This window comes from Neobacillus citreus, assembly GCF_018343545.2.
Taxonomy (GTDB): Bacteria; Bacillota; Bacilli; order Bacillales; family Cytobacillaceae; genus Neobacillus; species Neobacillus citreus.
The window spans coordinates 1-57,671 of the sequence record NZ_JAGYPE020000016.1; the positions used below are offsets into that span (position 1 = coordinate 1).

Below are 57,671 nucleotides of genomic sequence, written 5' to 3' on the forward strand. Positions count from 1 at the left end.
CCTATTGATTTACCTTAATCCAATTAAAATGTTTGTAGGTATATTTTTTTTCACTATCTAACAAAAAAGTGTGTACTTGTTAAAACTCATTATTTACCTAATAATAACAATAACGCCATTTCATAGAAGTAATATACCTAAATTGAATTTTGGAAAAAAAGGAGGAGAGACTATGAAACTAAGAGTTTCAGCGGTACAGTATCATCTTCATACAATAAGTTCATTTGAACAGTTTTCCAACCAAGTAGAACATTATATTAAAACTGCTGCAGAATTTGAATCAAACTTTATTATATTCCCGGAATTTTTCACCACGCAGCTACTGTCTATTAGTAATAACCAAGAAGAGCCCTTGACCATTCAAGATCTTCCTAATTTCACTGAACAATACCTAAGCTTATTTAAAAATTTGGCTACGCAAACAAAGATGCACATTATTGGAGGAACCCACATTCTCCGAAAGGGTGGACAATTATATAACGTTGCACACCTATTTTATCCTGATGGAAGAGTTGCTGAACAATCAAAACTTCATCTTACTCCAACTGAAATTAAAGAGTGGAAAATAACACCTGGCGAAAAACTGGAAGTGTTTGAAACTGATAAAGGCAAAATTGCCATGTTAACTTGCTATGATATTGAATTCCCAGAAATAGTTCGGATAGCAAAGGCAAAAGGCGCAGACATCATTTTCAGTCCATCTTGTACTGATGATCGGCACGGATTCCACCGTGTTCGATACACTAGCCATGCCAGGGCTATAGAAAATCAAATCTATGTTGTGACCACCGGAACTGTTGGTTCCCTTCCAACAATTGATTTTATGCGGGCGAACTTTGGCCAAGCTGCAGTAATTACACCTAACGATATCCCCTTCCCTCCTCGTGGTATTCAAGCAGAGGGTGAAATGAATCAAGATATGATCATAACAGCCGACTTAGATTTGAACCTTCTTTATCAAGTTCGTGAAAGTGGTTCCGTCACCACTTGGCGTGATCGCCGTATAGATTTATATCCAGATTGGCTGCCCGAAAAAACTCACTCGACATAATTAGGGGGTAAAGAAGCGGTGTATTTTAAAAAATTTTTTGTCTTCAATCAAGATCGTGCCGTCCCAGCTGTAATCCGAAATTATACAGAAAAAGATTTTTCAGATTTAATCCGTGTTCAACAGGAAAGTTTTCCTCCTCCATTTCCTCCTGAATTATGGTGGAATAGAGAACAATTGAATAATCATATTACTTTATTCCCCGAGGGCGCCCTATGCATTGAGGTTGATGGGAAAATTGCAGGTTCTATGACTGGTCTGTTGGTTGATTTTGATTCTAGACATCCAGAACATACATGGGAGGAAATCACAGATAACGGTTATATCCGTAATCATAATCCCCACGGTAATACTCTTTATGTTGTTGATATAAGCGTGAGTCCCTCCTATCGAACTCTCGGATTAGGTAAATGGTTAATGATGTCAATGTATGATGTAGTTGTTTTTAAAGGTTTAGAACGATTGCTTGGAGGAGGAAGGATGCCAGGCTATCATAAAAAAGCAAGTGAACTGACCCCTGAACAATACTTGGATGCTGTTGTAAAAGGGGAATTAAAAGACCCTGTTATCACGTTTTTGCTTCGTTGTGGTCGTACCCCAGTTCAAATTGTAGCAAACTATTTGGAAGATGAAGAGTCGTGCAATTTTGGAACATTGATGGAGTGGAAAAATCCCTTTATCTGTTGAAAAAATAATCCCCATCTCTAATTCAGGATGGGGATTTGGTTATTATTTAAATAACTTGTTAAACATTATACGTCTTGACTCAATATGAAACTATTTCTTCTGCATTCCTAATTTCTCTAATTGCCTTACCCCGATCAGATTGATTGTATATCGCTGATCCAGCAACAAGGACATTCGCTCCTGCCTCAATGCAGAGTTTGGCTGTTTCCGCGTTTACTCCGCCATCTACTTCAATTTCAACATCCAAATTTTTCTCTCCTACCATTCTTGCAACCTGTCTAATTTTTGGCAGAACAGAATGTATGAAAGATTGCCCGCCAAAGCCTGGATTTACTGTCATCAGCAATACAAGGTCGATATCTTCTAGAATATGTTGGATTAAAGAGACTGGGGTGTGGGGATTTAATACTACTCCCGCCTTTATGCCTGCTGATTTAATTTGGTGAATGACACTATGCAAATGTGTGCATGCTTCAACATGAACTGTTATAATATCGGCACCTGCTTTTACAAACGCTCCAATGTATCTTTCGGGATTTTCTATCATTAAATGAACATCTAATGGTAATTTTGTGACTGGCCGGATTGCCTCTACAATTAGTGGGCCAATTGTTATATTTGGGACAAAATGACCATCCATAACATCAACATGAATATAATCGGCTCCGCCCTTTTCAACATCTTTTATTTCATCTCCAAGCCTTGCAAAGTTGGCTGAAAGAATGGAAGGTGCAATTTTGATCATCTAAAAATACCTCTACTTTCTATTAAATTTTTATTTTATTCGTATCTACAATACTCTTCTCACCATATTCTTTTTGCCAATCTTCAATAAATACTTTAACATTTGCTTCCGTTGCACGATGTGAAAAACATAATCTTAGAATATCTGGAGGGATCGTAACACCGTGAGCCCCAACTAGACAAACATCATGCACTTGTTGAACATTGTTAAAGCTTGCAGCAAGTACTTTACTGTTAAAGTGATGTTTTTCTATTATTTGTACGATCTCCTTAACCACATTCACAGCATTTCCTTCAAGCTTTTCGATACGATTAACATATGGTGTAATATACGCAGCACCTGCTTTTGCCGCTATATATCCTTGTAATGGCGTATATATGGTTGTAGCCATTGTTCTTACACCAGCTTCGCTTAATGCTTTAATGGCCTTGATTCCTTCTTTCGTTACAGGAACTTTAATCACTAATTTATCGAGTATATTCTCACGGATATATTTTGCTTCTTTCACTATTTCTTCTGCATGATCAGCTAGTGTTTGAACAAATAACTCTCTTTTACATCCGATTACTTCTCTGATTTCCTCAAGTAATTGCAAGAAATTCTTTTTTTCTTTTACAATAATGCTGGGGTTTGTTGTAACCCCATCAATTGGATAATAGTCAACAAGTTCCCTAATTTCATCTAGATTGGCTGAATCAATGATTAATTGCATATTGACAACCCCTTCCTTTGTAGCATTCAATATTTTCTACCTGAACTTCAAATTGAGTTGGTTGACACCGCCAGATCGGCTGGATAAACAAGTCCAATTTGTTTCCGTGCCTCGTCCATAACTTCTAGTGTCATTAGCGAATTTTTAAAAGAATTGATAGAAGACTCTAACTGGTTACGATTAATTAAATCAATAAATTCTTTAACTTCATAATACATTGGAAGATCTTCTTGAGATTGAGTAATATCTTCAAAACTTCCATCCTGGTATCGAATTTGCACATTTGTCGGGGTTTCAAGTTGATCGATTATGATGCTTCCTAGTTCTCCCTGAATTTCTGATGGGATATAGGAAGTGGTTATTTTGGAGTGTACGACAATGGCTTCACTTTCTTTATATTTACATAGGATACTTCCTTCACCATCTACTCCAGACTCAAGCAATAAACCATTGGCTTTGATTTGTAAGGGTTTTCCGAATAAAGCAACCATTGGATATATACAATAAACACCAATATCCATTAGAGAGCCATTGGAGAAAATAGGATTAAATGCATTTAAAATGGTTCCTTCCTTATAAGCATCATAACGGGAGGAGTATTTACAAAAGCTTGCAATATACCGACGAACTTTTCCAATTTTATGTAAGTTATTCTGAATACTTTTAAAATTGGGGAGACATGTTGTTTTTAAAGCTTCCATTAACAATACTTTATTTTTTTTTGCTGCGGTAATCATATTTTGTAATTCTGATATATTCGATGCAATCGGTTTTTCACAAAGAACATGTTTACCATTGTTCATACATATAATGGCCTGTTCTGAATGAAAAGAATTAGGGCTAGCAATATAGACCGCGTCAATTTCCTTACTTTTTGCCATCTCTTCAACATTCGTAAAGATTGTCGTAACTCCATACTTTTCGGCAAACTTTATAGCAGTTTCCTCAGTTCGAGAATACACAGCGGTTAAGGAAAAATCCTCTACCAAACTAGCTGCTTTAATAAATTTCTCGGTAATCTGATTTGTTCCAATAATTCCAAAACGTATCATAGATTGCCTCCTTGTAATTTGCATTTAATATACAAGTCACCGTTACCTAGTATACTTATTATAAATTGGATAATATCACGATGTAAGTACGCACTTTAATATCAAATAGTGTTTAAGGATATACTATGGGGGTTGGTTCTCATGCACCAAATTTGTGTCTAAAAAAAATAGTGCCTGCCACGGCCCGAATCATGTCAAAGAAATAGACAAAACGCGGGAGGTGACAGGCACTTATTCTATATGTGAATTACTTTTTAACCAGTTCCAAAAACGAACAAATCGTCAAAATGCCTTTATCAAAGTTCTCCAGGTTAAAATGCTCATTTGGAGCATGAAGATTTTCATCCGGCAGTCCGAAGCCCATTAAGACAACAGGAACATTTAGGGCTTGGTTGAAATCCGATACAATTGGAATCGAGCCGCCTTCTCTTTTGTAAACAGGCGCCTTTCCATACACATTTTCATACGCTTCAGCCGCTTTTTGAATCATCGGGCTGTCGATTGGCGTTAAGAATGGATTACCTGTATCCTGTAGAGTCACTTTTAATGTGCAGCCTTTTGGTGCGTGCTCTTCCAAATGATTTTTAATTAAGCCCTGGATCTTTTCAGGGTTTTGATTGTGGACAAGACGGCAGGTGATTTTGGCATGTGCCTCGTTCGGGATGACCGTTTTTGTCCCTTCCCCCTGGAATCCGCCCCATAAGCCGTTTATTTCCAAGGTTGGCCGGGAACTGATTTTCTCAGGGTATGGGTAATTGTTTTCCCCGCCCGTTAACTCCGTTAACCCTAACGATTTTTTCAACTTTTCTTGATCAAAGCCCAACGCTTTAATTTGTTCCTTTTCAAATTCTGTCAGTTCCTGGACGTCATCATAAAAATGGTCCACATTCACCTTACCATTTGCATCGTGAAGCGTAGAAAGCAGCTGCACCAATAAATGATTGGCGTTCTGAACGCCCCCGCCGAACATGCCCGAATGCAAATCGGAATTTGCTGTTTTCAGGGTAAATTCAAGTGCACATAAACCTCTTAAAGAATAGGTGATTGCAGGAACTCCTCTGTCCCACATATCAGAATCGGAAATCACGACTACATCACAAGCTAGTTTTTCTTTATTTTCGGATAGATACTGTGGAAGATGAGGACTTCCGATTTCCTCTTCTCCTTCGATACAGAATTTTACGTTCACCGGCAATTTTTCATTTAACGCTAGCAGGGTTTCGACTGCTTTGATATGTAAGAACGTCTGCCCTTTGTCGTCTGTTGCCCCTCTGGCATAAATCTTTTCATCGCGGATCGTTGGTTCAAACGGAGGGGTTTCCCATAAATGAACTGGGTCAACAGGCTGTACGTCATAATGCCCGTATACTAACACAGTCGGAGCATTTTCCTGGTGAAGCCAGTCGGCATAAATGATCGGATGCCCTTTTGTCTGGACGATTTGCACATGTTCCATGCCAATGCCTTCTAATTTATGGGCAATCCATGTAGCTGCTTTTTGAATGTCCTCTTTATGCTCAGATAAGGAACTAATGCTGGGAATCCGGAGCAATTCTTTTAATTCCTCGACATTTTGATTATGCTGGCTGGATAAAAACTCGGATAATTGACTCATGTTCTCACCTTTTCTAAATTATTTTCTCTTCTTATTTTATCTAAAACTAGAGAAAACAAGCAAATTGAGGCATGAGAACCGTCCCCATGCCTCAACCTATGCCTTACAGTCTGACTTCTGCAAGGGTTTCTTTTCTTTTTCCGTGCATGATGTAGTAGAGTGCCGTGCAGGCTAGGGCGACGATGGCCATGATGAGATATAGGTTACGGTAGCCGGTTAACGGGATGATGAAGCCAATCACGTATGGACCGAATCCTAGGCCTGCATCCAGTGCGATAAAGTACGTAGATGTAGCCAATCCCATCCGCTCAAGCGGTGTTACTTTCACGGCAATGGCCTGTGAACAAGATTGGATATTGCCGAATCCGAATCCAATCAGGACAGCAGCAAGTAAGAAGATAATACCGCTCCCGGCTGAACTTAATAAGAATAATCCTGCTGCAAAGAGAATAAAAGTAGGATACATTACATAGTTGGCGCCTTTCACATCCATTAATCGTCCCGTGATTGGGCGGGATACCAGGATAGCTACAGCATAGACGATAAAGAAGAAGCTTGCCACACTTACTAAATTAATTTCAATGGCATAAAAATTAATAAAAGATAGAACGCTTGCGTAACAAATGCCGGCAATCAGTGTGACCAAGGCAATTGGCAGCGCTTTTGGCTCAATATAGTTAGAAAGCTTGAATCCTCCATTAACCGCCGCTTTTTTGGCAGATGCTTTGACTTCCGGTACTTTCATAAACAAGGCAATGATGAAGCTGATAAGGCCTAAAGCCAAACAGAAACTAAAAATGGCTGAATAGCTGGTATGCTGACTCATGTATAACCCTATGAATGGGCCGATGGCAGTGGCCATGGTAGTACTCATACTGTAATAGCCAATCCCTTCGCCTTTGCGTGCGTTCGGGATAATCTGGGCAACAATCGTTCCTGTTGCGGTACTGGCTACCCCTAAAGCTAAACCATGTACAAAGCGGGTAAATAGTAAAAAGGTTACTCCTGAGTCGATGTAATATAATAAGGATGTCAAAATAAAAAAGATCAGACCCAAAAGCATCGTTTTCCTATTTCCAACGGATTCGATGATGCGCCCGATCACGAGTCGGCCAATCAAGGTTCCGATAATGAAAATCCCCGTCACTAGTCCAGCTTGGCTTTCACTGGCATGATAATGATTAACGGCGTAAACCGCGATGGTCACCAATAATAAATAAAAGATTAAGTATAAGAAAAAGTTTGCAGCCGAAATAATGATAAAGTCCTTCGTCCACAATTTAGGTCTCGCTTGTTCCAACTTCTCCATCTCCCGATTGAGTTATATTTTTTCGAATATCATCCATTACACGGATGGCCGTTTTCAGATCCTCTTCTGAGATCCCCCTTAAAATTTCTTCTTCATAGGCATCAACGGTCTCGCGGACCTCTTGGTATAACTGTTTGCCAGCCTCCGTTAATTGCATCCGCTTTTCGCGCTTATCCTTTCCACGAACCTGCACGACGTAGCCCAATTCTTCTAATTGGCCGACTGTTCTGGTAATCGTCGGTTTCTCGACGCCCTGATAATTGGAAAGTTCAACAAGGGTGGCAGGATTGAAGTTTTCCAAATAATAAATGATTGTCCATTGCGCCCTGTGCAGTTCATGCTTCCCGAGCTCAGAATTGAGCCTTTTTTCAAAAGGACGATACAGCATTAATAGTTTATGGAAAAATTTCCGTGAATAATTAATGTAAATCACCGCCTAAAAATAGTTACTCATGGTAACTGTTATCAAAGGTAACTATATTACCTTAGCAGGATTTAATAATACTGTCAATATTGTGAACACAAAAAGTGCCTGTCATGCACTCCATATAATGTCGAAGAAATCGACAAAAAGGTATCGTTGATTAAGCACATAATCCCTATAATGGTGGTCATTTACAAACACCCCTTTATCTTCTTGAAGATTACGAAATAAGCATACATGTTGAAACACATTTCATATCAAAAAGAATTTTTAAGGGGAAACACAAGGAAAAAAGGTGGAATTTTCAATAAGAAAATGGAAGAACAATATGATATAATCAGCAACAGGTAAGATACATCAAGTGAGTGAAGGAGTTCATATGGTAATGCAGGTGCTTCAAAAAACACAAACGATAGTTCGCTATCAGAAACCTAACGGTAAAGCTTCTTATGGAATTGTTGAAGATAATGAGATATTACAATTGTCCAGTGATTTTGCTGAAATTGTAAATAATGATTTGAAATTTGACGGTGTAAGGGTTAAATATAGCGATGTGAAGATTTTGGAGCCAGTTATCCCCTCTAAAGTCGTTAATTTTGGCTGGACATATGCTGGACACGCAAAAGAGACTGGAGGAACGGCCAATCTTAAAGAGCCGTTTTTGTTTTTAAAACCGACCTCTTCCTTGATCCCAGACCAGGGCGAAATCATCCTTCCATCACCTGACTTAACGCAACAGGTAGAATTGGAGGGAGAAGTGGCAATCGTTATTGGGAAGCGGGCCAAAAATGTAAAAGAAGAAGAGGCTATGGATTACGTGTTTGGCTATACTTTATTTAATGATGTAACGGCAAGGGACCTGACAAAAACCGATCCCCAATTCACAAGAGGCAAAGGTTTTGATACATTCGGTCCGTTGGGTCCGTGTATTGTGACTGGTTTAGATCCCACTAATTTACGAATCGTAACAAAATTAAATGGAACAGTGGTACAAGATGGCAATACGAATCAGATGTCCCTTTCCATCCCTTTCCTTATCAGCTGGATTTCACAGGTTATGACACTGGAGCCAGGTGATGTTTTAGCTACTGGCTCACCTTCAGGAAGCTGTCCAATGAAGTCCGGAGATGTTGTAGTTGTTGAAGTAGAGCAGATTGGTAAGCTATGTAACTTTGTGAAATAGATAATATTATTTCACAAACTAATGTCCTTTCACATTCTTGAAAACTATAAGGCATATCTAAATAAGGTGTTAAATGCAAGTATTCATCTACTACTTGCATTTAACACCTTTACTTTTAAACAATTCTTATAGAACTTATAGAAAGTTCAGCTTATAGACCTTTTTGGGTCTTCCTCTCAGTTTTTCTTGCTTTTTATGTGAGATTTTGGCTATTCCCTTTTCCTCAAGTTTATTTAAGATTCGGTTGGCCTGACGTAATGTAATCTTTAAATGAAATGCCAATTCATCCGCGGTTAGTTCATCGGTCATATTTTTTGAAATGACCGCCATAATTTTTTTGATTTGCAAGGTCGATATTTCTAATTTTTCGCTAAGCTGCTCTAACTGCGGTTCAACCGTATTGGTAATTTGTATGCAATGTTCTTCGCCAAGCGGCCCAACGATTTCCTCATTGTCAGTAATCACGAAAGTACAAGAAATTCCATGTAATTGTGCTTCTTTATTCGCGTTTTCAGCGGATGTTTTGGCCTGATACAACGAGGAACCGGATCCCCAGCCTATATATGTATTGAAAGAGAGCGTCTTATTCAGGTATTCAAGAACGGAACATTGCGTAAACTGGTTTGTTAGTTCTTTGAGTTCTCCATAAGAGGTAATAATTTCAAAGCAATCATGCTTTTTTTGGATAACAGACAATATTTTGTATTGATCATTGTACTCCATAAGCGCTTTATGGAGAAGAATTTGTTTGAAATCCAAATCAGACATGGTTTCTTGGCCTTCAATCGTGATTATGCCGATTGCCAACTGGTTGTCCATTAACCGAGCAAGCTGCACCTCATTGATGATTTGCTTCATCTGTTCCAATATGGATTCAATGGAAGGAAACATAAAGATATGAGGAATACCTGACTCTTCGAGGCGGCCAACCACATTGCTCATACGCGTAATCGATAAATCAGTCTTCCCTTGCTGCCATAATGTTAGATGCTTTTGAAATGTCCTCTCATAAATGTCTTCCAAAAACTCAAGGTCATGGGTATAGGGAAATTCCTCCTTCTTTAATACTTCCTTGAGACCCATGAAACCATTTTCTTCACTTATAAAATCAATAAAAACCCTGGAAAAGTTTAAATCTTTATTCGCATTGCTTATAGTAAATAAATGCTTATAAAAATCCCCTTCAGGGATATCCAAATAAAACGTAGGGGTTGGAAAGTGTGCAGTATTCTTGCTCAATATTTTATAACCCAATTCTCCACTGCAGACAAACCCATCACAAAATGGCTGATAGTGCTCATACAACTCCTTAATCTCGCTAATTTTTCGATAAGGAATGAAAATGAGTTCACATTGCTCCCGAATCATTGGTTCAATTTTCTTTATTCTTCCAAGCGAATAAGGAGTCGTAATCACGCCAATTTTAATCAAAAGCTATTTCGCTCCTTTCATCTGAACATAAGTACCTTTATTATACTAGTTTACTTGATTTAATACTAAACACTAACCATTTTTAGAAAATTTCCATTATAAATTATATTGTAATTCTTTAAGGTGCTAGCTATAATTAATTTAAGACATGTCTTAAATGGTTCTAAAAATCAAATATCATACTTCTAAATTTCATGAAAAGGAGATTTTCTATGAATGAAAACGTGTACAACAAGAAAACCAAAACAATTGTTTTAACCCTTCTTTTTTTAACTTGGATTGTCAACTATATGGACAAAAACTCTATGAATGTTGCTATCATCTCTATTTCTAAACAATTCCATTTAAATCCAACTCAATCGGGAATGATCATCAGCAGTTTCTTTCTAGCTTATGCGATTATGCAATTAATCGGGGGATGGCTGACAGATAAATATGGTTCAAAGAAAATTATCCTCATATCGTTAATTGTATGGTCCATCTTCACCATTTTTACTGGCTTCGCTTGGTCGTTTCTCTCATTGATTATTATTCGCTTCTTATTTGGAATTGGCGAAGGCAGCTTCCCTTCTGCTAGTTCTGTCGCCTTAGCAGAAAATTTCCCTAAAGAACAGCGTGGAAGGGCGAAAGGACTGTTGTCTGCCGCAACACAAATAGGCGCCATCACGGCTTCTATTGTGGCAGCCTTAATGATTAGTAAGGTTGGCTGGAATGTAATGTTCTATGTCTTTGGCGGGCTTGGCTTTATTTTCCTTCTTTTACTTTGGAAATACCTTCCTGAAAGAACCCAATTAAACAGAAATCAAGAAAAGCCAAAAGTTTCTTATATAAACGTGCTAAAAAATCCACTTGCTTGGAAGTTAATGCTTATTTATTTCGGGATGAGTATGGTGAACTGGGGATTAAGTTCTTGGCTGCCTTCCTATTGGGTAAACGTCCGTCATCTTGCATTAGTGAAAACGGGCCTCATTTCGATGCTGCCGATTGCATTTTCGCTTCTTGCAATCGCTCTCAGTTCCTGGGCGATCGACAAAATAGCAGCAGGGAAAGAAAAGTATATTATCATAATAGGTTCTCTCATTGGTATCATTTCGCTTTACTTAACAATGGGTGCAGCCTCTGTCCCAATGGCGCTTACATTCCTGTGCATGGCCTATTTTGGAGTTGGTCTCACCTCTGTTGTCCTTGCTCTTCCTTTGAAATATTTTTCTCAAGAGTCAATGGGAACCACAGTAGGAATTATGTATTTTGGAGGACAGATGGCAGGAACGATTGCACCAACATTAATGGGCTATACCATCACCATATTTAACGGTTCTTACTCTGGGGCTTTCACATTATTAATTCTTTCTCTTGTGATTCCTATTGTGACAAGCCTATTTTTAAAAACGAATTCTAATTCAACACAAATAAAAGGAAGTAATGCGGCATGACTGATATTCAAAAAATAATTGACATTATTGAAGAAAAAAGGGACCATTTCATTCAGGTCAGCGATCAAATCTGGGATTTTGCTGAAATCCGCTTCCAAGAAGCACGCTCTGCTGAGCTAATTTGTCAAACGCTTGAAGCGGAAGGATTCTCAGTTGAAAAAGGAATTGCAGACCTACCTACCGCTTTTGTTGGCAGCTTTGGTACTGGGAGTCCTGTTGTAGCCATTCTAGGTGAATACGATGCACTTTCAGGACTAAGCCAGAAAAGCGGAACGACCTTTCACGAACCCATTGAAACAGGCGGAAATGGACACGGCTGCGGGCATAATCTTCTAGGAACTGGCGCTCTGGCGGCTGCGATTGCTCTAAAAGAGATGATGGAACAGCAGGGGCTGCAGGGAACCGTCAGATATTATGGGTGTCCTGCTGAAGAAGGCGGTTCTGGAAAAACCTTTATGGCTAGAGCAGGTTGTTTTGATGATGTTGATTTCGCCCTTTGCTGGCACCCCTGGACAACTAATACCATTTTACCAGGGAACTCATTAGCTAATTACCAAGTATACTTTAAATTCAAAGGAAAAAGTGCTCATGCGGCTGTTCAACCTCACTTGGGAAGAAGCGCACTTGATGCCGTGGAACTGATGAACGTTGGAGTAAATTACCTGCGGGAGCACATCATTTCAGATGCAAGAATCCATTATGCCATTACAAACACTGGAGGATTTTCTCCTAATGTTGTCCAAGCAGAAGCAGAGGTTCTTTATTTAATTCGTGCACCTAAGACAGACCAAGTTAAAGAAATATACGAAAGAGTTTGTAAGATTGCTAGGGGCGCAGCGTTGATGACAGAAACAGAGGTAGAAATTGTGTTTGATAAAGCCTGCTCCAACCTGGTTCCAAATAAAACGCTTAGCGCCAAAATGGCTGAAGTAATGAATCAGGTTGGCGTGCCGGTTTATAATGAGGAAGAACTTCTTTTTGCCAAACAGCTTCATGCCACATTATCTGAAGCAGACAGAAAAAACGAATTGAACAATCTGCCGAAAGAAGTAGCTGAGGCTCTCAAGAATAAAGCGATTTCCGATATCAATAATCCTTATTCTGATGATTTAGCAGATAAACCGCTCGGAGGGTCGACCGATGTTGGGGATGTGAGCTGGCTTGTACCGACAGCGCAAATTGGCACTGCCTGCTGGGTTTTAGGGACACCGGCCCATACCTGGCAAGTTGTTACCATAGGCGCTACATCAATTGCTCATAAAGGAATGCTTCAAGCAGGCAAAGTACTAGCCGGAACAGCACTTGAAGTAATTAAAAATCCAGAGCTCCTGGAGAAATGCAAACTTGAACTTAAAGAACGCTTAGGTGGAGATGTCTATCAATGTCCAATACCTAAAGAAGTCGTTCCTGCATGTAATCGGATTTAGAAACAAAGGGACGGTTCTTCTGCTTTCGAAGCAGATGAACCGTCCCTTTTCATATCCGAAATATCAGAATCGCCCCTTGCATCCCATCATGATGCAGAAGAACCGTCCCCATGCATCACTTGCATCTTTTTAGTAATGAACAGGATTCCTGGCAGTAATATGACGGATACGATGAGTAAAATGATGGTCAGCCAATTTTGGCTGGTGTCGTTGACTCCGGCTGCGAAGATGACACCGAATACGCTGGAGGCAAGGATATTGCCTATGAATCTTGATGTCATAAACAGACCTGAGGCCGTCCCCGTTTCCGCTACAGAAACAAAGGAATAGAGCCGTGTTTGTAAACCTATATTTAGAATACCGTTACTTAATCCAATAGTCGCTAACACGATAAATATCCAGTAAAGCGGCGAGTTATGATTGATTGTCAGCAATAGGACACCGCCCACTACTCCAATAATCCCTCCGGTTAGTAACGGCTTTCTATATCCCGACTTATCGATCCAACGTGTCGCAAGCGGTGTGGTAACAATGGAAAATATGGATATAGAGAGCATGATGATACCCGTAAGTTGAGAGCTAAGCTTTAAAACAGATTGTAAATAAATCGGCATGGACAGCAGCAGGGCAAAAAAGATCACTGTTGCCAAAATATACTGAACATACACTAATGAAATATTGGGGTTATTCTTTAGGAAAATAACATCGATAAAGGGCCCCGCTTTCTTTTTTTCGAAAAAGTAAAACAAAAATGTCAGCACTAAGGAACCAATTAATGCCCATACATTCAAACCGCTTGCGAGTGTTTGGAAAAAATACATCCAGCATGTGATAAATAAACTGAACAAAATAATCCCAATTCCATCCCACTTAAATGTATTATTTGTACTCCTCACATCATTCGGAATAAAAAGAACAGCCAAAATAGCCGAAATAATGATAATCGGAAAGTTAACATAAAAAATTACATGCCAGCCGCCCTGCTGAATTAACAGTCCGCTGATGGTCGGTCCAAATGCCGCCGACGTGGTCGCAAATACCGATAGTGTGCCGATTACTCTGTTTTGATTCTTTTGAATATAGGAGCGAACAATACCGATTCCAGCAGGATATAGAGCGGATGTACCGATCGCTTGTATCGTTCTCATACCTAAGAGAAATGGCATATTCGGCGATAATGGAGCGGTAAATGAAGAAATACCTACCAACAATAGGCCAAATAAAAAGATTTTTTTCCTCCCATAAGTGTCACTAAGTTTACCAATGAGGGGCAGGAAAATAGCACTTACGATAAAATAGGAAGCAATCAACCACGTAATATCTTTTGATGTAAGCAAAAACTCATTTTTTATCTCAGGTAATGCGACCGTTATCATCGTTGTATTTAAAGGGTTCAATATGACCCCTAAGGCGATGGCAACGATCAGGAAATTTCGATTTTTAACTAAAGAAACATTTTTTGCTGCAAGCATGTACCATCCGATCTCCTCTTACCAATTTAATTATAAGTATATCATGAAACATGGGGACGGTTCTTTTGCTTCAGAAGCAAAAGAACCGTCCCTGTGCATCCTTTTACTCATTTACGGGAAAATTACTGTAAAAGATTTGAAAGGAGTGATAATTAATTGAAGAAGACTGGTTGGATTTTTATTACGTTATTTATGTTGGTTTTTGCTGGGTGTACGACTGCGCACAAGCCTGAGAAACAGCATGAGACGCAGTCTGAAGCAAAGAAAGAAAACAAGGGTGAGGACAGTAAGCCGGGTGCTGGGGATAACCAGACAAAGGATCAACTGGCCGGAACCGACTACCGTGCTTACCAGCATATGACCTACAAGGGAAAGGTTGCTCCTAAATTTGGAGCAGATGAGCTGAGCGCCCCGCCATCGGGGAATTGGCTCACAAATGGCGGAGATATTCGCAATAGCAGATACTCCCCTCTTGATAAAATCACTGCAGCTAATGTGAAAAATTTAAAATTAGAATGGGTCACAAGCTTAGGTTCCGGGACTGAGTTCAAATATTCGGGTGAAGGAACCCCGCTTGTTTATGATGGCGTCATGTTCACCATTACAGGAGCAAATCAAGTTCAGGCACTTGATGCCAAAACCGGAAAAATGATTTGGGAATATCGGCCGCAGATCCCAAGCGGCATGAATACTGTCTGCTGCGGGTGGTTAAGCCGCGGTGTCGCTTTAGGGGATGGAAAAGTCTTTGTCGGATTACTGGATGCCAGACTAGTTGCTTTAGATCAAAAAACGGGCAAGGTGGTTTGGGAAACGAGGGTCGATGATTGGGAAAAAGGCTATACGATTACAAGTGCGCCGCTCTATTATGATGGAAAAGTCTATACGGGGATTGCCGGCGGTGAATATGGAATTAGAGGGTACGTAGCCGCTTATGACTCCGAAATTGGCAGACAAATTTGGCGGAGTTATACGCTTCCTGCTCCTGGTGAAAAAGGCAGCGAAACATGGCCAAAGGGCAGCAAGGATTGGCTGACCGGCGGAGCGCCGATCTGGAACACTCCAGCGGTTGACCCCGAATTAGGGATGATTTATTTTGCAGCAGGGAACACCTCCCCAGACCTGAACGGCAGCAATCGCGAAGGAGATAACTTATTTGCCAACTCCGTTCTTGCACTGGATGCCAATACAGGAGAATATAAATGGCACTTCCAGGAGGTGCATCATGACATTTGGGATATGGACCCGGCCAATCCGGTCGTTTTATTTGATGTAAACATGAATGGACAAATGCGTAAAGGAATTGTCCAGGCCGGGAAAACAGGATGGCTATATATTTTGGACCGGACAAACGGGAAACCGCTGATTGGCATTGAGGAAAAACCGGTACCGCAAAATGCCAATCAAAAAACATCACCGACTCAGCCGTTCCCAATTGGCGACGCATTTGTACCGCAAGCCGTGACGGAAGAAGATGTGAAGCGCGATTTGCCGAAGGACTTTAAGGGTGACATTGGCAGTATCTTTACTCCTTTCTGGGATAAGCCTGTCACTCTTAAACCAACACCGCAAGGAGGAGCCAACTGGCCGCCATCGGCATATAACCCGAACACAGAGTATTTTTACGTAATGGCTAATGACAATTATTTTGCCTATGCCCATTATGCCGAAGAGGAAAAGGATCGGTTCTCCGAGGGGAAAGAATATATCGGCAGCGTCTGGCAGCCGGTGAAAAATTCACCTAGCCGCGGTACTGTAACCGCCCTTGATGTGAAGACGAATAAAATTGTTTGGCAAAAGAAATGGGATGCCATCGCTTACAGCGGTTTGTTAACGACTAAAGGTAACCTGTTATTTACCGGCCATAATGATGGACGGATTATTGCCTACGATGCTTCTAAGGGCGATCAATTATGGGAGTTTAAAATGGATGCCGGTGCAAATGCTCCGCCGATTACCTATGAAGTCGACGGAAAGCAGTATATCTCCATCTATGCCGCCGGAAATACTTTGGCTGGAACAAAGCATGGCGATAAGATCTATACCTTCTCATTGGAGGGCAAATACGGATCGGTTAAAGACTTCCCTAAAAATAAAATCAATACCTCGCCAGTTAAGCAGAATGTGAAGGAAAAACAGCAGGCTAACAAAACGAAAAAAGAAACCTCAGGCACTGCCTCGGGTGAAGCGGTTTATAAAAACAACTGTATGGCCTGTCATGGCGATGCAGGCGCAGGCGGACACAATGGTCCAAATTTACAACAGACCAAAATGGACAAGGCTGCGATTATTAGACAGGTAGAGAATGGTAAAGGCCAAATGCCGCCATTTAAAGATAACTTAACGACGAAAGAAATTGATGCAGTCGCTGATTATGTAAAGAGCCTGGGCGGCGGATGATAGCTGTCCAAGAAACAAAAAAGGTAATCGTCCTGTTTTAATGGACGATTACCTTTTTTTAGTTGGCAGATGCTTTTTCTGTTAAGGAAATATGAATTAACCGGTCATCTTTATCGGTCGGATTTCCGCGTTTGTCACGGTTGCTGGTAATTGTATACAGTTCATTGTGATCGACCAGCACATCCCTTAATCTGCCTGCTTCACTGTAAAACTCCTCAAATTTCTTGCTGGCAAGGTCATACGTAAAGATTTTCTTTCCGGCTAAGGAAGCAACAAAGAGCTTTCCATCATTAAACGCCATACCTGACGGCGCCCACGTTTGATCACCGGATTGAAGAATCGGCTTCATCATGCCTTGTACCTCTTTATCTCCTTGTGCAACAGGCCATCCATAGTTTTTCCCGGCTTGAATCAAATTAATTTCATCATGCCCTGATTCACCATGCTCCGAACTATACAGGTTTCCATCTTGATCCCAAGCCAATCCCTGTGGGTTACGATGGCCATAGGAGTAAATATAAGAATTTTTATATGGGTTATCTACTGGAACAGCCCCATTTACGGTCATTCTTAAAATTTTTCCGGCTAAGCTGTCAAGATTTTGGGCGTTCGTTGATTTGCCGATATCACCTGTAGTCGCATACAGCATGCCATCCGGGCCGATTTTGATTCGACCGCCGTTATTAACCTCGCCGCCAGGAATTTTATCCAAGAGAACCTGGTCTTCCTGCCACGTCTTATCTTCAAGCTTGAGTGAAATAATCCGGTTCAGGGTCTCGCCATCTTTCTGATAGCTGTGAAAAGCAAATGCTTTCTTTGTTGTTGCAAAATCAGGTGCTAACGTAAACCCGAGAAAGCCGGCTTCCCCTTTATTGAAAATCTTCTCAGAGGTCTTTACATTCTGAACATCTACCAAGCCGAGGTCACCATTTATTTGAATGACCGACCCTTCCCGCTGGCTTAGGAAAAACAAACCGCCATTTTTATTAATCGTCCATGGGATATACAAATGATTGGCATTCACACTGCCATCATCGGATACTGCTACCTCGACTGCCTTATTCATTACCTCGCTTGCATCCTGCTGTATAGAACCCTGTTTTTGGCCAGAATCTTTTGCATCATCTTTATCTTCCCAAAACACCGCATACCCAAGCCCCGCTGCCAAAGCAACACTCAACACACTAAAACCTATTAACTTCTTCAAAATACCACCTCAAAAATATAATTTACACAAACAGTTTAGACATATTTCAGACTATTTAAACAATGGAACATGGATTGAAGCATGGGTGAAGCATGGGGACGGTTCTCGTGCATCAATTGCGTTGGTTCGTAGGGACGTTTCCTGTGCTTCAATCGCACGAAAAAAGGACGGTTCTTCTGCTTTTGAGGCAAAAGAACCGTCCCTGTGCATCATTTTTGTTTTAACAAGTATTCGCAAATTTTACTGGAGCTTAGTCTAGCCGCCACATATGGGGGACGGATTTCTCTGGTGCCTTCGAGCGGGAGTCCGAGCCACAAAACCTTTTCGTCGAGCATGACAAACGGAAACGGAAAGTTCTCTTCCTGGTCTGAAATAACCGTTAATTTCACCCGTTCGCTCCTTTTCATTAGCTGCCCCTTCCATTCTTCCGTTAACTCGGTCCCCTTCGGCAAGGAGATGACAATGGACGACTTGGCCGCTTTCAGGTCACGAAAGACAGCTTCTAGCTTTAGTGCATGAATCCACCTTAATTTAGGGTGTTGGCTGCAAATCCATGAACCAATTTCCTTCGTCGTGACCGCTTGATTGCGCCTGACCTGATAGTCAACGAGCTGTCTTAGCGTTTTTCCTGAGTACACATGTTTTTGGATAAAATCTCGATTGCTGACGTGAAGAAATTTCCCCTTCGTTCTCGTAATCGCGACATTAATCAGGCGTTCACTGTCCTTGCCGGTTAGGAGCATCCCTGCACGGTCCTGCGGGGCACTGTCGACTGTATCAAAGATCATCACATCCCGTTCACTACCCTGGAATCGGTGGACAGTGGCCGCAATAATATCCGCTTGGCCGAGCTCATTCGTGTATATCTCTTCAAGCAGCAATTCCATCAGATTCGCCTGCGCCCGGTATGGTGTCACATACCCAATCGATTTAGCCCCGTCAAGGTAAGCTTCATGAATCAATTGAAAAGATAATAGCAGCTGCCAGAGGTTGAATCTTGAATTAGTCGCTTTATCACTCATACAATGTAAGCCCGTGAAACTTGTATCCACTAGCACGGCAGCCTGTTCTTTAAAGGGGGCAAGCCTTGTGATTCTGTTCCTGCTTTTATAAACACTCTCATGATCTCCAACCAGTGAATGATAGATATACTTGTTGGTAAAAGCAGAAATATCGGGGTGCATCCTCCGCTGTTCTTTTAATAAAAAAACTTGCGGGTGAAGTTCCCCAACGTTTAGGGATTCCACAACCCCAGCATGATGGAACACATCCTCTTTCAGCCATTTGGCCACAAGCGGATCGCGGCTTGAAGCAATCGGAGGCAACTGTTTGAAGTCCCCGCAAATAATCACCCGATGACCCAGTGCAGCTGCAAAAGCAGCCTGCGGCACATAGGCCATACTTGCTTCGTCGAGGATGACTACGTCATAGTCCTGGTCATAAACGGCGCTGTCACTGGCTGCCTTGGCCAGCGTCGTCCCGATAATGAACGCCTCTTTTACTAATTGGACTTCTTTCTTCCGGACTTTTTCCAAAAGTCTAGCAATTTGTGTTTCAAGCTCAAGCAGATGATCCGAATCTCGTTTACTAAAAGAATGAGCCAGATCCTGCTTTAAGTTACGTCTTTCTTCTATTAGTCTCTCTCGATCCTGGGCTAGGAGTGGGTCCTGTTTTTCAATGAGCAGACCTGTGGTAATTTCGTGATGGGCCGACAGCGTATCACCGCCACCACCACCATAGCGAAGTACATCCCCTTCCCGGAATCGGTTTTTCCTTTTAATAAAATCTGTCAGTTCGCCCATTAAGACATCGACAGCTTGATTGCTATGCGACAGAATCAGCACCTTTTTCTGCTGAAAATATTTGTTGGCTGCCGTTCTGGCTAGGGTGTACGTTTTGCCCGTTCCCGGCGGCCCCCAGACAAACGTGACGGGATTGTATTTTGACCGCAACACCACTTCGTGGACATTGCTCTTAATCTTGTCTGCCGGATGCTTGGTTTCCATCGAAGGATTCATCAATCTTTTCACTCTCAGCCGCTTTTGCTTGTTTTTTTTGATTTCATCCAAGCGTTCGATTAATTGCTCGAGCAGTTCCCAGGGATCATGCAGCAAAAATGCATCGGAAATGAGGTCGCCAAAGCTTTGCTCCAAAGCAAGGATGACTCCCCTGCCCTCGGAAGAAAGCACCTTTCCGCTGCTTTTCATCGCGCCCCATTCCAACTTTATCGCCGAACCAACAGGTATCCTTAATGGAATGGCTGTATCAAAATAATAGCTGTAGGCTTCATCGTTTGATAACAGCCTGCCATTCGTCACAATATAACGGCTTCCGCCGTACTTTTTTAGGTGATTAATCTCATTTTGAAGGGCTTGCTGCCACTCTTTTAGATAGGTTTTGGTTGTTGTCATTTGGATCTCCTTTTGAAACACAGGGACGGTTCTTCTGCTTCTTGAAGCAGAAGAACCGTCCCCATGCATCATTCTCCTTCCTCCTCGTCCTGCTCGTCTTCCTCCTGTAATTTTTGGATTTCATCGGAAAGCTGCTCAAACGCTTGGAGTCGAAATTTCGCACTGGCAATTAGGTCATCGATGATTTGAATAAACGTCTCATAATCAATCCTATTTTCGCTGCATTCTTGAATCATCCTTATTAAATCTGCCTCATACAATTGATATCTCTCTTTAAACGTTTCATTCTTCATCGTTAGGAAATACTCTTCATCCACAACGAATTCATTAAATATTTTTTTGGTCAATCGTTTTTTTGTGACTTTTATTTCTTCTTGATCCTGCTGACTTTCATAATGCTGCGCATCCTCATATTCTGAGCAAAGCGTCGCATAAATTTTCTCAAGCAGCTCCGTCGGCTCTAAATATCTTAAATTCGGCATCTCGAAAACCTCCCATATCTAGTTATTTCCAAATATCTACTGTCAAACACGGGAGTGATACATGGGGACGGTTCTCGTGCATCAAAAAAAAAGGGCGGCTCTTCCGCATTATGAAGCAGAAGAACCGTCCCCATGTCTCATTAAATTGAAATATGCTTTCAGTATTCCTTGCCCGATTTTTTTATTTACTGGATGGGAATCTGTGAGTGTATTGGGAACGACAATGGAAAAGGCGATCTCTGGGTCATTAAATGGTGCATAACCGACCAATGTTAAATTATAAGTGGGTCTGTCGGTAATGAGTTTTTTCTTGATTGGGTCATAATAGAATGCTTCCGCTGTCCCTGTTTTCCCTGCAATATTGTAGGAACGAAACGGCTCTTCAGCAAAGGAAGATGTAGCAGTCCCTCCAGCTTCTTGGTAAACCTTCCTTAATCCTTCTTGCACTCTTTTTATATGACTAGGTTCCATATCTATGCGATTCAGAACAACTGGCTCTATTGATGAATAAACAGGCCCCAGCTCTTTTTCCGTTGTGGATTCGTGAATTTCTTTTACTATGGTTGGCTTTATTCTATTTCCATTATTAGCAATTGTGGCAATATATTGGGCCAATTGAATGGGAGTATAGGTATCAAACTGGCCAATCGCAAAATCCAGAGCTTTACCGGGGATGGAAGTTTCCCCCGGAAGACCTGTTGCCTCGTTTGGCAAATCGATCCCCGTCCTAACGCCTAGACCAAATTGGTTAAAATAATACCTAAAGGTTTTGAAAACCTTGGTACCTCCAGGCAGCTTCATATTGGGGTAATATTCTGTCCCCATCATTTTTATCGCTGTTTTAAACATATACACGTTCGATGATCTTTTTAGCGCTGTTAAATCGTCAATCACGTCCATGTTGGTATACGATTTTTTGACAGGTGTACTTTGAATGTTTAGCGGTTCATCCAGGATCGGGGTACCTGGCCGTATGACGCCAGTTTTAAAACCCGTCAATACAGTAGCGCCTTTTACCGCAGATCCCATGGCATAGGAAGAGGTAATGGTCCCTAAAGCATAATCATTCACTGTCCACTTCCCATCTTTTTGCTCGAGTTTTTTCCCGGCTAAGGATAGAACTTCCCCTGTTTTTGGGTTCAGCATGACAACAAAGGCACAATCCAAGAATGGCCCTCCACCATTGATCTTTGCGGACATCAGTTCATTCGCCAGAATTTCTTCCACTCGCTTTTGCAATTCTATGTCGATCGTCAACACCAAGTCTTTTCCTGGCTTCCCTTCGCTCATTACCTTGCTCGAAATGATGTTTCCGGTATTATCCGTCTCGTATTGGATTTTTTCTTTCTGTCCTTTTAAAACACCCTCATATAATAACTCAATTTGACTTTTTCCCACACGGTCATTACGGCTATATCCTCTAGGAAGATAGTAATCTAGTGAATCCCCAGGCAGTCCTTCTTTTGAGGTCGTAACATTTCCTAAAACAGACCGAAAGATATCCCCATTAGGATACTCTCTCTTCCAATCCGTAACGACATCAACGCCTGGAAGAAGGTCCAAATTTTCGCTTACGACAGCCAGTTCTTCTAATGGAACATCTTCATTTTTGACGATTTGTGGTGTCAAAGCATAGCCGCCTGCCATCTCACGATAAATAGCTGCGACTTCCAGCTCCTCTTGGCTGATTTCAGCCAAGTCTGTTTTCGGATCAATTCTTTTTAGCTGCAGCTGGTATAATTCTTTATTGGTCAAATCTTTATTACTTTTTTCTTTAGCTGTCAGCTTTTGTTCAGCTTTTTCCGGCCGCGTTAAGATCCAGTAATCCTTTAAATCCCGCTCTGTTAATTTATCAGTATCTTTTTCTATGAGTTTTGCCAATTCTTGCGCAACCTTCAGTACTTCCTGATTGGAGATATTGATATCCCTCGTATAGGAAATGGTATTAACCGACAAGTTGCTGACGATTGGCCTTCCAAATCGATCATAAATCTCCCCCCTTGGAACGGGGTGGTTGACTGTAATATTATCAGTTCGCGCAATCTCTTTTTGATAATCTTCACCATATACAATTTGCACCACACCCATCCTAAAAATAAGGACAGAAAACAACAAAAAGACAATCACGAATAGAATATTAACTCGGGCCAGTTTCACGTTTTTCTTTTTATTCTCTGTCATCCAACCAACCTCTCACTATCACCTCATACAGTAGTTAGGTCTATTTTACGTTGTAAACGGAAGGAATTTCCAGTAATATGCATAGAAACACAGAAGCATGGGGACGGTTCTTCTGCATCATGAAGCAGAAGAACCGTCCCCACTCATCATTTTGGTATCGTAAACGGAAGGACCCATTTTCCTGCGATTCCGTCTATCCACTTGATGACAAACCGATATTCTCCTGCTCCTTCGAGCGGCGGAAACAGGATATCCCCCGTTCCAGCCCTAGAAAACCCGCTTGTTCTAAATCCTGCGGAAAGGAATTCATAACGGGTGCCATCTGAGGCTTTTTCAATATACATCACCAAATTTTCATGTGCCACTGACTTTTTAAATTCAGCAGTATAGTCGAGTTTTGTTGAGCTTGGAGTCAAGGTGACCTTCTTGAGCTTTATTTCCACTTCTTCATTGCTAACAACTGCTGCCGGATGAATTGTTTTCTTTGCATCCTGCCATTCCTGCACCCACTCCATAGTCCAAGGCCCAACCTTATCCTTTGAAAAATCAGCTGTCGTCCAATTCAGTGCCCCTATTTCCAGATGGAACCTGACACCCAATACTCGTTGCCAAGCCGGTGCAGCAGGAAATTCAATCATTCCTTTATTGGCATCCGCATCCATGCTGACACTATAAGATTTGTACCGTGACATCCCAAATTGATCGACCAGCTTAATACCCTCCGGCATCCAGCCCCCTGAATCCCCAGGGGGCGGGTTCAGTTGAAAAAAGATAACGGTACGGTTGCTATCTGCATAGGTTCCGACGATGTCGATACGAAAACCATCAACGGTTGCCGACAGCTCCTGAGCTTGAATATTCCCTTTTTTCGCCTCCCGAAGCAACCCTACATCTTGCTTGGAAATGAGGTGTTCCGCAAATGGGACTGACCGGACGGCAGCATAAGCAAATGCCTCCCACCTTGGCATGGCGTAGAAGCTAAATTTCAGAAGACCCAATATCAATACTAGTACAGAGGCAGTTAATATCGTTCTTTTAGCAGTAAGATACCAGACTTTTGCTTTTATTGTACTTTCCGTCTTTAATGTATCCCCCTCTGCCATCGCCCGTTCTGCCATTTTTGCAAAATCAGGATATTCACTGATTTCTTTCTGAAAATAGTTTCTTAGCATGTTTTCAACTTCTATATCCTCAGGGTTGCTGACTGGCGCAAACCTTTTATCGTCATTGTTCATGATTTGCCCGCTCCTTACCAAAATGATGAGTGTATTCCTTAGGCATGTTCTTCCTTATTGTTTTAAGCGCTCGATGAATCCGCGACTTAATCGTTCCTTCCCGCATTCCTGTAATTTCAGCAATCTGCCGGAAGGTAAATTCTACTGCATAGTGCATCGCAAGCAAATGGCGGTCCTCCTCAGAAACCGTTTGAAGAAGCCAGTCAATTTCCTCGCGGTCTTCGATTCTCTGGTAGGAAGAATGCGCATCTGCCTGTTCCCATTCCAGGTTGTGCGGCGTCTCACGATTCTTGGTTTTGTTTTTATCAAGAAATACATGCCACAATACCCGGAAGAACCAGCCCTTTAGATTAACGCGTACACCTTTCCCTGATTTCCACGTCCTAAGGAAAGCCTCCTGCACGACATCCTCTGCTTCACTCCTATTTCTAGTCCAATACAACGCCAAGCGAAATGCTTCGGGACCCACCGTCTCACAAAACCTCGTATATTCACCCGGACTATCGATTCTATATTCGTCATTCACTAAAGCCAAGCAGCACACACTCCCTCGAAAAGCCTTCTATATAATACGACTTTGATTATCCAAAAATCGTTGCATAAATTTAGTGAAACATGAGGCAGAAGAACCGTCCCCATGCATCACCACGCATCACTATTGAATAATGCGATAGTTTCCAATCGGATATATCTATATATTGTATTGCATAATTACCAGAAAACAGTAACATTAATGATATACGTCCTTTAAAAATGCCTGGAAAATTCCTCGGCATTTTTGTTTTGTGTAAGTATTTTTAAAAAATAATGATAGGGGTGTTGCAGCTTTATGAAGCTTTATGGCAAAATCTTCAAAGAATATTGGAATCCCTATGTAGCTATTAGTATTGCAGGATTAGTAAGTGCATTGTACTTTGGCATTACCGGTACTGTTTGGGCCGTGACTGGGGAATTCACAAGATTGGGCGGACATATTTTAGGATGGTTCGGTGTCGATGTTTCGGATTGGGCCTATTTTCAACTGGTCGGCCTTCAAGGGACTCCCGTCAGCCGGACAGATGGCTGGATTGTCATCGGAATGCTGGCTGGCGCACTCATTACAATTCTCCTAAGCAACAGTTTCAAAATCCGTGTTCCGAAACAAAAAAGGCGGTTGGTACAAGGATTTATTGGCGGAATTATAGCAGGGTTTGGCGCCCGTCTCGCTCTTGGCTGTAACTTGGCCGCCTTTTTCACAGGCGTCCCTCAGTTTTCGTTCCATTCGTGGATTTTTATGGCCGCCACTGCAATCGGGACCTTTTTTGGCGTTAAGGTTGTGAACACAAAATGGTGGCGAGGCAAGCCAACACTAATGAAAGGAACGATGAACCCAGTTGTTACCGAGCATGTCCAAAAAAGAAACATTCAGCCTATCTTGGGTGTAGTCTTTGCCTGTCTTTATATCGGTGTCATCCTTTACTTTTTCGCAGCAGGTAAAACTCTTTTGGCGGTTGCATGTATAGCTGGGGCCTTGTTTGGCATTCTCATTGAACGCGGACAAATTTGTTTCACTTCCGCTTTCCGCGATTTATGGATCAGCGGCCGTGCCGTTATGTCAAAAGCCATTGCCGTCGGGATGATGATTAGTGTCGTGATAACATTCATCTATATTCAAAACGGCTCTGTTGCTCTCATCAAAATTGCTGCTCCTAGTACTGTAATTGGCGGGCTGTTATTTGGATTTGGTATTGTTCTTGCCGGAGGCTGTGAAACCGGCATGATGTACCGGGCAATGGAAGGTCAATTGTTATTCTGGGTTGTTGGTGCAGGAAATATCGTCGGAGCTACATTCTTGGCATACGGCTGGGACCACCTTGGGATTTTTCATGCCCTTGGGGAAAATTGGCCGAAGGTAAACTTAATTGAACAATGGGGACCTACAGGAGCACTGGTTGGTACAATGGCTATGCTGCTTGTTTGGTTTTTACTTTCAAACTGGTGGGAAAAGCGGTTCCGTTACGGGACTGGAATCAAACACGAAAAGAAAGAACGGATTTCTCACGTTACAAAGGAGGCATAATTCATGTCACAGGTGATGGATGTTAACTACACTTTAGACATTCGCGGCGAGCCATGACCATACCCTGTCATTTATGCGCTGGATGCGCTAAAGTCTATGAAAATCGGGGAAGTATTACAGGTCATCGCGGACTGCCCGCAATCATTCCGCAGTGTGCCGGAGGAAGCCGTCAAACACGGCTATAAACTTCTAGCCGAACCGAAAAAGGTTGGGCAGGATATTTATTTTTATATTAAAGTGGTGTGAAACAAAGGGACGGTTCTTCTGCTTCGTGAAGCAGAAGAACCGTCCCTTTGCATCATTTTTGACTGATGAAATCACGGAATTGATCCATATCGAAGTTTTTCCCGGGGCAGGTCTTGGTTGTCCCAGGTAACTCACGGTGTCCTAAAACATCGGATACAGGGATATTGAACTCGTTCATTAAATAATGACAAAGTTTTTTCGCTGACGATAATTGCTCTTTTGTCGGATTGTCGACATCAAAATCTCCAGTAAGACAAATACCGAGGGATACTTCATTATAATGATAAGCGTGGGCGCCTACATGGTAGCCTCTCCCCTTCAGAATCTCTCCGTTTGCTTCTATAAAAAAGTTATAGCCAATTCCACTCCATTTCCGTACTGCTTGGTGAAAGTGGTGGGTCTTATAAATATCCCAGCCCTGTTCCTGGGCATGGTGAATAATAATGTATTTTATCCGATCAGGAATTTTTTTAAACGGTTCGGTAAATTGTAAATGAACATCCCTGACAAAGTTAGGTTCTTTTAACATGAAATCTCTCCTAAAAATCAAGATACACCCCATCTGGGATAATGTCTTGATGATCGATTTGTTCACGGACCTTTACTGATTGAAGATAACGAAAGTGAGCGTCTCCATAGATTTCTTTCTTTATTTCCAGACATTTTTCCATATATCCGGTTACAGCTGCTTGCTTACTTAATAAAAAGGATAACACAGCAAGATTGTGATAGACCTTTGCTGCCTCCGCGGAGGAGTCCCCCAAATTTCCAACCACGATTTGCAAAGCCTTTAGATAAAGATTTAGCGATTTCCGATACTTTCCTTGCCGTATGTATACGTTCCCTAAATGATTTAGAGCCTGGCTAAAGTTAATATGGGTCATACCAAAGACTTTTTTACCAAACTTAATCACTGCAAGTCCCATCTTTGCCGCATCCTCGTATTCCTTTTTATGGTGATAAAAATAGACAAGACTGATATATGCCGCGGCAATCTTTCTCTCATCAAAATTCTCCGGTCTTTTTCGGATTTCGATTGATTTTAAATAGAGTGGCTCCGCTTCCTCCAGCCTGCCCATATCTTGATAAAGTGTCGCAAGATTGTTGGCAGATAAGGCAACGCCAAGGTGATTTGCTCCCAAGACCTGCTCCCTAATCCTTAATGACTCTAAATATAAAGGTTCCGCTTCCTCATATTTCCCCTGATTATGAAAGATGGTAGCCAAGCCATAATAGGTTTTTGCTGTAAAGCTATTATTGGGCCCGTATACCTTCTCAGCAAGATCCACTGCTTTTCTAAACTGCTTTTCCGCTTCTTGATATTTTGTTTGTTTAAAATAAATAAAAGCCAAGTCATATACAATGATTGCCAATAACTGACCTGCCTTGTCTGTTGGCATCGGGTCAAGATAGTTGATTAGCTGCTGATGCAGAGGAATGGAAACCTCCCACTTACCGTAATTAAAAAATCTGGAGTCCTCCGCTCTGAACCATTCAACAAACTCCTCTAACGGCATCAAATTCTTCACCGCCAAACTAAACCCATGGAAAAATGATTCATCCAGCCAAAAAGAGGGCTTTTCTACCGTTGATTTGAACTCATATTGTCTTAGCTGTGATGAAAAGTATTGGAATAAAAACTGGTTTCCTTCCATAAATTTATGATTTCCAATATGGTCGCGCAAGCTTTCACGCATCAAAGAATGCATTTCCCATCTTCCATCAGCACCCATTTTTATAAAAGAAAAATGAATAAGGTCATCAAAATCATCCGCATAAAAGCCAATATCAAATTGTTTCACAAGCAGTGTAAATAACTGGCGATCCCAGGAACGGGTGAGAGCCAACAACTCTAACGCTCTTCGTTCACCCTTTGTCAGGTATTTCATGAACCGAGTGAACAGCTTTTCTACATTTTTCTCAAATTGGAAATCTTCCTTAACGGGGGCCCGTTCTTTTGAAATTCTTTTAAATAAATCGACGGAAAGTTCAATCGAATAAGGCAGTCCTTTAGAGTAGCCCAATATTGTAGAGATGATTTCTTCTTGATGAATGCCGTGACGGCGTAAAATCTCCGCTCCAACTTCTTCTCCTAATGAGGTGAGCTGCTTCTGAACGATGACATCATTCCAATCTTTATCTGTCTCTGCCCATCGTAACCGTTCACGTCCAAAGATCACCCATGTTACGCCCGGAGTGACTTGAATCCACTCGCGAATCCATTCATCTACGTAAAACTCGTCCCCTTTTAGGCGCTGGTCTTCCCATAGAGCTTCATATGTATCTATAAAAATATAAACTTTAGCGGAATTTTTTTGGATATATTCCATCAAATCCTCACTGAAAATTTGCGGCAGCAATAAGAGGAGTTCCGATGCTTCTTTATCAGACAACAAAGATAAATAGCTCATTTTCCTTTCATTTAAATACCTTGTTAATAATTTATGGCCTTTATGATATAAGTTATATATCTTAGGAACAAGACTAATGCCCGGAATTTCCTTTACGGTATTGATGACATCTAAAAGGAAGTCACTTTCATCTAATAGCGGGGCGGATGAGTCATTTAACGCGAGATTTGGGTATGCTTTATTCATGTACAAGGAATAGGCAATGTCAAAGAAGGCGAAATTTATTTTGTACTTTTTCCCTAAAGATTTTCTTAAATGAATAAGAGCATTATCAATTTTTTGATGCTCCTTTGTTTCAAAATTTAGAACGCCAACCGTATCCAAGTTCTGTTGGATTCTTTTGACCATTTCCTTCCTGAGGGCTGTTTTCCCAATGCCTCCCACCCCATAAAAGGAGCAAACCTTATATGTTTCCAAGGAAAGCGGAGCCTGGTTATCCTCCCTAAAAAAGTCCAGTAAGATTTCTTCACGACCAACGAAAATATCACTAGACTGCTGACTTAACTTCTCCTCTAAACTCGGTCTCTTAAATGCCATACAACCACCCTATATATTAAAAAGTATATGTTATTTATTATAACAGGATATGATGCATGGGGACGGTTCTCGTGCATCATTTAACGTGTTATAATATGTTAACTAGATTACACTTTAGGTTTACCTTTAACATTAAATGGGGGGAGAATTATGTACAGGCTGCGAGGTCATCATCTTTTTTGCCTTCTTGGCTATCGGGGAATGGGCTATTCCGAAGAATACGTGAAAAATATGACACGTTTACATCAAAACTTGAGAAAAAACCCCACAACTTTAATTCATCTTGTAAATGGACCTGATCAGTTGTGCGAAAAATACCCTAACTCTGGGCAATACCACTGCGAAGACAAGCATATTTATGAAAGAGATGCCGCTATTTTAGAGAAAATGGGGCTTAAAATCGGGCAAATTCTGAGTTGGGAAGAGATCGAATCGCACATTCGAAAGTTTGTCGTCCCCGCCGATATTCAAACCATCTGCGAAACATGCTCCTGGCGTTCCTACGGCGTTTGCGAGGAAGGGATTCAAGAAATTCATGACGGGAAGAGCTTAAGGGAAGTTACATGAAACATGGGGACGGTTCTTCTGCCTCAGAGGCAGAAGAACCGTCCCCATGCATCATTTTATGCCCAGAAATTTTTCGTATTTTGATAATACTTCCATATAAATGGGCGGCGGTGCGACATCTGGTTTCTTTCTCCTGACCTTCCGCAGTGCCTGTTCACGATCTAAACGATATCGGTACATATAAAAAGCAGTTAGAATAAAACCAGTTCTGTGTATGCCAAACCTGCAATGGATTAGAACTCGATGTCCCCGGTCCATCAACTTGTTTATTTGCTTCATCAAATTATCTAACCATTCCACACTTGGTTTAACCCAAAGAAAGATGGGAGACCAAACCATAACTCTCCTTGAAAAATCAAATTCAGGCTGGTCAGGGGTTATGCGGAGGTTTACGATTGCCGATATTTTTCTTCTAACAAAGTCCCAGTCATCGGAAGAAATACTCCCTCCTGCGTACAATCTTCCTGGGATCATTTCAATATGGTTCAATTTGGTTACTCCTCCGTACTTGATTAATTTACATTATGAAAAAAGAAGGTTAAAGTTCCTCATCATTCCTATCCCAGAATTTTTTACGAGCAAACAAAAAACGACAATGTTTGACGATAACATTTAGTAGAATAGTAGTTACAATTTAATCATATTGTTAAAAAATAGTAAAAATTGAAACATAACCAATATATTTAACGTCTATAGGATTGATAGCTGAAATTACCTAGGGTGGGGGGATTCTTTTTGGAAAGTACGGTAAATATTAATGAAATCAATCAACAACGTGCAAATCCAACAAAACGGTTTGCAAACTGGAAGTTTATCACAGGAAGTATCATCGTTGGTCTTGCAGTCATTGCGGCAGGCAGCTATTATCAGGCAACCCACTTTAATTCAAATATCAAGATTAATAGTGTAAAAGTCAATGGACTGAGTGCTGAGCAAGCACTTAACAAGTTAAAAACAACCGAGTTAAAAAACGTGGTCTATATCGGCAATCAGCAAATTATAGATGGTGAAGATACGAAGATGGCATTTACGGACAAAGATTTGGCCGATGTCAAAAAATTATTAAAAAGCCAGTGGACGTTTTTACCGTCTTCAAAAGCAAAAGATTATTCATTAATGCCTGGAAATCAGGACCAATATCGAAATCAGACGTTGAAAAAACAGTTGGAAGAAAAGCTGCTATCCATGAATCAAAGTTTAAAGGTGCCTCAAGATGCTGTTGTTCGTTTGGAACAGGGTAAAATTGTTGTTTCTAACAGCATTGACGGTGAACAGTACGATGTCGCCAGTCTTCTCAAGGACTACGAAAAGCATGAATATGTTGGTGAAATCCACCTTAATCCTGTATACATACAGCCCATTAAAGAAGACAGCGAGTTTGTGAAAAGTCAACAGAAAAAGCTAGAAGAATTCCTTGCGCAGACCGTTGAATATAAGGTTCAGGATAAAGTTTTTTCGTTAAACGCCGGCGAATTAATTAAAAATGCGTCCATTTCAAAAGATTTGCACATTAAGATTGATGATGCAGGTGATATAAAGAATAAGATCGCTGAAATTAATAATTCACAATCCACATTAAATAAAGATTTCTCATTCAAGACTCATTCAGGTTCGGTGATATCGGTAAAAGGCAAAGGCTATGGCTGGGCCATAAACGTTGATAAAGAAATACCGCGGATTCAGGCAGCTTTTGAAAATGGGGAGAAATCCGTTGCTGCCTCCAATATTTACGGTAAGGGCTGGAAAGGTGAAGGCTACGGATATGATACGATTACGAACAATGGCATTGGCGATACGTATGCTGAAGTCTCCATTGCCGAGCAGCGAATTTGGATATACAAAAATGGACAATTAGTCGTCACGACGAATGTCGTAACAGGCACACAGAGCACCGGTCATGGTACAACACCAGGAGTGCACTATATCCTCTATAAGCAAACACCTGCCATCCTAACGGGCAGAGAAAACGGAAAAATCACTTATCAGACTCCTGTTCAGTATTGGGCGCCTTTTACGAATGACGGACAGGGATTCCACGATGCCAGCTGGCGATCAAATTGGGGAAGTAAAGCCTATCTTGCGGCAGGATCACACGGCTGTGTCAACACACCGCCAAGCGTGATGAAAACAGTATACAATAACCTAAGTGCCTATGAGCCGGTTATCGTTTATTAAAGATGAGACAAGGGGACGGTTCTTCTGCTTGATTTTTTAAAGCAGAAGAACCGTCCCTTTGCATCATTCTATAGATTATGTATCTGCCAATCAATCTCCTCCATTCCCAGTTCACGTAAAATTGCATTCGCACGGGAAAAGGGCCTGCTGCCAAAAAAGCCCCTGTTGGCGGAAAATGGGCTTGGGTGCGGCGACTTTATAATGAAATGCCGTGATGAGGTTATCAGCTGTTGTTTTTGTTGGGCAAAATTCCCCCAAAGGATAAACACTACCGGTGTCTCCCTATGATTTAATGTTTCTATAACTTTGTCCGTGAACATCTCCCAGCCAAGGCCTTTATGCGAGTTTGGGGTTCCCGCTTGGACGGTTAAGACCGCATTTAGCATTAATACGCCCTGTTTAGCCCACTTCTCTAAGAATCCATTATTGGGAATATAGCATCCCAAATCAGACTGCAGTTCCTTATAAATATTTTGCAAAGACGGCGGAACTCCTACCCCCGGTTTAACTGAAAAACTTAAACCATGGGCCTGACCGGGACCATGATATGGGTCTTGGCCTATAATCACTACTTTCGTATCATGATAAGGGGTAAAATGCAGCGCATTATAAATATCATATTTATCGGGATAAATCTCTCTTGTTTGATACTCTGCGGCCAATACTTTCCGCAAACGTTGATAATATGGTTTCTCAAACTCCCCTTCTAGCAAATGCTCCCAGTCGTTTTTTAAAATAGACATGTTCGTTACTCACTCTTTCTAAAGTTGTTAAACACCTTTAATTATAGGAGTGATTATTTGGGGTTTCAATGAAAAGAAGAACCCGCCTCTTGCACACTAAAAAGTAATGGTATTTATATCCAACGGCAAGTAAAATAGACATGAAGGTATTATTTTTGTTAAGGGGCGGATCGGTATGATTATCGTAACAACTGAGAATATTGCGAATCATAAAGTGACAGAAGTGTTAGGTCCTGTATTTGGATTAACTGTCAGGGCAAGAGGAATTGGCAAGGATATTATGGCTTCCTTAAAGGGGCTTGTCGGCGGCGAAATCAATCAGTATACAGAAATGCTTGAAGATGCCAGGAAACAAGCGATCGACCGGATGGTGAAAAATGCTGCCGCAATGGGAGCAAACGCGATCGTAATGATGCGCTTTGACTCAGGAGAAATCGGCCAGAATATGAGTGAAATTGTTGCTTACGGAACAGCTGTTGTTGCGGAAAAGGAATAAACGATGAAGTGGATTTTGGGGTTTTACGGCATCCAAATCTTCATTCTGATTATTCTAATCATCCTCTCCTGGCTCATTTGGGACCGTCGCTTCAAGAATAAACATGGACAGCAAGTACCTAAAGGCTTCATCCGAACAAATGAAGTATCCATTGATCCAACCACAAATAAAAAATTAGTCGTTTACTTCAATCCGGAGACCGGAGAACGCTTCTATAAAGAAGATTAAAACACGGGGACGGTTCTTCTGCTTCATTTTTTGAAGCAGAAGAACCGTCCCCATGCATCATATTCCATAATAACCGCAAACAACCTGGCCGACAGCTTTTGCTGCTACTAGGAGGGCGTCTTCGTCAATGTCGAATTTCGGATGGTGGTTGAAGTATGGTTTTTCAACCCCTTTTGGTGTACAGCAAATGTAGAAGAAGCAGGCTGGGAATTTTTTCGCATAGTGCGCAAAGTCTTCTGATGGAGACAATTTCGGAAATTCCCTTACCTCTGTAATATCTTTATCAATTGCGTTCTTGAGAACCTCTGCGACCATCTCCGTGAGTTCCGGATTATTATACAGTGGCGGATAGTCAGGTGTATACGTCAACTCACAAGTAACGTTAAATTCTTCCTCAATCCCCCTTGAAATACGGCGAATTTCTGTTTCGATTAACTCCCGGGTTTCATCTGTCATTGCCCGAACATCGCCTTCAATTTCGACACTATCCTTAATGACATTAAAAGTACCCTTTCCATCAAATGATCCGATAGTGACGACGCCCATATCAAATGGGTTTAAGCGGCGGCTGATAACGGTTTGAACAGCCGTTACAAAATGGGCTCCGGCTACAATCGCATCATTGGCTAAATGAGGCGAAGAACCATGACCGCCTACCCCTTGAACCTTCAATTTAAAATAGGCACGCCCCGGAAAAACAAATCCGCTATTATAGCCAACCACCCCGGAAGGTCCCATTGGCAGTAAGTGAATGCCGAAAATATTGTCCAAATCATCAAGCAGCCCTGATTCGATCATTCCGATCGCGCCGCCTGGCGGTACCTCTTCAGCAGGCTGGTGAATAATTTTAATCGTACCAGGGATCTCATCCTTTAATTGGATTAAACAGTCGGCTAAGATCATGAGATAGGCTGTATGGCCGTCATGAGCGCAGGCATGCATGACACCTGGATTTTTCGATTTAAACGGGACATCTGTTTCTTCAAATATTGGCAGAGCATCAAAATCAGCGCGTAATCCAATCGTCTTCCCTGGCTTTCCGCCAGTAATCGTCACGATTAACCCGTTGCCGCCGCCCACTTTCCGGTCTACCTTGACATCTTTCCCTTTGTAAAACTCTTCAATATATCTGCTTGTGTTTTCTTCTTGAAACGATAGTTCAGGATGTTCATGAAGATATCGGCGAATTTCGATCATTTCTTCTTTACGCTCTTCTAACATTTGCATTAGTTTGCTCTTCATTCCCAGTTCCTCCATTCAATCTTTTTTGCAAAAATTCTCCGCACATTAACTTGCTTGGGGTTCGGTCTTTAGAACACGCCCGCGCTCTTTCTCTTTCCCTGCATTTTGCGGAACCATGATGATAATTGATAACAGCGCCAGCACGCCAAAGATCACATTTACAATCACGCCTGCGGTTGCTGCGACTTCAATGCTGGAAACGGCCGCCATTGTGCTGTAGACCGTTGCGGAAATCGCCACACCGAAGGCGCCGCCAAGCGAACTTGCCATTTTATAAATTCCTGCTGCTTCACCCACTTTATTGGATGGGGCATTGGATACTGAAGTATCGGTAGAAGGTGTTGCATATATTCCAAGTCCTAGGCCAAATAAGGCAAAGCCAATAAACACGGCAATCGTATATGTTAAGTCATTCAGGAAGGTTAATCCCATCATCGCAACGCCAACTGTTGTAATAATCGTTCCCCAAATCATCGGTTTCTTCGCTCCAACTCTTTGAAGAATTTTCTCTCCGACACGAATCATGGCTAACACAGCAACCAAGTAGCCGAGTGACAGCATACCTGATTGGAAGGCTGTGAATCCCCTGCCGACTTGTACATAAGTGTTTGCGACAACAAGTGTGCCTGCGATCGCATTTAATAGGAAGTTTGAATAAGTCGCTCCTGCATATGGCTTATTTTTAAATAAGGAAAAGTCGATTAACACGATAGCTTTGTTTCTTTCCACCTTGAAAAAGACAATCGCTCCAACTATTGCAACTACAGCAAGGATGATGGTAGTTGGGCTTGTCCATCCTAAATCTGCTCCAAAAGCGATAAACACGTTTAAAGCAAGCATGGTAATTATGAAGATGCCTAAACCTGCATAATCGAATTTAAACGCACCGGATGTTTCTCCCTTACTTTCTGGAGTATCCTTAATTAAAAACAAACCTAGAAGAGCAAATATAATGGAAAAGATAAAGATCCATCTCCATCCCATGTAAGTAGCAATCGCGCCCCCGGCGAATGAACAAACCCCTGATCCGCCCCAAGAACCGATGGACCAAAAGCTTAATGCCCGCTGTCTATCTGCTCCCTCATAATACGCTTTTACTAACGCAATGGTTGCCGGCATAATACATGCTGCAGATAAGCCTTGAATGATACGTCCGATAATAAGAAGAACCGCTCCTTGGGCAAACACTAAACAAAGCGAGCCGATAATACTTAAAATCAATCCAATATTGGTAATTTTTTTACGGCCTATTTTATCTGCGAGCCCGCCCGCAGCCACAATAAACATCCCTGAAAATAACGCACTTAAACTAATCGCAATATTCAACGCCTCAAGTGATACCCCTAAATCCGCTTGAACAGATGGGACGACGTTGACCATTGCTTGTGCAAACAGCCAGAATGTAATAACACCAAACACAATCCCGGTAATTAATTTATTTGTCCCTTTATAGGTCATCATAAATTCCTCCTTGATCATTATTATTTGTTTTTTTGTCTTGGTTAAACTGCAAACTCTTAAAAGTAAAACAGGTGATTTAAATCATCTTGTGCCTTTATTATAAAAAAATGACCCCTTGTAAAAGGAGTCATTTTTTGTGCAGATAACGGTATCGTCAAAGGCATTTATTAACTTTAAAAATAGGAACGCAAAATTTTACGGTCGATTTTTTACCTTATAGATTTACTTTCCTTATTTCAAAAAAGTGAACCGCATTTACAGTTAAATAGGAGTAAAATGACCACTCCTCATCAACCATTTCATCAAAAACCTCTAAACTTGGATGGCTTGTCCGAATAATATAGTCAATAATCTCTTGGTCCATACCATATTTACTATTGTTTTCCCGCCAGTTTTTATAAAGGGCCCCATGATCTTTATCAAAAACATATTTGCGTATTTGATATTCACCACTAGGAATTCCACTAATCGTTACCCGTATTTCTCGCATTAATTTTTGCAGAAAAGTTTCTTCAATTGAAAAATAGGGGTTCACAATATTACTGTTCATTAACACAAGCTGATAGCCGCGTTCATTTTCTGTCATGATATAAGATGGACCCTTTGCGACTACTTTACCTTGCAATTTTTTGAAGAATGACATGGCATAATAGACAGGCCGCTTGCCATTAAAATAATGAAACAGCTCCATTCCTTCTAAAGGAATATCTTTTCCTCCCATATTTTGCTCGTGTGTTTCGGTATTAATCCAGAAACCGAGCGTTTTCACGTCATCCGAAACTTTAATGGCATCATTCAAGATTAAAGCTCCCCGGAAAAAGGTTCCGTTCGTATAACGGGTATTTCCCGAAATGGTGTTCCAAGTCAGCAAATGCAGCGGCTTATCAATGGAATGCGCTTTTAAATATTGCTTTAATTTTTCCGTTTTTTCCTTTATAAAATCTTTTGCCAACCCATAATGGTGGTCGATTAATTCTTTAAAATTGATCACTTCATTAGGGCTGACTTTATAGGCGAGAAAATCAATTTCCGCAGCTTGCTGCAAAATCCACTTATACTGGTCATTTGTTGTACCTGCGGTAAATGAAAAAGGTAAAAACGCCCCTACTTGAATCGAAGGAATTTCTGTTTTTATTAACTTTCGCAGTTTCAAATAAAATTTCTCTAATTGTTTACCCGCAAAAGCCTGATCAAATGTTTCTGAAAATAAAAAGCACCATGTGGAGAGATAACTTTCACCGAAAACTTGTAAGCAATGTTTTAAAAAACTCTGAAGCTTATGTAAATAGGCATCCTCAGCCGTTGCTATTTCCGTGTAGTTTACTTGGATAAATAAGGACAATTCATTCGTTTTCATAAACTGAATGACCTCGTCTGAATTGTAATACGGTGATGTCGTTGGGATTAATTCATCTGTTTCTACCGCCGGCGGGATCGTCCTGCCACTCAATAATTTTTGAATTCCAATATACTTGATATTTAAATCTTCTTTCGCTAAAAGAATTTGCGTTCGAACGGATTTCTTTAGTAATTCCCTTAGTTCGCCAATCATTAGAATCTGGTTTGGATGTTTTAATATTTTTCTATTGGCAGAGCCTACCTCGATTTTCAGCTCTTCCAAGCGGGTTTCTGTATTACTAAATGATTTTGCATTTTCACCTTCTGTGATCAGAACGCCTAATTTCATTAATATATCAGGAGAACTAAGCAAGATTTCTGTATCCTTCAGCTGAAAATTCTCAACAAGAGCCACTTTTTCCTGTACGTTCTTTTCACGGAATGTATGAGGTGTTTCCCCATAAACCTTTTTAAACAAACTTGAAAAAGATTTGGTGTTGGGAAAGCCATTTTTCAATGATATATATGTAATCGATTCGTCTGTATACAACAAATCCTTAACGCTATGTTCTAAGCGAATATTCATTAAAAAGCCTATGAAGCCAATCCCTAATTGCTGTTTAAAATATCGGGAGAAATAACTGGGAGACAAATAAAATTTATGAGCCACTTCCTCCAATGTGAGCGGTTCATCAAAATGCTGTTCAAGATACAAAATGATCTCTTTCAGCCTTGAATCCTCGACCTGAATATTTTCAGAAATCCTACCTTCCTTTTTAAACCTGCGGATCAGCATCAGTAGAATCTTACAGACCATTTCGTGCATTTCAAGACGATAACCTTCTTCTTGCCTGCAATAAATAACCATCAACTGCGCAAGGAGTTTCCGCATTTCCGACATCATAGTTTCTTTCCCTCGGTCGATTTGCTGGGAAAATAAATCAAACTGATAATGGCGGTACTCCGAATAATATGTCGAGATAAAAGAATCTGGAACACTTAAGGTTAAAACCGTATTTTTCTTCGATCCTTTGACTTGGTATAGTTGATTTCGATTAATCACAAGGTAATCATATTCTTTAAGATGATAAAACCTGCTATTGGTTTCAATGATTAATTCCCCATCAAGAACAAGAAAAATTTCAATCCCCGAATACAACGTAGATGACAAAAGCTCAATATTTTGCAATCGCAACTGAAAATCTTCACCTGCAGCCACTTGGATCACTCCCTTCATTATTCATTGTATCCAAAAAAGATGCACGGGGACGGTTCTTCTGCCTCAGTGAGGCAGAAGAACCGTCCCCGTGCATCAGTTAATTGAGAAATGTTAATAGCAATTGAAAATTGGAGTTTATTTTCCAGTATATTGATTGGCGCCAATTATTTTAAATAAAAGTTCATTCTCCTTGACAAAATGGCAATATTTATATAATAATATCTCTTGTATTAGAATTATTTTAAAAAACTAATTATAATTAAAAGGAAAATAATTAGTTCCCTGTAGTTTTGGCAATAATGCTATAGTGAACTATTTATTAATACACCCTCAGGAGGAAGATCATTATGTCTTTAATCGGTAAAGAAGTACAACCATTCTTAGCACAAGCTTACCAAAATGGTGAGTTTATCTCAGTTTCTGAAGAAACTTTCAAAGGTAAATGGAGCGTCCTTTGCTTCTATCCAGCAGACTTCACATTCGTATGCCCTACTGAATTAGAAGACCTGCAAAACCAATATGCAACTCTTAAAGATCTTGGCGTTGAAGTATACTCTTGTTCAACAGACACTCACTTCACTCATAAAGCATGGCATGATCATTCACCAGCTATCAGCAAAATCGAATATGTTATGATCGGCGACCCTGCGCAAAAGGTTACTCGTGCATTCGATGTACTAGATGAAGCAGAAGGTCTTGCACAACGCGGAACTTTCATCATCGATCCTGACGGCATTGTCCAAGCTATGGAAATCAACGCTGATGGCATCGGCCGTGACGCTAGCACAATCGTTAACAAAATCAAAGCAGCTCAATACGTTCGCAACAACCCAGGTGAAGTTTGCCCTGCTAAATGGCAAGAAGGAGCTCAAACCCTTAAGCCAAGCCTTGATCTAGTTGGCAAAATTTAAGGAGTCATAACCATGATTTTAGATGCAGATATAAAAGCACAATTAGCCCAATATCTCCAAATGATGGAGGGCGATGTGCTGCTTAAAGTAAGCGCAGAATCTGATGATGTGTCTCGCGACATGTTGGCCCTTGTGGACGAATTAGCTGCCATGTCAACCCGTATTAAGGTAGAGAAAACAGAATTGCAGAGAACGCCAAGCTTTAGTGTGAATCGGATTGGAGAAGACACGGGGGTAACATTTGCCGGAGTCCCTCTTGGACACGAATTTACTTCCCTTGTGTTGGCACTGCTTCAGGTTAGCGGAAGAGCACCGAAGGTTGACCAAAAAGTCATCGACCAAATAAAAAACATCAAAGGTGAATATCACTTTGAAACTTACGTTAGCCTAACTTGCCATAACTGTCCTGATGTTGTACAAGCACTGAACGTGATGAGTGTTCTTAACCCAAGCATCTCTCATACAATGATTGATGGTGCGGCATTTAAAGAAGAAGTTGACAGCAAAGACATCATGGCTGTTCCAACAGTGTTCCTAAATGGTGAAACCTTCGGCAGCGGCCGTATGACCATCGAGGAAATCCTTGCTAAGATGGGAACTGGTCCGGATGCATCTGAGTTTGCTGATAAGGATCCATATGATGTACTTGTTATCGGCGGCGGTCCTGCCGGTGCGAGTGCGGCGATTTACGCTGCACGCAAAGGCATCCGTACTGGTATTGTCGCGGAACGTTTCGGCGGACAGGTGATGGACACGCTCGGTATTGAGAACCTAATCGGTACGAAATACACGGAAGGTCCTAAGCTGGCAGCAAGTCTCGAAGAGCATGTGAAAGAGTACAACGTTGATATCATGAATCTGCAGCGTGCGAAACGCTTGGAAAAAAATGACCTTGTTGAAGTTGAACTCGAAAATGGTGCTGTTCTTAAAAGTAAGACTGTCATCCTTTCAACAGGTGCACGCTGGCGTAATGTCAATGTTCCTGGCGAAGCGGAATTCAAGAACAAAGGTGTAGCCTACTGCCCTCACTGTGATGGTCCATTGTTTGCAGGGAAAGACGTGGCCGTTATCGGCGGCGGAAACTCCGGCGTTGAAGCAGCGATTGACCTGGCTGGTATTGTAAAGCATGTAACCGTTATTGAATTCGCTCCAGAGCTGAAGGCTGATTCCGTCCTGCAAGACCGACTCAATAGTCTTCCAAATGCAACAGTCATCAAGAACGCTCAAACAAAAGAAATTACCGGTACTGACAAAGTAAACGGTATTACCTATGTTGACCGTGCAACTGGCGAAGAACACCATGTTGAACTACAAGGTGTGTTCGTTCAAATTGGTCTTGTTCCAAACACCGAGTGGTTAGATGGTACAGTTGAACGTACTCGCTTCGGTGAAGTCATTGTAGACAAACGCGGGGCTACGACCCTCCCTGGAGTCTTTGCTGCAGGCGACTGTACCGACAGCGCATTTAAACAAATCATCATTTCAATGGGATCAGGGGCAACTGCAGCCTTAGGCGCATTTGATTATCTGATCAGAAATTAACACACGAGGACGGTTCTTTTGCTTCATTTTGAAGCTGAAGAACCGTCCCTTTTCCTTTACGTGATGCATCAGAACCGTCCCCATGCATCACCAATTTATGTTAATTCAAAAAAAGCCAAAAAAGCTATTGACATTTATCTCATATACGGATAATATGAAGAAGCGTTATTTTGGAAAGCTAAAATATATCTAATCTTGAGTCTTTCCAAGCAGATAATTTTGACCACTTCCTTCAGGGAGTTAAGGCCATACGGACAGCCGGGTCAAATGCCGAGTGGCAACTTGGTTGCCTTATTGATTGAGTTAAAAGCTCAAATTTTATAAGTTGGTTACTTTACAACCAGTGCGTATGCACACAACTTGTGAAACGGTCAATAAGAGTGGAAAAAGGCATTATTTGCTATATAGACTCTGATCAATTGATATATTTTGATTATTAGAAGCTTTCTTCATAATGTCCAATTAACCATTATGGTAGAGGTATCCGTGTGAACTTTTTACGGTATACTTATGCTTTTTAATATGACGACTATATCTAAAGCAAGTGTTGTGCAGCGAATATGCGGTTCACACTTGCTTTTTTTGTTGCGCAAAAAAATATTATTAAGTGAGGGGATATGAAAATGGGTAAAGCACTTATTATCGGGGCAGGCGGCGTGGCATCTGTTGCCGTTCACAAATGTGTTCAAAACAGCGAAGTATTCGAAGAGATTTGTATTGCAAGCCGTACAAAATCAAAATGTGACGAGCTTAAAGCTAAATTAGATGGCACAACCAAAACAAAAATTACCACTGCTCAAGTAGATGCAGACAACGTTGATGAGCTAATCGCGTTAATTAATGAAGTAAAGCCAGATATCGTTATGAACCTGGCATTGCCATACCAAGACTTAACCATCATGGATGCTTGTCTTGCAACGAAAACACACTACATGGACACAGCAAACTATGAGCCTGAAGATACTGCTAAATTTGAATACAAATGGCAATGGGAATACAAAGAGCGCTTTGAAAAAGCCGGTATTACTGCCCTGTTAGGAAGCGGCTTTGACCCAGGCGTGACAGGCGTATTCTCTGCTTATGCATTAAAACATTATTTCGATGAAATTGAATATATCGACATCCTTGACTGTAACGGCGGCGACCATGGCTATCCGTTCGCAACAAACTTTAACCCAGAAATCAACATCCGTGAAGTTTCCGCAAATGGACGTTATTGGGAAAATGGCGAATGGGTTGAAACAGATCCAATGGAAATCAAACGCGTTTACAACTTCAAGGAAGTTGGCGAAAAGGATATGTATCTTCTTTACCACGAAGAGCTTGAATCCCTTGCAAAAAACATGCCAGGACTTAAGCGGATCCGTTTCTTCATGACATTTGGCCAAAGCTACATTATGCACCTAAAAGCTCTTGAGAACGTAGGAATGACTTCTATCGAACCAATCGAATTCGAAGGAAAGCAAATCATTCCGCTTCAATTCTTGAAAGCTGTATTACCTGACCCAGCTTCCCTTGGACCTCGTACAGTCGGTAAAACAAACATTGGCTGTATCTTCAAAGGGAAAAAGGACGGCAAAGATAAAACTTATTACGTATACAATATTTGTGACCATCAAGAATGCTATAAAGAAGTCGGCTCTCAAGCCATCTCTTATACCACTGGTGTTCCTGCGATGATCGGTGCCGCCATGATCTTAACTGGCAAATGGAACAAAGCGGGCGTATACAATATCGAAGAATTCAATCCAGATCCATTCATGGAAGAGTTAAACAAATGGGGACTTCCATGGGTAGAGGATTTCAATCCAGTTCTTGTTGATGAACTGCCAGAAGACGCAAAAAAGCCGGAGCTAGTTCGCTAAAATGCGGTTTGAAGAACTACCAACACCATGTTATGTAGTCGATGAAGAGCTTGTTGAAAAGAATCTTAAAATCCTTAACGGCGTTATGCAGCGTACCGGAGCGAAGATTGTTTTAGCGCAAAAAGCTTTTTCTATGACAACAATGTATCCCCTCATTGGACAATATTTAAGTGGTACTACAGCAAGCGGTTTGTTTGAAGCACGGTTAGGCTACGAAGAAATGGGCAAAGAGAATCACGTCTTTGCCCCTGCATACCGTGAAGATGAAATCGATGAAATCATTTCGATTTGTGATCACATTATCTTTAACTCTTTCTCACAGTTAGAAAAATTTAAGGATAAAGCATTAAAAGCCGGCAGAAAAGTGGGCTTGCGCATCAATCCAGAATGCTCCACTCAAATTGGACATGCGATTTACGATCCATGTTCACCTGGTTCCCGTTTCGGCGTGACTAGAGAACTTTTCCACCCAGAATTGCTTGAAGGTGTGTCCGGACTTCATTTCCACACCCTTTGTCAGCAAAACTCTGACGACCTAGAAACAACTCTTAATGCAGTGGAAGAAAAATTCGGAGAATGGCTTCCACAAATGGAATGGATCAACTTTGGCGGCGGCCACCATATTACAAGAGAAGATTACGATATTCCTAGACTAGAAGCTTGTATTAAGAGAATGCAAGAAAAATACGGCTTGGAAGTATATCTAGAGCCGGGAGAAGCGATTGCACTTAACGCTGGCTATCTGATTACATCTGTCCTTGATTTACACCAAAATAAAATGGATATCGCTATTCTTGATACGTCTGCAACCTGCCATATGCCTGACGTATTAGAAATGCCTTACCGCCCTCCTCTCTTTGGTTCAGGCGAAGCAGGCGAGAAGCCGTATACATATCGTCTTGGCGGGCAAACCTGCCTGACAGGCGATGTGATCGGCGATTATTCTTTTGACCAACCATTAAAGAGCGGCGACCGCTTGGTGTTCGGCGATATGGCCATCTATACCATGGTTAAAAACACTACCTTCAACGGCATGGCACTTCCAGCCATTGCAGTAAAAGGCAAAGACGGCGATTGCAAAATCGTCCGCGAATTCGGCTATCAAGATTTTAAAATGCGACTAGCTTAAAAAATATAGAAAAACCAGACTCGGGAGATGGGTCTGGTTTTTGCTATTTTAACGCCATGGTATATGGTGGATTTTTTGGTCCCACTAAATTGATAAATAGTGTCCTTCATCTTGGCTCCCCTATGCTTTGGACAGCCTCTTCTAAATTTATAGCCTATTGGTTACTAGGAAATGAAAATTCTGTTTTACTTTCAACTTGCTTGGAATCGTTCCATCTTTCGGAGATGGTTTTGGATTTGGTAAAGAAGCGGACGGTGTCTGGGCCAAACATGTGTCCGTCGCCAAACTTGGAGCCCTTCCAGCCTCCGAAGTTATGGTAGCCAACCGGGATTGGAATTGGCACGTTGACTCCAACCATCCCTACCTCAATTTCTTCTGTGAATTTTCTCGCAGCTGCACCATTGTCTGTGAAAATCGTTACGCCGTTTCCGTATTCATGGTCGTTAATCAGCTGAATCGCTTCGTCTAGGCTGTCAACCCGTACGACAATCCGGGCCGGTCCGAATACTTCATCACGGTAAATTTTCATTTCTGGTGTGACACCATCTAAGAGGGTCGGCCCTAAATAAAAGCCCTTATCCGTTTCACTAATCTCTGGGTTACGCCCATCCACACAAAGCTGTGCCCCTTCGCTAAGACTTTCATTGATGGAACGGATGACCGCGTCTTTTGATTCCTGTGTAATGACAGCGCCAAAATCGGCTTCCTCATCGTTGTATGCTCCAACCTTGAGCTGTTCGACGCGGGTTTTTAATTTTTCTACAAACGCTTCAGCTGTCTTTTGGCCAACCGGCATTGCGACAGAAATGGCCATGCAGCGCTGGGAAGCAGAACCATATGCTGCACCAAGGAACGAAGTGACAGCTTGGTCTATATCAGCATCCGGCATGATGACCATATGGTTTTTTCCGCCGCCAAACGCTGCCACTCGTTTATTATGGCGGGTTCCCTCATGATAAACATATTCCGCCACCCGAGTTGAACCGACAAAGGAAATAGCGTATACCTTAGGATGGTGCAGCAGCGCATCGACTGCCTCTTTGTCGCCATTAATAATCGTCCAGATTCCATCCGGCAGGCCTGCTTTTTTCCATAGGTCTGAGATAAACAAAGCTGAGTTAGGAACCCGCTCAGATGGTTTTAAAATAACTGCATTCCCGACAGCCACGGCCATTGAGGTCATAGCAAGCGGCACCATGACCGGGAAATTGAACGGAGAGATAGCCGCTACTACGCCTAACGGTTGTTTAATAGAGTACGAGTTAATCTTTCCGCCGACATTAACGGAATACTCCCCTTTTAGAAGATGCGGCGCATTTAAAGCAAAGTCAACCGATTCAATTCCGCGTAAAATTTCCCCTTTAGCATCAGATACGGTTTTGCCACTTTCTAATCCAATCATGTTCGCTAATTGGTTGATTTCCTGAAGTAATAGATTTCTAAAATTAAAGATTACCTCCGCTCTTTTCGCAACAGAAGTTTTTTTCCACGCTGGAAATGCTTTATTCGCAATCTCCACCGCCTCATTGACTTCTGCTTCCGAAGCTAGTGGACAAAGAGCTGTCACTTCGCCTGTTGACGGATTATAAACCTTTGCAAACCGTTCACTCTGTCCTTCTTTCATTTCACCGCCGATAAAATGTGTTAATGTTTTCGCTGCAGTTTCAATATTTGTTGTCATCATTATTTCCTCCTTACGATTGTGATACAGTCTGTAATGTATTTAGTTCCTTTACCTTTAAATAAACCGAGGACATATCCATAGGCCCATAGCCTTCTTCGGCTGCCTTTGTATAAAAATCAATCAATAGATCACCGATTGGCAGTGAACCGCCGCTTTCGACTGCCATTTGTTTGGCCAGCTTCAAATCTTTCAACAGAAGATTGGTAGAGAATCCACCTTCATAGTTATTTTTCGCAATAAAACTTTTGTAGTTTCGCTCGTAAACTCTGCTTTGGCCGAAACTTACACTAAGAACATCATAGATGGTATCCGGGTTGACTCCAAGTTGCTCGCCAAGTGCGACTCCTTCTGCCACGGCCTGTGTATAAAAACCAATCATTAAATTGTTTAAAAGCTTAATCACTGTCCCTACTCCAGGACCTTCTCCTAAGTGGAAAAGATTCTCCCCAAGGACCTTTAGAACAGGAAGAGATTGCTCATATACCGGCTTTTCTCCGCCTACCATAATGGTAAGCGTGCCGTCAATCGCTCCGGAAACGCTTCCACTTACAGGCGCTCCAAGATAGCTAATTCCTTTTTCCTTGGCTTTTACATATACCTTTTCATTCAGTTGCGGGGAGATTGTACTAAAATCAATGATAGTCAAGGATGAATGGCCATTTTCGATGATGCCAGTTTTACTTAAGTAGACCTGCTCTACTACTTGCGGTGTTGGCAGACTGGTTAAAACATAATCCACCTGTTTCACCAGCAGCTCTGCCGGCACTCCTGTTTGTCCCCCTGCCTGGTGAAATTGCTCTTCAGCATTAGGATTGGTATCCGTTCCATAAACGGTATATCCTGCTTTTACTAGATTGATTGCCATTGGAAGTCCCATATTCCCTAGTCCAATAAAGGCAATTGTTTTCTTTTGCTCCATGAAGATCCCTCCTATTTTTTAATAAAAGATTGTATAAAGTATGACCGCTAATACTAAAGCAATCATCGGTAAAACAACGCTAAGAATAAAGATTGGCTTGTAGGCCTGCTGGTGTGTTTCATTACATACGGCTCTTATGGTTGTAACGACATAGCCGTTATGCGGAAGCGAGTCCAATCCGCCTGATGCAAGCGAGGAAATACGGTGCATCGCTCCAGGGTCCATACCTTGTGCTCCGTAGATCGGTGCCAGAATAGGCAGGGCAATTCCAAGTCCGCCTGACGCTGAACCTGTGACGCCGGCAATGATGGTGACTGCAGCCGCCAAGCCTGCATATGCCATCCCCGGCATACCGACAAGCGAATCAACAATCGCATGAAAGGCCGGAGCCTCTTTCGCTACAGAACCGAAACCGACCACGGCACAAATATTGGCCGTTGCAACAATCGCGTTTTCACTTCCTTTGCCAAAAATAAGGCCGTACTTGCGGGAATACTTATTCATAAATACTAACGCTGTTGCAACCCCTGTGAATAAGGCAAGCAAGGCTGCAGCCGTTGGCGACATAAATTTGGAACTGATATTTAACACCGCAACCACCACGATTAAAGGCAGTATGGCGAGGCAAATATTCGGCAATTCCTTTTTCCCTCCATCAGCTTCAATCGTTGCCGCTGTTTCTGCCATTGCTGAACCTGACGCACCAGCACCCGGCAGCTTAAACACCTCACCATTTTTCACTGCATTGCTGACCATAAACTTTAACCAATAACCTCCTGCCACCATGATAAAGATACCAATTAGGTAGCCGATTAGACCGCCAGCCGTCGGTTGTGTGTGAAAAAACTGCATCGGAATCAGGTTCTGAACCTCCGGTGATCCAGGTGATGTCATCGTAAAGGAAATCGATCCAAACACGATGGCACCCGGGATAAAACGATGGGGCAAGTTTGCCACTTTAAATAAAGAAACTGCAATCGGATAGACGGAAAATCCGACAATCGCAATGCTAACTCCGCCATACGTCATGAGTGCACACGCTGCGACAACGGCAAAGACCGCCCGTTTGGCGCCAACTTTCACCTTTACCCATTCCGCGATGGCATCCGCGGCTTTTGTTTCCTCCATCACCTTTCCAAAAATAGCTCCCAGCAAATAAACGAGAAACCAGGAAGAAAAGTAGCCGACGAATCCACCCATATAACTATCAGTAAGCGCTTTCTCTAAAGACAGCCCACTTGTTAGAGCAAGAATCACCGAGCATACCAACGCAGCGATAATGATATTAACTCCGCGCATCGTTAAAATAACTAATAGAATTAATCCGATAAAAAAGCCAATAAAGCTAATGACCACCTAGGCACCTCCTATTTTGTACTTGTCTTTTTATAATGCAATTATTGTGCCAATCTCCACGTGTTAGAAAATATAGAATTATCAAACAAAAACCGTATAAAAGATTAGACAAAATGCCTAATCTTTTATACGGTTGTCTATTTTCTTATACACTTCATTCTTAAATCCCTTTAATTTGTTATACAAAGTAGCTCTGGATATTCCCAGGCGATTTGCCGCCTTCGTTTTATTTCCGTTTTCTTCTTGAATGATTCTTAGGTATAGCTCTTTTTCGTGGTTTTGTTTTACTTTTTCCAAAGAATTTAGATTGCTAATCTTGTTAGCTGTATCCTGTAAATTCGCTTCTATCTTCTCCTTAGGTAGATTCGAATCCAGAAAATATCGTTTAAAGTCATCATAATAAATGCAGTTCCCATCCACTAGTGTAATTAATCGCTCCAAGGCATTCACCAATTCCCTAATATTGCCCTTCCATTCATAATTCATCATCGCCATGACGGTTTCTTTACTAATATCCTTAATGGGAATATGATGTTTTTGACAAATAGACTTCATATAATGGCCAATTAAAAGTGGAATATCTTCTTTTCTTTCCCTTAACGGCGGAATGTAAATAGGAATAACATTCAAACGATAATATAGATCTTCTCGAAATTTATTTTCTTCCACCATTTCATGAAGCGGCCGATTCGTCGCAGCAATCAAACGAAAATCAACCGATATCGGTTTTGTGGCGCCGACTGGTTCCACTTCCCGTTCTTGCAGGACCCTTAAAATTTTCGCCTGCATCTCTAACGGCATGTCCCCGATTTCATCTAGAAAAATCGTCCCTTTATGTGCTAAAAGAAATTTCCCTGGCTTCCCCTTTTTCCTTGAACCTGTAAAAGCGCCTTCTTCATATCCAAATAACTCGGATTCAAGCAATTGTTCGGGTATGGACGAGCAGTTGACACTAATAAAAGGTCCATCTTTATAACTGCTTATGGAATGGATGGCTTTCGTAAAGATTTCCTTACCCACCCCGCTCTCCCCGGTAATCAAAATGGTGGCTGGAGAAGCGGCAGCGCGGCGTGCCATATTTTTGGAATGGATAATGCTCTTGCTTTCTCCTATAACATCGTTAAAGGTAATGGGTTCTTCCTTTGGCTTCGGCTGCACAATAGATAATGTCTTTAGTCCAGTCTGATTGTGCAATTCCTGAATTTTATCAAAAATATGATATAACTCAGAAACTCCGCGAAATACCAAAATCCCTATTCCACCGATGATTTTATTATTTTTCCATATTGGAATTCGGTGGGCCACCACTTCCTGCCCTTTTAAAAATTGAACTTGGTTGTGTTCAGGAATTCCGGTTTGCAGAACAATATGCAGACGGGTCGCATCAATGACATTGATAATATGCTGACCAATCGCCCAGTCTCTCTCGACACCCAGATAGCTGGAGTAGGCCTTGTTAATCATCTTTACATATCCATGTTCATCCACAACCACAATACCTTCGTAAATATTATCAAAGCTGACATGGAACCATTCGGCAGTATTTTCGAGGAGCTGCAGCTTTTGATAGATTTGGGAGAATCCATCTTGAATGTTGTTTTTCGTTAACATCCCTATTAGTACATTGTCGCGGTCGACGACGGGTACGCTAGTCTTACTCATTAGTGAAATGTCAGAAAGAATTTCATTATAAGCAAGAGGTTTGACGCTGCTGTCATAATATTGTTCGATTGTTTCCTCCAGTGATACACCTTGGACAGCAGCCTTCATCACCATTGCTACCGATAACTCCCCTAAATAACGCTGATGCTGATCGACAATAGCTACTTCATTTTGTTTCGCTGATAGAAAAAACTCCGCCGCCTCTTTCAACGTGGCAGTATAGGGCAAAGCATGGAAATCTGTCGTCACCCACCGGCCAGCCTCAAGCAGCTCGTGATGAAAAAGGTCATCCTGTTCAACTAAATGATCTCTCACTGATTCCACTCCCCATATTCGTATATGACTAATTTCGACACAGGTTGGCAATATTCCTATATTGGAAACTCAAAAGATTCCTATTTCCCCCTCCCCCATAATTTAATAAATTTTTAATACCTACTTAATAGCCCGTTTAGCCTGATTGGCTATGATTATCTTGTCGGCCGTTTCATTGCGAAGCGGCTGCTGATATATGATAATAACAGTATCAACGCTGGATGATAATAAGATTTTTATAAGCAAAAGAATTTCAAAAGAAAGCAGTGGAATCGATGTCCATTAAATTAAGGCTTGTATTATCCAATCTCGCCATGATTCTTGTGCCGATTATCTTTGTTTGCTTATCCGCCGTATTAGTCGCGTTACTGTTTAAAACGGATGTTAAAGAATTGCGGGCAATCTACCTCCCTCCGGAGCATTACAAGAAAATATCAGATAAAAATCAGTTTTTTATTGATTTGCACAAGGAAACCTTGAAAAATCCCGGGCTGTTCATGGATCCAGCTTATCTCGAAAATCTTGACAGCCAATTAAATCAAAAGGCCGATACCTCTTTAATTGTAAGAAAAAGCAAGCACATCATATATTTACCCGAAAAATTAAAAGACTTGGACAAGAGTGAACTACCGCCATTTGGCCTCTTCCGGGAAATCGAACCGGTTGAGCAGGTAAATCACCAATTCGTTTCGATAAAAAAGCTGGATTTCTATTATCCTGATGGTTCCGAGGGCTCCTTGTTTTTTGTCAAGGACGCAAGCGGCGTGACCAAATTCGTGCGGACCTTCTTCCCTATTTTATTTACCTTATTAATTCTGGTTTTAATCGGCACGAATGGACTACTGACCTATTATGTCTCCAAAAGCATTATCCGCCCAATCCGCGGAATGCAAAAAGCTGCCCAGCGCATGAAGGAAGGAGACCTCAGCATCCCGATTCCTGTTTACTCCAAAGATGAAATCGGCCAGCTTGCCTTGGGCGTCGAGGAAATGCGGGTTAGGTTAAAGGAATCGATTGAAACGCAGCTAGCGTATGAGGAAAACCGTAAAGAGCTGATTGCCAACATTTCTCATGATTTAAGAACACCAATCACGACCATCAAAGGGTACATGGAAGGAATCCGCGACGGAGTTGCCAACAGCCCGGAAAAAATGGACCGTTACATGCAGACGATTCTTTCGAAAGCAAACGAGCTCGACCGGATGATTGAAGAACTCTTTTTGTACTCTAAACTGGATTTGCAGCGTCTTCCTTTTCATTTTGAAAAGATTCACTTCGACCACTATTTGGAGGATTTTGTTGAAGAGCTTCGTTTTGATGTGGAAGGAAAACGGGTTGATATTAACTTAAACATCGAAAAATCTGGGGATTATCAAGTGATTGGAGACCGTGAGAATTTGAAAAGGGTCATCACCAATATTGTCGATAATTCCTTGAAATACATTGATAAACCGGACAAAGTGTTGTCCTTTCATTTATCTACAAACGATTCCTATGTTCTTTTTAAAATGACAGATAATGGACCTGGAATCCCGAAAGAAAGTTTATCCTTAATATTTGACCGTTTTTATCGTGCCGATTCGGCGCGGGGAACGGACAAAGGCGGAAGTGGCCTGGGCCTATCGATTGCGAAACGAATTATTGAAGAGCACCAGGGGTCCATCTGGGCGGAAAGCCAAGAAGAACATGGAACGACGATACTTTTCACGTTGAAAAAGGCGGGTGTTGAGTAGTGAAACGCATCTTAATTATTGAAGATGATAAAAGTATTGCCGAGCTTGAACGGGATTATTTAGAAATAGAGGGTTTCTCGGTTGAAATTGCTTTCACTGGAGATGCCGGACTAAAAAAAGCACTGGCGGAGGATTTTGACCTCGTGCTGCTCGACCTGATGCTACCGGGAGTAGACGGGTTCCAAATTTGCAAGACAATCCGAACCGAGAAAGACATCCCCATCCTGATGGTTTCGGCGAAAAAGGAAGATATCGATAAGATTCGTGGTTTGGGGCTTGGAGCAGACGATTATATAGTCAAGCCGTTTAGTCCGAGCGAGCTAGTGGCACGAGTAAAGGCGCATCTGTCCCGTTACCAGCGACTAATCGGCAAGGTGCCACAGAATGACAGCATCCTAATCCGCGGCCTTCGGATCGACCAAACGTCAAGAAAGGTATATATAAACGACGAAGAGATTATTTTTACCACCAAGGAATTCGATGTATTAACCTTTCTGGCCCTAAATCCAAACCGTGTCTTCAGCAAGGAGCAATTATTTGAACGGGTATGGGGGCTCGATTCCATGGGCGACATTTCCACCGTCACTGTCCATATCCGAAGGATTCGCGAAAAGATTGAAACCGACCCATCCAACCCCCAATATATCGAGACGGTTTGGGGTGCAGGGTATCGGTTTAAAGGGTAATCTAAAGATACATCATTAGGAGGGTCATCATGCTATCCAACCTAGATTACACCATGTTTCAATGGATTAATCATCTAGCGGTCAGCGAACGGGTGATTAACCCATTAATGGTGTTGTTAGCAGAAAAAGCAGAGTATTTGTTTATGGCAGGAATACTTTTCTATTGGTTTTTTCAAAAAGCAAAGAATCGTAGAATGGTGGTCGAAGCTTGTTTTTCCGCCTGCCTTGCTTTAGGAATCAACGTCTTGATCGGCATGTTTTTTTATCGAGACCGCCCGTTTGTCTCGCATCATGTTCATTGGCTGATTCATCATGCAAGAAATGCCTCATTCCCGAGCGATCACGCGACGGCAGCCTTCGTCATCGCCGCTTCGATCTGGATTTGGCGGAAGCGTGACGGCTGGATTTGGCTGCTGCTTGCTGCCGGCATCTCCTTGTCACGCGTCTGGACCGGCGTCCATTACCCGCTGGATGTCATTGGCGGAATGGTGATTGGTGTGGGCTCAGCCTTCTTAGTTCATTTTCTATTTGCAAGGTTTACTATCTTTCATAAGCTAGGTGAGTTTGTCATCGGGCTATATGACCGCGCGGAAAACATCGTTTTAAGAAGATCCTAAATAGTATAAATGGCGAACAGTCTCCCATACTGTTCGCCATTTTTTACTTTCGCTCAATCCTTTACTCTCTTAATATTGGAAAAAATAGAATCAACCCCAGGTGAAAAATGAAGAAACGGTGCCATCTTTGGAAGGTCAAACTTAAAAGGAGCAACCAAGGTATTTTGGTAGATATCCGCTTCTGCACGGTGCAATGGCCAGGGGGGATGGTCAATCTCGCCGCAATAAATGTTCCCTTTTACATCAACACTGTATAAACAATATCGTTCCGTTAGCCAGTGATCAAGGGTTCCGCTTTCTGCAAAATAAACATCTGAAGCAGAGCTAAACTTCCCGTCGAACCCCACAGAAGAAGGGCTTTTCCGATCTTTTCTAACACTATTATAAGAAAACTCCACTCGGTTTTCCCAAGCATGAATCTCAGAATAAAAATACGGCAGCCGGTACCACTTCCGTGCAATGGTATAGGTTGCCCAATGCGGTGCATCAAGTGATAAAAAATAGACGCCGGGCTTTCCTTTATATTTCACATAGGTACGGACATTGATTTCCGGGAACTTTGCAAATAACGGCAGTCTCGGCAACCCGCGCAGAAAAATCCCATCCATCACAAACACAACAATGCCAATCCAGGCATATCTCTCAAACGTATCGATTTGTAACGCTTTAGGAACAAACGGCCGAATCACATCCACAGGAACGGGCCAATGGGCAAATAATAAATTCCGCCATGATTGCTTCATAATCCAATTTTTCGATAAATCCTGAAAGGAATGAAGGAGATCCATACGAACTCACCCCTGCTTTTTATAGGCTAAAGGCACTTTAGATACATCACTTGTCGCCTGATCAAGCACGACAAGATCGTCGGAAGCAGCCAATTTATTACCATTTTTTTCGTTCCTTTATATTTAACTTTTTTTCTGATTCGGAATATTGGTTCGTGATGAACCAATATAATTTCGAACCCATATCACAATAAGGACAATGACAGGAATCACGACCAGAAGCGGTAAACCAATTACATACCACATTTTAAAATAAAAAAAATCTTGATAGAGAACTTTATTTTTCGCCCCTAAGACAGAGGTAATAAAAATGAGGGCAACGACCGGTAAAATTAATGGCTGATACCTTTTAAACTTAAAAATATCGGCTAACCCAATCACCACGACATAAACATATAGGAATATTTTTGCGAAAAATCCAACGGCAAATGTCCCAACCACAATCGAGTCCATTCTCTGGATAATATCGCCAACATTAATTTTTTCAACGGCAAGAAGCAGCGGAATTTCAACGTCCTGTGCGTTTACTCCAATTACACTAATAATTAATAGAAAGGTCCAGGAAAGGCCTAAACCGCTTAACAAGATGGACAACAAACCCGTTCTGTTTACCAATTTGGGCTGATTTAAGTAAGGGAAAATCATAAGGAAAAGAAAGACTTCCCCATACGGGAAAAAGACCGTTAAGGGTACAGCCTGTTTAATTACCGGCAGCCAGCCGAATTCTAAAACCGGCTGTACATTTTTAATTTTTATAATCCCGGAAGCAATAACCGTTATATTTCCAATAACGCCAAAGGCAACCATTGCGCCAATTAAGATCTCCGCCGACCTTCCCAATACTTCAATCCCTAAGTAACAGCCATAAGAAACCAATAAGAGACTGATGAAAATAATAACAGGGACCGGTGTTTCAGATAGAATATAGGTCCCCATTGTATCCCCTAAATGCCGGACGTTATATGCACCGGCAAAGAAAAAATAACAAATATACACGAAGCCAAGAGGCAGCCCGATATATTTACTAAATACCTGAACTAAAACCCCAGTAAAAGGAAGGGTTGGATAACGCTTGAATATTTGAAAGTATACAAAGAAAAATAGAATGAGTGCTCCAGCCATGCCAAGTGCGATTGATATCCAAGCATCTTGTTTTGCATGCTTTCCTATGCTCGTCACAATGCCGGTTCCTAATTGAAATAGAAACATGAGAGAAAACAGCTGCCTTGCATCAATCTTCGCCTTTTCCATTAGGTTAATGTCCTTCCCTAACAACCAAAATGAATATTCATTATTGTGAGCTTTCAGCTGGTAAATTAAACCTCCACATAATTGTTTTATAATGACCCTCGTTAAATAGAATATGCCTAATGTAAGAGGAAATAATAACCTTAAATATAATAGGAATATGAGGGAAATGACCTTGAATTTTTTTAAAAATAAAAATAAAAAATCCATTAAAGACAAATGGAAAGAGATGCAAAAGGAAACAGCGAAACAGCCCGCACCACAAAGCCAAGCGAAACAAAAAAGTGAACCGATAGAGCTTGTATTAACGGATAACATCCAAAAGATAAAAGAATTATTAGGTAACAGCGACGATATTATAATGAGGGAAATCAGAATTGGCAAGGATGGCGGGATTAAGGCTTGTGTCGTTTTTACAGACGGCTTGATTGATAGTCAATCAGCGCAAAACTTCATAATGGAATCGTTAATGAATGATTTACGAAAGACAGATATCAAGGATGAAACCCTTAATGGTTTATACCTTTTGCCCTTTTTAAAAGAAAGGATATTAACAGTCGGAGACATTCAGGATCTAGATGATTTTACGAATCTCCTGGATTCTCTTTTATCCGGTAAAGTGATTCTATTATTTGATGGATATTCGAAGGGCTTCTCTGTTGACATGAAAGGCTGGCAGCAACGGTCAGTGGAGGAGCCTACGACTGAGACGACAATCAGAGGACCTCGTGAAGGATTTACAGAAAATATCCGGGTTAACACGGCCCTAATCAGGAGAAAAATCAAAGATCACAACCTATGGATTGAATCAAGGAAAATTGGAAAAGTATCAAAAACAATCGTCTCCATTATGTATATAAAGGGGCTTGCCAATGACAAGGTTATCGAGGAAGTCCGCACGCGGCTCAATAGGATTAAGATTGACAGTATTTTAGAAACAGGCTATGTTGAGGAATTAATTCAGGATGGAGTAAGGACACCTTTTCCCACCATATATCATTCGGAACGGCCAGATGCCATCGCCGCCGACCTGTTAGAGGGACGTGTTGCCATTCTAGTTGATGGCACACCATTTGTCATGACAGTGCCTATCATCTTCGCACAGTTTTTACAGTCACCGGAAGATTATTATAACCGGGCAGATATTACCACCCTTCTTCGTTTCTTGCGTTATATGGGTTTTTTTATTGCATTGTTAGCACCATCCTTATATATTGCTATTACCACCTTTCATCAGGAAATGCTGCCAACGCAATTACTGATTACCCTTGCCGCCCAGCGGGAGGGTGTACCTTTCCCAGCCTTTATCGAAGCACTTGCGATGGAGGTTAGTTTTGAAATATTACGTGAAGCAGGTTTAAGAATGCCAAAAGCGATTGGCCAGGCGGTATCCATTGTTGGAACACTTGTCATTGGCTCGGCAGCTGTTGAAGCCGGATTTGTGTCAGCTGCCATGGTGATTGTAGTCGCTATTACAGCTATAGCAAGCTTTATTGTCAGTAATTATGAATTGGCCATTGCCATCAGGATGTTACGATTCCCCTTCATGGCAATCGCGGCCTCATTTGGTTTATTTGGAATCATTGTAGGATTGATTGCAATGGTTCTTCATATGTGCAGCCTGCGTTCATTTGGCGTGCCTTATATGGCCCCCTTCGGCCCCTTTATCAAAGAGGACCAAAAGGATACCATTTTTCGATTTCCAAGATGGGCTATGTCTACACGGCCACGTTTATTCAGTCAAAACAATATCGTTCGCGAAGACACTCCTGCTCCAAAACCACCCCAAAAAGAATGAAAGCTGCCTTTACTCCAAAGGCAGCTTTCTCTTTTTTGCTAATAAGCATAAATTCAACTACGCCTCTGTCTTCGTCCTAACGGACTCGCCAATCGACGAGTTTTCATTTATCATTCCTTATACATTTCCTTAATCCATGAATCAATAATAATAATAAAGGGAGAGCAAGTCCGTATATAAAAGAGTAAACAGGCCAAATTTCATAGTCAAATTTTGCTGAATGAGTAACATTAGGATGCGAAATA

At 41.5% G+C, this 57,671-nt stretch carries 48 protein-coding genes (1 of these 48 running past the window's edge); 20 read left to right on the top strand and 28 right to left on the bottom strand.

Features of this window, described 5'->3' with window-relative positions; translation table 11 throughout:
• Window positions 1-172 precede the first annotated feature (172 nt).
• Window positions 173-1,051, top strand: a complete 879-nt coding sequence (locus tag KHB02_RS11015; protein WP_213147564.1) for a carbon-nitrogen hydrolase family protein — start codon at window positions 173-175, stop codon at window positions 1,049-1,051.
• An 18-nt stretch (window positions 1,052-1,069) separates the two neighbouring features.
• Window positions 1,070-1,735 (top strand): GNAT family N-acetyltransferase, encoded by a 666-nt coding sequence (locus KHB02_RS11020; RefSeq protein WP_213147565.1) that lies wholly within the window; start codon window positions 1,070-1,072, stop codon window positions 1,733-1,735.
• Window positions 1,736-1,814: 79 nt separating this feature from the next.
• Here the strand turns inward: KHB02_RS11020 and rpe are convergent, their stop codons facing one another.
• The 6 genes from rpe to KHB02_RS11050 all read right to left on the bottom strand — a co-directional run bounded on the left by rpe (window position 1,815) and on the right by KHB02_RS11050 (window position 7,601).
• Window positions 1,815-2,480: a ribulose-phosphate 3-epimerase gene (gene rpe, locus KHB02_RS11025; RefSeq protein WP_213147566.1), complete on the bottom strand. Its 666-nt coding sequence runs from the start codon at window positions 2,478-2,480 to the stop codon at window positions 1,815-1,817.
• 22 nt (window positions 2,481-2,502) lie between these two features.
• Window positions 2,503-3,192, bottom strand: coding sequence for a fructose-6-phosphate aldolase (locus KHB02_RS11030; protein WP_213147567.1), 690 nt, complete (start codon window positions 3,190-3,192; stop codon window positions 2,503-2,505).
• A gap of 47 nt (window positions 3,193-3,239) precedes the next feature.
• Window positions 3,240-4,244: a Gfo/Idh/MocA family protein gene (locus KHB02_RS11035; RefSeq protein ID WP_213147568.1), complete on the bottom strand. Its 1,005-nt coding sequence runs from the start codon at window positions 4,242-4,244 to the stop codon at window positions 3,240-3,242.
• Between the two features lie 247 nt (window positions 4,245-4,491).
• Window positions 4,492-5,859 carry a dipeptidase gene (locus KHB02_RS11040; protein ID WP_213147569.1) on the bottom strand — a complete coding sequence of 456 codons (1,368 nt, stop codon included), beginning with the start codon at window positions 5,857-5,859 and terminating at the stop codon, window positions 4,492-4,494.
• A 103-nt stretch (window positions 5,860-5,962) separates the two neighbouring features.
• Window positions 5,963-7,159, bottom strand: a complete 1,197-nt coding sequence (locus KHB02_RS11045) for an MFS transporter (protein WP_213147570.1) — start codon at window positions 7,157-7,159, stop codon at window positions 5,963-5,965.
• Entirely contained in the window at window positions 7,140-7,601 is a 462-nt protein-coding gene (locus tag KHB02_RS11050; protein ID WP_338088279.1) for a MarR family winged helix-turn-helix transcriptional regulator, read from the bottom strand. Before KHB02_RS11050 ends, KHB02_RS11045 begins: the two co-directional genes overlap by 20 nt.
• A gap of 376 nt (window positions 7,602-7,977) precedes the next feature.
• On the opposite strand from KHB02_RS11050, the gene KHB02_RS11055 reads away from it, so the two are divergent.
• A complete protein-coding gene (locus KHB02_RS11055; protein ID WP_213147809.1) occupies window positions 7,978-8,775 on the top strand; it encodes a fumarylacetoacetate hydrolase family protein in 798 nt (265 codons plus the stop codon).
• A 135-nt stretch (window positions 8,776-8,910) separates the two neighbouring features.
• Here the strand turns inward: KHB02_RS11055 and KHB02_RS11060 are convergent, their stop codons facing one another.
• A complete protein-coding gene (locus KHB02_RS11060) occupies window positions 8,911-10,206 on the bottom strand; it encodes a helix-turn-helix domain-containing protein (RefSeq protein WP_213147572.1) in 1,296 nt (431 codons plus the stop codon).
• A gap of 212 nt (window positions 10,207-10,418) precedes the next feature.
• Between KHB02_RS11060 and KHB02_RS11065 the strand changes: the two genes are divergently transcribed.
• Together KHB02_RS11065 and KHB02_RS11070 are read left to right on the top strand one after the other, a co-directional pair.
• Entirely contained in the window at window positions 10,419-11,639 is a 1,221-nt protein-coding gene (locus KHB02_RS11065; RefSeq protein ID WP_213147573.1) for an MFS transporter, read from the top strand.
• The gene (locus KHB02_RS11070) at window positions 11,636-13,066 is read left to right on the top strand and encodes a M20 family metallopeptidase (RefSeq protein ID WP_213147574.1); all 1,431 of its coding nucleotides are present in this window, start codon (window positions 11,636-11,638) and stop codon (window positions 13,064-13,066) included. Before KHB02_RS11065 ends, KHB02_RS11070 begins: the two co-directional genes overlap by 4 nt.
• An 86-nt stretch (window positions 13,067-13,152) precedes the next feature.
• Here KHB02_RS11070 and KHB02_RS11075 read toward each other — a convergent pair whose 3' ends face one another.
• Complete coding sequence (locus tag KHB02_RS11075) at window positions 13,153-14,538, bottom strand: MFS transporter (RefSeq protein ID WP_213147575.1); 1,386 nt, start codon at window positions 14,536-14,538, stop codon at window positions 13,153-13,155.
• Between the two features lie 156 nt (window positions 14,539-14,694).
• Between KHB02_RS11075 and KHB02_RS11080 the strand changes: the two genes are divergently transcribed.
• Window positions 14,695-16,935 (top strand): outer membrane protein assembly factor BamB family protein, encoded by a 2,241-nt coding sequence (locus tag KHB02_RS11080; protein ID WP_213147576.1) that lies wholly within the window; start codon window positions 14,695-14,697, stop codon window positions 16,933-16,935.
• A gap of 58 nt (window positions 16,936-16,993) precedes the next feature.
• On the opposite strand, the gene KHB02_RS11085 is transcribed toward KHB02_RS11080, so the two are convergent.
• The 6 genes from KHB02_RS11085 to KHB02_RS11110 form a co-directional block, all read right to left on the bottom strand.
• The gene (locus KHB02_RS11085) at window positions 16,994-18,142 is read right to left on the bottom strand and encodes a PQQ-dependent sugar dehydrogenase (RefSeq protein ID WP_213147577.1); all 1,149 of its coding nucleotides are present in this window, start codon (window positions 18,140-18,142) and stop codon (window positions 16,994-16,996) included.
• A gap of 209 nt (window positions 18,143-18,351) precedes the next feature.
• Complete coding sequence (locus KHB02_RS11090) at window positions 18,352-20,553, bottom strand: AAA domain-containing protein (protein ID WP_213147810.1); 2,202 nt, start codon at window positions 20,551-20,553, stop codon at window positions 18,352-18,354.
• A 68-nt stretch (window positions 20,554-20,621) separates the two neighbouring features.
• Window positions 20,622-21,035 carry a hypothetical protein gene (locus KHB02_RS11095; protein WP_213147578.1) on the bottom strand — a complete coding sequence of 138 codons (414 nt, stop codon included), beginning with the start codon at window positions 21,033-21,035 and terminating at the stop codon, window positions 20,622-20,624.
• 108 nt (window positions 21,036-21,143) lie between these two features.
• Window positions 21,144-23,216, bottom strand: a complete 2,073-nt coding sequence (locus tag KHB02_RS11100) for a peptidoglycan D,D-transpeptidase FtsI family protein (RefSeq protein ID WP_213147579.1) — start codon at window positions 23,214-23,216, stop codon at window positions 21,144-21,146.
• A gap of 146 nt (window positions 23,217-23,362) precedes the next feature.
• Window positions 23,363-24,451: a DUF4179 domain-containing protein gene (locus tag KHB02_RS11105; RefSeq protein ID WP_213147580.1), complete on the bottom strand. Its 1,089-nt coding sequence runs from the start codon at window positions 24,449-24,451 to the stop codon at window positions 23,363-23,365.
• A complete protein-coding gene (locus tag KHB02_RS11110) occupies window positions 24,441-24,977 on the bottom strand; it encodes an RNA polymerase sigma factor (RefSeq protein ID WP_241113820.1) in 537 nt (178 codons plus the stop codon). The genes KHB02_RS11105 and KHB02_RS11110 overlap by 11 nt, the downstream gene beginning before the upstream one ends.
• Window positions 24,978-25,280: 303 nt before the next feature.
• Here KHB02_RS11110 and yedE point away from each other — a divergent pair, with 303 nt between their 5' ends.
• Window positions 25,281-26,510 (top strand): selenium metabolism membrane protein YedE/FdhT, encoded by a 1,230-nt coding sequence (yedE, locus tag KHB02_RS11115; RefSeq protein WP_213147582.1) that lies wholly within the window; start codon window positions 25,281-25,283, stop codon window positions 26,508-26,510.
• Between the two features lie 69 nt (window positions 26,511-26,579).
• Complete coding sequence (locus tag KHB02_RS11120) at window positions 26,580-26,756, top strand: sulfurtransferase TusA family protein (RefSeq protein ID WP_284037878.1); 177 nt, start codon at window positions 26,580-26,582, stop codon at window positions 26,754-26,756.
• 52 nt (window positions 26,757-26,808) lie between these two features.
• Here the strand turns inward: KHB02_RS11120 and KHB02_RS11125 are convergent, their stop codons facing one another.
• Window positions 26,809-27,285, bottom strand: a complete 477-nt coding sequence (locus KHB02_RS11125; protein ID WP_213147583.1) for a peptidoglycan recognition protein family protein — start codon at window positions 27,283-27,285, stop codon at window positions 26,809-26,811.
• 10 nt (window positions 27,286-27,295) lie between these two features.
• A complete protein-coding gene (locus KHB02_RS11130) occupies window positions 27,296-29,704 on the bottom strand; it encodes a tetratricopeptide repeat protein (RefSeq protein WP_213147584.1) in 2,409 nt (802 codons plus the stop codon).
• A 150-nt stretch (window positions 29,705-29,854) separates the two neighbouring features.
• On the opposite strand from KHB02_RS11130, the gene KHB02_RS11135 reads away from it, so the two are divergent.
• Window positions 29,855-30,271 (top strand): DUF1284 domain-containing protein, encoded by a 417-nt coding sequence (locus tag KHB02_RS11135; RefSeq protein WP_213147585.1) that lies wholly within the window; start codon window positions 29,855-29,857, stop codon window positions 30,269-30,271.
• A gap of 51 nt (window positions 30,272-30,322) precedes the next feature.
• Here the strand turns inward: KHB02_RS11135 and KHB02_RS11140 are convergent, their stop codons facing one another.
• Window positions 30,323-30,760, bottom strand: coding sequence for a protein-tyrosine phosphatase family protein (locus KHB02_RS11140; protein ID WP_213147586.1), 438 nt, complete (start codon window positions 30,758-30,760; stop codon window positions 30,323-30,325).
• A gap of 246 nt (window positions 30,761-31,006) precedes the next feature.
• On the opposite strand from KHB02_RS11140, the gene KHB02_RS11145 reads away from it, so the two are divergent.
• Window positions 31,007-32,446, top strand: a complete 1,440-nt coding sequence (locus KHB02_RS11145; RefSeq protein ID WP_213147587.1) for a L,D-transpeptidase family protein — start codon at window positions 31,007-31,009, stop codon at window positions 32,444-32,446.
• 68 nt (window positions 32,447-32,514) lie between these two features.
• Here KHB02_RS11145 and KHB02_RS11150 read toward each other — a convergent pair whose 3' ends face one another.
• On the bottom strand, window positions 32,515-33,189 hold the full coding sequence (locus tag KHB02_RS11150) for a uracil-DNA glycosylase (protein WP_213147588.1): 675 nt from the start codon (window positions 33,187-33,189) through the stop codon (window positions 32,515-32,517).
• Between the two features lie 175 nt (window positions 33,190-33,364).
• Here KHB02_RS11150 and KHB02_RS11155 point away from each other — a divergent pair, with 175 nt between their 5' ends.
• Together KHB02_RS11155 and KHB02_RS11160 are read left to right on the top strand one after the other, a co-directional pair.
• Complete coding sequence (locus KHB02_RS11155) at window positions 33,365-33,685, top strand: YbjQ family protein (protein WP_213147589.1); 321 nt, start codon at window positions 33,365-33,367, stop codon at window positions 33,683-33,685.
• A 3-nt stretch (window positions 33,686-33,688) separates the two neighbouring features.
• Window positions 33,689-33,913, top strand: a complete 225-nt coding sequence (locus KHB02_RS11160) for a hypothetical protein (protein WP_213120753.1) — start codon at window positions 33,689-33,691, stop codon at window positions 33,911-33,913.
• Between the two features lie 57 nt (window positions 33,914-33,970).
• Here the strand turns inward: KHB02_RS11160 and KHB02_RS11165 are convergent, their stop codons facing one another.
• The 3 genes from KHB02_RS11165 to KHB02_RS11175 form a co-directional block, all read right to left on the bottom strand.
• Entirely contained in the window at window positions 33,971-35,155 is a 1,185-nt protein-coding gene (locus KHB02_RS11165; protein WP_213147590.1) for an amidohydrolase, read from the bottom strand.
• 45 nt (window positions 35,156-35,200) lie between these two features.
• Complete coding sequence (locus tag KHB02_RS11170; RefSeq protein ID WP_213147591.1) at window positions 35,201-36,616, bottom strand: MFS transporter; 1,416 nt, start codon at window positions 36,614-36,616, stop codon at window positions 35,201-35,203.
• A gap of 214 nt (window positions 36,617-36,830) precedes the next feature.
• Window positions 36,831-39,173: a helix-turn-helix domain-containing protein gene (locus KHB02_RS11175; RefSeq protein ID WP_241113815.1), complete on the bottom strand. Its 2,343-nt coding sequence runs from the start codon at window positions 39,171-39,173 to the stop codon at window positions 36,831-36,833.
• A gap of 347 nt (window positions 39,174-39,520) precedes the next feature.
• On the opposite strand from KHB02_RS11175, the gene ahpC reads away from it, so the two are divergent.
• The 4 genes from ahpC to nspC all read left to right on the top strand — a co-directional run bounded on the left by ahpC (window position 39,521) and on the right by nspC (window position 44,620).
• A complete protein-coding gene (ahpC, locus tag KHB02_RS11180; protein WP_213147593.1) occupies window positions 39,521-40,084 on the top strand; it encodes an alkyl hydroperoxide reductase subunit C in 564 nt (187 codons plus the stop codon).
• A gap of 12 nt (window positions 40,085-40,096) precedes the next feature.
• A complete protein-coding gene (gene ahpF / locus KHB02_RS11185; RefSeq protein WP_213147594.1) occupies window positions 40,097-41,626 on the top strand; it encodes an alkyl hydroperoxide reductase subunit F in 1,530 nt (509 codons plus the stop codon).
• A gap of 623 nt (window positions 41,627-42,249) precedes the next feature.
• On the top strand, window positions 42,250-43,491 hold the full coding sequence (locus tag KHB02_RS11190) for a saccharopine dehydrogenase family protein (RefSeq protein WP_213147595.1): 1,242 nt from the start codon (window positions 42,250-42,252) through the stop codon (window positions 43,489-43,491).
• Between the two features lies 1 nt (window position 43,492).
• Window positions 43,493-44,620, top strand: coding sequence for a carboxynorspermidine decarboxylase (gene nspC, locus KHB02_RS11195; RefSeq protein WP_213147596.1), 1,128 nt, complete (start codon window positions 43,493-43,495; stop codon window positions 44,618-44,620).
• Window positions 44,621-44,774: 154 nt separating this feature from the next.
• Here nspC and KHB02_RS11200 read toward each other — a convergent pair whose 3' ends face one another.
• From KHB02_RS11200 to KHB02_RS11215, 4 genes are all read right to left on the bottom strand, one after another.
• Entirely contained in the window at window positions 44,775-46,301 is a 1,527-nt protein-coding gene (locus tag KHB02_RS11200) for a CoA-acylating methylmalonate-semialdehyde dehydrogenase (RefSeq protein ID WP_213147811.1), read from the bottom strand.
• A gap of 13 nt (window positions 46,302-46,314) precedes the next feature.
• Window positions 46,315-47,223, bottom strand: coding sequence for an NAD(P)-dependent oxidoreductase (locus KHB02_RS11205; protein ID WP_213147597.1), 909 nt, complete (start codon window positions 47,221-47,223; stop codon window positions 46,315-46,317).
• An 18-nt stretch (window positions 47,224-47,241) separates the two neighbouring features.
• A complete protein-coding gene (locus tag KHB02_RS11210; protein ID WP_213147598.1) occupies window positions 47,242-48,579 on the bottom strand; it encodes a GntP family permease in 1,338 nt (445 codons plus the stop codon).
• 117 nt (window positions 48,580-48,696) lie between these two features.
• Window positions 48,697-50,556 (bottom strand): sigma 54-interacting transcriptional regulator, encoded by a 1,860-nt coding sequence (locus tag KHB02_RS11215; protein ID WP_241113816.1) that lies wholly within the window; start codon window positions 50,554-50,556, stop codon window positions 48,697-48,699.
• A 275-nt stretch (window positions 50,557-50,831) separates the two neighbouring features.
• On the opposite strand from KHB02_RS11215, the gene KHB02_RS11220 reads away from it, so the two are divergent.
• Genes KHB02_RS11220 through KHB02_RS11230 form a run of 3 tightly spaced genes read left to right on the top strand, consistent with a single transcriptional unit; the run spans window position 50,832 to window position 53,592 of the window.
• The gene (locus KHB02_RS11220) at window positions 50,832-52,289 is read left to right on the top strand and encodes a sensor histidine kinase (RefSeq protein ID WP_213147599.1); all 1,458 of its coding nucleotides are present in this window, start codon (window positions 50,832-50,834) and stop codon (window positions 52,287-52,289) included.
• Window positions 52,289-52,975 carry a response regulator transcription factor gene (locus tag KHB02_RS11225; RefSeq protein WP_213147600.1) on the top strand — a complete coding sequence of 229 codons (687 nt, stop codon included), beginning with the start codon at window positions 52,289-52,291 and terminating at the stop codon, window positions 52,973-52,975. The genes KHB02_RS11220 and KHB02_RS11225 overlap by 1 nt, the downstream gene beginning before the upstream one ends.
• A 29-nt stretch (window positions 52,976-53,004) precedes the next feature.
• Complete coding sequence (locus KHB02_RS11230; protein ID WP_213147601.1) at window positions 53,005-53,592, top strand: undecaprenyl-diphosphatase; 588 nt, start codon at window positions 53,005-53,007, stop codon at window positions 53,590-53,592.
• Window positions 53,593-53,645: 53 nt separating this feature from the next.
• Here KHB02_RS11230 and KHB02_RS11235 read toward each other — a convergent pair whose 3' ends face one another.
• Window positions 53,646-54,380: a YqjF family protein gene (locus KHB02_RS11235; protein WP_213147602.1), complete on the bottom strand. Its 735-nt coding sequence runs from the start codon at window positions 54,378-54,380 to the stop codon at window positions 53,646-53,648.
• A gap of 123 nt (window positions 54,381-54,503) precedes the next feature.
• Window positions 54,504-55,631: a GerAB/ArcD/ProY family transporter gene (locus KHB02_RS11240; RefSeq protein ID WP_213147603.1), complete on the bottom strand. Its 1,128-nt coding sequence runs from the start codon at window positions 55,629-55,631 to the stop codon at window positions 54,504-54,506.
• 226 nt (window positions 55,632-55,857) lie between these two features.
• On the opposite strand from KHB02_RS11240, the gene KHB02_RS11245 reads away from it, so the two are divergent.
• Window positions 55,858-57,426, top strand: coding sequence for a spore germination protein (locus tag KHB02_RS11245; RefSeq protein WP_213147813.1), 1,569 nt, complete (start codon window positions 55,858-55,860; stop codon window positions 57,424-57,426).
• A gap of 103 nt (window positions 57,427-57,529) precedes the next feature.
• Here KHB02_RS11245 and KHB02_RS11250 read toward each other — a convergent pair whose 3' ends face one another.
• Window positions 57,530-57,671, bottom strand: the 3' portion of a protein-coding gene (locus tag KHB02_RS11250) for a GerAB/ArcD/ProY family transporter (RefSeq protein ID WP_213147604.1). It continues 968 nt past the right edge of the window; 142 of the gene's 1,110 nt are visible here — the last part of the coding sequence; its start codon lies beyond the right edge, outside the window; the stop codon is at window positions 57,530-57,532.

Bases quoted from the DNA above. Each gene is read 5' to 3' on its own strand.
- KHB02_RS11015 (WP_213147564.1), top strand. From the start codon at position 173: ATGAAACTAAGAGTTTCAGCGGTACAGTATCATCTTCATACAATAAGT.
- rpe (WP_213147566.1), bottom strand. From the start codon at position 2,480: ATGATCAAAATTGCACCTTCCATTCTTTCAGCCAACTTTGCAAGGCTT.
- KHB02_RS11030 (WP_213147567.1), bottom strand. From the start codon at position 3,192: ATGCAATTAATCATTGATTCAGCCAATCTAGATGAAATTAGGGAACTT.
- KHB02_RS11035 (WP_213147568.1), bottom strand. From the start codon at position 4,244: ATGATACGTTTTGGAATTATTGGAACAAATCAGATTACCGAGAAATTT.
- KHB02_RS11040 (WP_213147569.1), bottom strand. From the start codon at position 5,859: ATGAGTCAATTATCCGAGTTTTTATCCAGCCAGCATAATCAAAATGTC.
- KHB02_RS11055 (WP_213147809.1), top strand. From the start codon at position 7,978: ATGCAGGTGCTTCAAAAAACACAAACGATAGTTCGCTATCAGAAACCT.
- KHB02_RS11065 (WP_213147573.1), top strand. From the start codon at position 10,419: ATGAATGAAAACGTGTACAACAAGAAAACCAAAACAATTGTTTTAACC.
- KHB02_RS11070 (WP_213147574.1), top strand. From the start codon at position 11,636: ATGACTGATATTCAAAAAATAATTGACATTATTGAAGAAAAAAGGGAC.
- KHB02_RS11075 (WP_213147575.1), bottom strand. From the start codon at position 14,538: ATGCTTGCAGCAAAAAATGTTTCTTTAGTTAAAAATCGAAATTTCCTG.
- KHB02_RS11090 (WP_213147810.1), bottom strand. From the start codon at position 20,553: ATGACAACAACCAAAACCTATCTAAAAGAGTGGCAGCAAGCCCTTCAA.
- KHB02_RS11095 (WP_213147578.1), bottom strand. From the start codon at position 21,035: ATGCCGAATTTAAGATATTTAGAGCCGACGGAGCTGCTTGAGAAAATT.
- KHB02_RS11100 (WP_213147579.1), bottom strand. From the start codon at position 23,216: ATGACAGAGAATAAAAAGAAAAACGTGAAACTGGCCCGAGTTAATATT.
- KHB02_RS11105 (WP_213147580.1), bottom strand. From the start codon at position 24,451: ATGAACAATGACGATAAAAGGTTTGCGCCAGTCAGCAACCCTGAGGAT.
- yedE (WP_213147582.1), top strand. From the start codon at position 25,281: ATGAAGCTTTATGGCAAAATCTTCAAAGAATATTGGAATCCCTATGTA.
- KHB02_RS11125 (WP_213147583.1), bottom strand. From the start codon at position 27,285: ATGTTAAAAGAACCTAACTTTGTCAGGGATGTTCATTTACAATTTACC.
- KHB02_RS11130 (WP_213147584.1), bottom strand. From the start codon at position 29,704: ATGGCATTTAAGAGACCGAGTTTAGAGGAGAAGTTAAGTCAGCAGTCT.
- KHB02_RS11135 (WP_213147585.1), top strand. From the start codon at position 29,855: ATGTACAGGCTGCGAGGTCATCATCTTTTTTGCCTTCTTGGCTATCGG.
- KHB02_RS11150 (WP_213147588.1), bottom strand. From the start codon at position 33,189: ATGTCTATTTTAAAAAACGACTGGGAGCATTTGCTAGAAGGGGAGTTT.
- KHB02_RS11155 (WP_213147589.1), top strand. From the start codon at position 33,365: ATGATTATCGTAACAACTGAGAATATTGCGAATCATAAAGTGACAGAA.
- KHB02_RS11160 (WP_213120753.1), top strand. From the start codon at position 33,689: ATGAAGTGGATTTTGGGGTTTTACGGCATCCAAATCTTCATTCTGATT.
- KHB02_RS11165 (WP_213147590.1), bottom strand. From the start codon at position 35,155: ATGAAGAGCAAACTAATGCAAATGTTAGAAGAGCGTAAAGAAGAAATG.
- KHB02_RS11170 (WP_213147591.1), bottom strand. From the start codon at position 36,616: ATGATGACCTATAAAGGGACAAATAAATTAATTACCGGGATTGTGTTT.
- ahpC (WP_213147593.1), top strand. From the start codon at position 39,521: ATGTCTTTAATCGGTAAAGAAGTACAACCATTCTTAGCACAAGCTTAC.
- ahpF (WP_213147594.1), top strand. From the start codon at position 40,097: ATGATTTTAGATGCAGATATAAAAGCACAATTAGCCCAATATCTCCAA.
- KHB02_RS11190 (WP_213147595.1), top strand. From the start codon at position 42,250: ATGGGTAAAGCACTTATTATCGGGGCAGGCGGCGTGGCATCTGTTGCC.
- nspC (WP_213147596.1), top strand. From the start codon at position 43,493: ATGCGGTTTGAAGAACTACCAACACCATGTTATGTAGTCGATGAAGAG.
- KHB02_RS11200 (WP_213147811.1), bottom strand. From the start codon at position 46,301: ATGACAACAAATATTGAAACTGCAGCGAAAACATTAACACATTTTATC.
- KHB02_RS11205 (WP_213147597.1), bottom strand. From the start codon at position 47,223: ATGGAGCAAAAGAAAACAATTGCCTTTATTGGACTAGGGAATATGGGA.
- KHB02_RS11220 (WP_213147599.1), top strand. From the start codon at position 50,832: ATGTCCATTAAATTAAGGCTTGTATTATCCAATCTCGCCATGATTCTT.
- KHB02_RS11230 (WP_213147601.1), top strand. From the start codon at position 53,005: ATGCTATCCAACCTAGATTACACCATGTTTCAATGGATTAATCATCTA.
- KHB02_RS11235 (WP_213147602.1), bottom strand. From the start codon at position 54,380: ATGGATCTCCTTCATTCCTTTCAGGATTTATCGAAAAATTGGATTATG.
- KHB02_RS11240 (WP_213147603.1), bottom strand. From the start codon at position 55,631: ATGGAAAAGGCGAAGATTGATGCAAGGCAGCTGTTTTCTCTCATGTTT.
- KHB02_RS11245 (WP_213147813.1), top strand. From the start codon at position 55,858: ATGCAAAAGGAAACAGCGAAACAGCCCGCACCACAAAGCCAAGCGAAA.